This is a genomic window from Hymenobacter plasmatis, from assembly GCF_020711255.1.
Taxonomy (GTDB): domain Bacteria; phylum Bacteroidota; class Bacteroidia; order Cytophagales; family Hymenobacteraceae; genus Hymenobacter.
Genome location: NZ_JAJFAW010000006.1, coordinates 115,344 through 173,014, shown reverse-complemented (window position 1 = coordinate 173,014; position 57,671 = coordinate 115,344). Strand labels below are relative to the sequence as shown.

The following is a 57,671-nucleotide window of genomic DNA, read 5'->3' as shown; positions in this document are numbered from 1 at the left end:
ACCGGGGATGTCGTCCTGGAGCTCCTTGAAAATATTTTGAAGCGAGGGCGGTGTGCGCTGCCCGTCCTGCACCGAGAAAGAAAGCCCGTGGGCTTGGTTTCGCCCGTGATAAGGGTCCTGGCCCAGTATCACCACCTTTACTTTGTCGAAGGGCGTGGCGTCGAACGCATGAAAAATCTGGGGCCCGGCCGGGTAAACGGTAGCCGTGGCATACTCCCCTTTCACAAAGGCAATTAGGCGTTGGAAATACGGCTTCTCAAACTCATCGGCTAACACGTGCTGCCAGCTTTCGGCTATCTTTACCATCGAAATTTTTGGGGAAATAAATGGGCTTTTGCGGCGTTCAAGCGTAACTTTTGCGTAAAACCAATTCTGGCGGGCGCATGTTACGCCCGCAGCTACCTATAAGCTACGAGACCTATGCCCACCACCACTACGCAAGGCGTCACCGTTTCGGTTACGACCAACTACCTGCCCGATTACTCCAGCCCCGGCCAAGAGCATTTCGTGTTCGCCTATAAAATAGATATTCGCAATAATAGCGAGTTTACCGTGAAGCTATTGCGACGACACTGGCACATCCACGATGCCAACGGCGTGGTGCGCGAAGTGGAGGGCGAGGGCGTGGTGGGCCGCCAGCCCGTGCTCGAGCCCGGCGAGGCGCACCAGTACGTGAGCGGCTGCAACCTGAAGTCGGGGGTGGGCAAGATGCGCGGCACCTACCTGATGGAGCGCCTGGCCAACGGCCAGGAATTCTCGGTGGAAATCCCCGAGTTCACGCTGATGGTGCCTTACCGGCTCAATTAATAACGTTTCGGAGAATAGCGGGCGGGCGTGCGACCTTTGCGGTTCGCATTGCCCGCCCGCTTCTTGTTTCAACTCCTCGCTTACCTCCGCTTCTGGCTTCGTTCGGGCAATGCCCACGGGCTCCACTCCCCGTTCGTGTTTGGGCTCTACACCTCAGTGGTGCGCCACACCGGCTTTTTCGGGGCCTATGCCCCCATTGAGGCGCGGCGCCAAGAGTTGCTCCGCAGCCCGGCCAGCATCGGCGTCACCGACTTTGGGGCCGGCTCCCATACCGGCTCGGGCCAGCAGCGCCGCGTAGCCGACATTGCCCGTACGGCGGCCAAACCGCCGCATCTGGCGAAGCTGCTGTTTCGGCTGGTCAATTATTTCCGGCCGGCCACCATTTTAGAGTTGGGCACCTCGCTTGGCCTCACCACTTCCTACCTGGCTGCGGCCGACTCGCGCCAGCAGGTCGTCACCTTCGAGGGCTGCCCCAATGTGGCGGCCGTGGCCCGCGAAACGTTTGCCACGCTGGGCCTGCGCAACATCAGCATCGTTGAGGGCAACATCGACGATACCCTCGCTCCCGCCCTGGCGGCCCTGGGCAAACCCGTCGACTTTGCCTTTTTCGACGGCAACCACCGCTTCGAGCCAACGCTGCGCTATTTCGAGCAATGCTTGGCGCATCGCACCAACGAATCCGTGTTTGTCTTCGACGACATCCACTGGTCAAAGGAAATGGAACGGGCCTGGGAGGCCATCAAAGCCCATCCAGAGGTGACCATGACGGTTGACCTATTTTATATTGGGCTGGTTTTCTTTCGAAAGAATCAGCCCAAGCAGCATTTTTGTCTGCGGACCTGATACCCGCAATATTATAGGTTGGCAATAGCCTTCTGCACCATTGCCTCTCGGTTGGGTCGCTCGGCGCTGCGCATGGCCAGTACAAACTCCGCCAGCCGCTCGGCATCAACATCTAGGTAGGTTAGGGTGAGGTTCAACTCTTGAAATCCCAACTGCTTGCTGAAAGTGGCGATGCCCTGCTTGATTTTTCCTTTCTTACGGGAAGGCTCAAATTCTTCGTCCACGATTAAGCAGATGATGCGCTGCTTATGCACTTGGGCGAGGTAAACGTCCTGGATAATCTCCCAGTTGATAAACTCGTGGTGAGTGGTTCGGTCGAAAATCCCAAGTTCGTTGATGATTATCTGCGGACGGCGGTCGAGCAATTGATAAACGCCAACGGGAAAACCCAGCCCAAAAAACGCTATGCTCAGCCAGGCAACCCATTGCGGCGCATCGGGCTGCCCAAGCATAAAGTATCCAATCCCCACAAAAAGCAGACACCCCAGCATCAGTTTGATTGATACCCACCGGGATTTATAAAGATTCAGCTCAACCATATGTATGCTACCCTTCTTTCCTTAGGGCAGTTGATTTAGCTCAACCTCACCAGAATCCCGAATGGCCTCGCGCACCCGCGTCAGCTTCACCAGCAGGGCTTCGAGTTGGTCGAGCGGCAGCATGTTGGCGCCATCTGATAGCGCGGTAGCCGGCGTGGGATGGGTTTCGATGAACAGGCCGTCGGCCCCCACGGCGATGGCCGCTTTGGCAATGGTTTCGATGAGGGCGGGCTGGCCGCCGGTCACGCCGCTGCTCTGGTTGGGGCGTTGCAGGGAGTGCGTCACGTCCATCACCACGGGCACCCGGAATTCGCGCATGGCGGGCAGGTTGCGGAAATCCACCACGAGGTCGGAATAGCCGAAGGAGTTGCCCCGCTCGGTGAGGATGACGTGCTCATTGCCGGACTGCCGGATTTTGTCCACGGCCCACTTCATGGCCTCGCCACTCAGAAACTGACCTTTCTTTACGTTCACCACTTTGCCGGTTTGGGCCGCGGCAATGAGCAAATCGGTTTGCCGGCACAGGAAGGCCGGGATTTGCAGTACGTCAACGTACTCCGCCGCGAGCGCCGCCTCACCCGATTCGTGGATGTCGGTAACGGTGGGTACGCCGATTTCGCGGCCTACTTTCTGCAGGATGCGCAGCGCCGTTTCGTCGCCGATGCCGGTGAAGGAGTCGAGCCGCGAGCGGTTGGCCTTGCGGTAGGAGCCTTTGAAAATAAAGGGGATTTGGAGCTTGTCGGTGATGTGCTTGATGCGCTCGGCAATGCGCAGCGCCATGTCTTCGCCTTCGATGACGCAGGGGCCCGCCATGAGGAAAAACTGGCCGGAATTGGTGTGGCGAAAATGCGGGAGCGTGTTGGCGAGGGCAGTGAGCATAAGTAATTATTTATTTTTCAAACAAATAAACAGCTCCCGCCCCTGCCGGGGCGCAAGCGAGTTGGTGGCCGTTTCGAAATGGCGGAAGTCGAAATACGGCGCAAAGTACTGGCGGTACTCTTCTTTGGTGCCGCCAAACGGGGGCTCCTGCACCGGGCCAAAATCGGTGTCGAACAGCAGCCCCATTAGCGTGCCGCCGGGCCGCAGCAGCGCGGCACAGTTCTGGGCATAGGCTGGGCGCAAGGCCGGGTTTAAGGCACAAAAGAAGGTTTGCTCCACAATTATATCGTAAAGCGGGGCGTTGGGCAGCGCAAAGAAGTCGGCCAGCAGCAAGTGGTCGGCCGGAAAATCGGGCACGCGGGCTGCCAGCGCTTGCAGGGGCTCGGGTGCCAGGTCGGCTACAAACACGTGCCGGAAGCCTAGCTGGTGCAGGTACTCGGCCTCGTAGGCCCGGCCGGCCCCAGGGATGAGGATGCGCGGCTGCTGCGCTACGTCGAGCTGGTCGAAGTACGCACGCAGCGGGGGCGTGATGCGGTGGGCATCCCAGCCGTCGCGCCCGGCGGCGTAACGGCCTTGCCAGTAGGCAGCATCGAAGGCCGGAAAAAGCGTTTCCATTCCGTCAAAGTTTAGGTAAAACTTGCCAGGGCACGGAAGTCCCCTATTTTTACGCCCAAAGGTAAGCGCCGCACTGCGGCGGGCGCCTCAAATACTTATCGCATTTCTCGCTTAATAATTCCCGCATGGACCCTAACGAAACCCCCGAACCCCGTTCCAATAACAGCCGCGTCCTACTTTGGGTAGCCCTTGTGCTGGTGCTGCTTGGCATCAATGGGGTTTTGTTTTACCTCAACCAGCAGAAAGGCCAAAAGAACGAGGAGCTGACCACCGAGGTAAAAGCTAAGGACACCAAACTGCAGGACCAAATCAAGCAATACGAAGCACTGAAGGCTGATTTTGAGCGGCAGAGCCAGGAATTGCAGGCCCTGGGCCTGAGCAACGATTCGCTGGAGTCCAAGATTGCCAGCGTCAATGCCGACCTGCTGAAGCTGCGCTCCTTCAAGGCAGGCAGCTTCTCCATTGCCCAACAAAACCTCTTCAAGCAGCGCGCCCTGAACCTGGAAGGCCAGTTGCGCAAGAAGGACGATGACATTGCCCAGCTCAAAAAAGACAACGAAACGCTTTACACCGAAACGAGCACGCTGAAGGAAAAGCAGAACAAGCTGACCGACACCATCAGCACCATCGTGCGGTCCAACCAGGAGCTGTCGGAAAAAGTAGGCGTGGCCTCGCGCCTGCAGGCCGACAATATCAAAGTGGCCATCATAACCTCCAAGAACAAGGAGAAGGAGGACGACAAGGAAGAGTTCAAGGCCAAGAAGGTGGAAAAGGTGAAGGTTACCTTCAACCTGGCCCGCAACGACGTGTCGCCGAAGGAAACCAAAGCCATTTACATGCGCATTCTTGAGCCCGACGGCGCCGCCCTGTATAACCTGAGCACCGGCGGCGGCACCTTCACCGTGGATGGCCAGGAAGCTTTTTATACTCAAAAGCAAGACGTGGTGTACGACAACACCAAGCAGAAACTCGAGTTTGTGTACGCCAAAGGCGCCGAATATAAGAAAGGCCAGCACACCGTGGAGCTGTATGAAAGCGGCCAGCTGATGGGCAAAACCACCTTCACGCTGAAATAACCCACATATCCCGGCGCTCACCGAGTTGAGCCAGGGGTTGAGCTAAAGCAAAAGAGCCCGCTTCACAACGAAGCGGGCTCTTTTGCTTTAGCTCAACTTGGTAAGTAAGCTTTAGGCCGTGGCTACCAGAGCTTCGTATTTATCCAGCTTCGAGAGCACCGCCGAGATGTTTTCGGTAAAGAGGGTAATAACTGAGCCCTCCGGAGCCGTTTCCAGTACATGGTCGATGGCATCCATCTCCTTCTCGATGTAGGTGATGGGCAAGTCTTCCTTGTCGAGGCGCAGGCCGCGCTCCATGAGGGCTTTGATTTCTTCGGCAGTTTTGCCGCGCAGGTCGCGGTCCTGTCGCAGTACCACTTCGTCGAAAATGCGGCCGGCAATGCGCGCAAAACCCATCGTGTCTTCATCGCGACGGTCGCCCAGGCCCGACACCACTCCTATTTTTCGAGTAGCCGGTGTGGCTTCCATAAACTCGGCAAACTTGGTAATGCCGGCCGTATTGTGGGCATAGTCCACGATGACTTCGTACCTCGGAAACTTGTACACGTTCATCCGGCCCGGCGTTTTCGAGCCCGAGGGAATGAATGTACGGAAGGCAGTTTTGATGTCGTCCCGGTCGAAGCCGGCCAGGTAGCCGGCCAGCGCTGCCGCCAGGCTATTCTCGATGTTGAAGCCAGCCCGGCCGCCAAACGTGATGGGGAATTCGGCGGCGCGGTCGATGCGCAGCTTGTAACTGTTTTTGTAAATGGTGATGTACCCTTCCTCATAAACGGCCGCCACACCGCCGGCCTCCACGTGCTCGAGGATGCGGGGATTATTCTCGTCCATGCTGAACAAGGCCACGCGGCAGTCGACGGTGCGGGCCATGGCGTACACCAGGTCATCGTCGGCGTTGAGCACAGCCCAGCCGCTTTTGCGCACCGTGCGGGGCAGTACGCCCTTCACGGCCGCCATTTCCTCCACCGTGTGGATGTCGCGCATGCCCAGGTGGTCGGCAGCCACGTTGGTCACCACGGCAATGTCGCAGGTGTTGAAGCCCAGGCCCGAGCGCAGCATGCCGCCGCGAGCCGTTTCGAGCACGGCATAGTTTACGGTGGGGTCCTTCAACACGAATTCGGCGCTTTGGCTACCGGTGCAGTCGCCTTTCTCTAGCTGCACGCCCTGAATGTAGATGCCGTCCGTAGTCGTAAAGCCCACTTTATAGCCCTTACTGGCCACTAGGTGCGCAATGAGGCGCGTGGTCGTGGTTTTGCCGTTGGTGCCCGTCACGGCAATGATGGGGATGCGGGCGGGGGTACCGGGCGGAAACAGCATGTCGACCACGGGCGCGGCCACGTTGCGCGGCAGCCCTTGGGCTGGCGAAATGTGCATGCGGAACCCGGGCGCGGCATTTACTTCTATCACAGCGCCGCGGCTTTCGTTCAGCGGCACGGCAATGTCGGTGGCCATGAGGTCGATGCCGCAGATGTCGAGCCCCACGATACCCGCCACCCGCTCGGCCAGCAGCACGTTGTAGGGGTGCATCTGGTCGGTCACGTCAGCGGCGGTGCCGCCGGTGCTAATGTTGGCCGTGCTTTTCAGGTACAGCGTCTCGCCGGCTGGCAACACCGATTTTAGCGTTAGGTCTTTGCTTTTGAGAATGTCGAGCGTGTGCTTGTCGGCTTTAATGGCCGTCAGCACTTTCTCGTGGCCCACGCCGCGGCGGGGGTCTTTGTTCACTTCGTCAATCAGCTGCTGAATGGTGCTGGTGCCATCGCCGGTTACGGCGGCGGGCGTGCGCTTGGCCGCGGCAATGAGCTTACCGTTAACTACCAGTAGGCGGAAGTCAAAGCCTTCGATGAACTGCTCCACAATCACGGCCCGCGAATACGCCTGGGCGGCCTTCAGCCCCTCCGCGGCATCTTTCCAGTTCATGATGCGGATGGTGGCGCCCTTGCCGTGGTTGCCGTCCAGGGGCTTGGTCACGATGGGGAAGCCCAACTCTTCAATTGCGTCGCGCAGCCCGTCCTCCGAGTACACGGTGGTGCCGCGGGGCACGGGCACGCCCGCGTCTTTCAGCATGGCTTTGGTGCGGTTCTTATTGCCGGCTACCTCCACCCCGGCGTGCGACGTGTAGCTGGTGGTAGTGGCCCAGATGCGCTTCTGGTTTACGCCGTAGCCCAACTGGATGATGTTGCTATTCTTGAGCGAGATGTAGGGAATGTTGCGGGACGCCGCTTCCGCCACAATGCTGTAGGTACTGGGCCCGATAAACTCCTCTTCCCGAATTTCGTGCAGCTCGTCGATGATGGGTTTCAGGTCCACCTTCTCTTTTTTGCACGCCGCTTCCACAATTTCCACGGCGGTTTCGATGGCCCGGCGGCCAGCGCGCTCTTCCTGGTAGTCAAACACCACGTACTCCACCCCTTCCTCTAGGGCTGGGTACGACTTGCCCCAGAACACGGGCATGCCGGCCAGCCGCTGGAGCTCCAGCGCAACGTGGTAGATGACGTGGCCCAAGGGCTCGCCGTCGTTCAACTGGTCCAAAGTGAGCGGGGGGCGCTTAGCCGACTGCTTGCCGCCGCTCATGCCGCTCGGCTGTGCCTGCCCAATGTTCGGGAAGAGCTTGATTAACCGCCCGCCCAGCCCGGGCACGGCATTCGACCATTTCCCGGCAAATTCTTCCAAATCAACTTTGGCAACGATAAGCTTGGTGTGTTTAACAGACCAGTAGCTTGGGCCGCGCATGGTGCGCAGGTCAATGATTTTCATGTGTGGAAAGGAAAGGCGTTTGGAGCCCCGTACGTAAGTACCCTGGGCTTGGCTGCTAAATTTAGGCATAATGCAGCCCAAAACCGGCGAACCGCCTTTTGTAGCAAGAAAAAAGCCCCACCTGCCGGTTGGCAAATGGGGCTTCTTCCTTAATAATCAGAGGTGACGGGCGGATTCGAACCGCCGTAGGAGGTTTTGCAGACCTCTACCTAGCCACTCGGTCACGTCACCAGTAGTGGTCTTTGGGAGCGCAAAGGTAAGCAGCCCGTTTGGGGTGGGCAAGGTTAAGGCACAAAAAAAGCCCCGGCATTACGGCCGGGGCTTTTTCATTAGCGGAAGCTAAGCGTTAGGCTTTGGCTTCGTCGTCCTTTTTGTCGGCGTCTTCGCCAGCAATCAGGTCTTTGGCTTTGTCAACCAAGTCGCCGGCTACTTCCGAAGCTTTCTCGAAAGCAGCGGAGTGGGTTACGGCGTCTACGGCGTCAGTGGCAGCGTGCTTCACTTTGTCGAAGGTTTCGTTGTTCGAAACGGCTTCGGCAGCGTCGGCGGCTACTTCCTTCACTTTGTCGAGGGCAGCAGCAGCAGCACCGGCGATGCCGGCCAGCAAGCCACCTTCTTCGGCAGGAGCCTCAGCAGCCGGAGCAGCTTTAGCGGCCTTCGGAGCCTTGGCAGCAGGAGCTTCCTCAGCAGCAGGCTTGGCAGCGGCAGCAGCAAGCTTCTGCTCACCAGCCTTGCGCTCGTTGCCCATCATCTGGTCGCGCAGGGCGCTCAGAGCGTCGAGGTCGCCCAGCGTGGACTTCTCTTCGGTCTTCTTCAGGTCGCTGATTTTGCCTTCGCCCTGAGGCTCACCACCTTTGGCGTTGGTCTTCTTCTTGAACTTGGCGTTGCGGCTGTCGTCCTCGGCTGCAGCAGCCTGGTTGTACACGGCAGTGTGCGAAAGCACGATGCGGCGGTCATCCTTCGAGAACTCGGTTACGCGGAAGTCCAGAGCTTCGCCGTTTTCGGCGGTGCTGCCGTCTTCCTTCACCAACGACTTGGGGTACGCGAAGCCCTCGATGCCGTAAGGCAACTCGAGAACTGCACCACGCTCCGACTTCTCGGTGATGGTAGCACGGTGTACCGAGCCGGGGGTGAACACCGACTGGAACGTATCCCAGGGGTTTTCCTCCAGCTGCTTGTGGCCCAGGGCCAGGCGACGGGCGCCCAGGTCCAGCTCCAACACAACTACGTCCAGCTTGTCGCCCACCTTCACCATTTCCGATGGGTGCTTGATTTTCTTGGTCCACGACAGGTCCGAAACGTGCACGAGGCCGTCTACACCTTCTTCCAGTTCAACGAACAGGCCGAAGTTGGTCAGGTTGCGCACGAGGCCGCTGTGCTTGGTGCCCACGGCGTACTTGTCGCCGAAGTCGCCACGCGTCCAGGGGTCTTCGGTCAGTTGCTTGATGCCGAGGCTCATCTTGCGGTCTTCGCGGTCGAGCGTCAGAATCTGCGCTTCTACCGTATCGCCCTGCTTGATGAAGTCCTGCGGGTTGCGCAGGTGCTGGCTCCAGCTCATTTCCGAAACGTGGATGAGGCCTTCTACGCCCGGTACCACTTCCATGAAAGCGCCGTAGTCGGCCACGTTCACGATGCGGCCCGATACTTTGGAGCCCGGCTGCAGGTCGGCAGGCAGCGAATCCCATGGGTGGGGAGTCAGCTGCTTCAAGCCGAGGCTGATACGCTTCTTGGCTTCGTCGAAGTCCAGAACCACGATGTTCAGTTTCTGGTCCAACTGGAGTACTTCGCTCGGGTGAGCGATGCGGCCCCACGAAATGTCCGTGATGTGCAGCAGACCGTCGACACCGCCGAGGTCGATGAACACGCCGAAGTTGGTCATGTTCTTGATGTTGCCTTCCAGAATCTGGCCTTTCTCCAGGTTGTTCAGGATGGCCTCACGCTGCTTCTCGAGGTCTTTCTCGATGAGTACTTTGTGCGAAACCACTACGTTGTCGAAAGCGGAGTTGATTTTCACAACTTTCACTTCCATGCGACGGCCAACATAAATGTCGAAGTCGCGGATAGGCTTCACGTCGATTTGCGAGCCGGGCAGGAAGGCTTCGACGCCGTCGAGCTCCATGATGAGGCCGCCTTTGGTGCGACGCTTCACTACGCCTTCGAGGATGGTATCCAGCTCGAGGGCATCGTAAATGGCCTTCCAGGCCTGCTTGATTTTAGCTTTCTTGCGGCTCAGGATGAGCTGGCCGTTGGCATCTTCCTGGTCTTCGATGAATACCTCCACCTCGTCGCCGATTTTCAAATCGGGCAGGTCGCGGAATTCGGTAATCGACACCAAGCCATCGGATTTGAAGCCGATGTTCAGGATTACGTCGCGGTCGGTGATGCCAACCACGGTGCCCTTCACTACTTCTTCTTCCTGTACGGTCGTGAGCGTGTCGCCGTACATTCTCTCCATCTCGGCACGCTGGTCAGCCGAGTAGTTTCCACCAAAACCGGTGGCTCCGACATTATCCCAGTCGAAATCGTCAATCAAATCTGCCATAAATAGCTGTTGGGCACCTCTTAGGTAAACGTATCGGCCGGTGCCCGGGCCATTACGCGGTTCTTGTTGAACACCTTGCCGTTGTGCAGCAAGGCCCGCCACCCTGGCGGGGCCGCAAAGGTACGGGATTTGGGGCATGAATGCTAGCACATTGGCGGCAATCCTAATCTACTTCTGATGAAGCTCAACGGCTGGATATAATATCATCCTCTTCCACTATCGTCTCAATTGCGGCATTGACCTAGTGAGCTTTGCAACCACACCCGGCCGCGGACGGTAAGAGAAAAGACATCTTTCCCTTACTCCAAAACACTTTCACGCATGGCCATTCTAAAAGCAGGAACCGATACCGCCGGGCACCCGGTGAACATTTTTTACGAAGACTGGGGCCAGGGCAACCCCGTGGTGCTGATTCACGGCTGGCCGCTCGACCACACCATGTGGGAGCACCAGATGGTGGAGCTGCCCAAGCACGGCCTGCGCGTGGTGGCCTACGACCGGCGCGGCTTCGGCAAGTCGTCGCGGCCCTGGACGGGCTACGACTACGACACGCTGGCCGCCGACCTCAACGCCCTGCTCGAAGAACTGGACCTGAACAACGTGACGCTGGTGGGCTTCTCGATGGGCGGCGGCGAAATAGCCCGCTACCTCGGCACCTACGGCGACGCCCGCATTGCCCGCGTGGCCTTCGTCAGCGCCGTCACGCCGTTCATGCTCAAGACCAACAACAACCCCGAAGGCGTGCCCCAATCGGTGTTCGACGGCATGCAGGATGGCATGAAGAAAGACCGGTTCGACTTTCTGCAAACCTTCGCCAAGAGTTTTTACGGCGTGGGCATGATAAGCCACCCCGTGAGCCAGGGCGTGCTGGACTGGAACTTCACGGTGGCTTCGCTGGCCGCGCCCAATGCCACGCGTGACTGCGCCACGGCCTTCTCCAGCACCGATTTTCGAGCTGATTTGCAGATGATAAAAGTACCCACCCTGGTGATTCACGGCGATGAAGATGCCACGGTGCCCATCGAGGCCAGCGGCGCTCGCACGGCCAAAATGATTCCGCAGGCTGAATACAAGGTGTATAAGGGCGCGCCGCACGGCCTGTTCTTCACCGACAAAGACCAACTGACGACTGATTTATTGTCGTTTGTTGGCCGGTAATCAATTAAGAAGGTCATGCTGAGCGCAGCCGAAGCATCTCGCCTGTGGTAGTAACTCAATCGTTGAACGATGCGAGCGAGATGCTTCAACTGCGCTCAGCATGATGTTCTCGCACAAAAAAAGCCCCGACGCAGGTGCGTTGGGGCTTTTTGTTTATTGGGTTTAGCTCAATTTAGGCGGCGCGGCCCATCTGGCGGAGGAAGCCTACGTGCGAGGCAATGGCCGAGCGGGTGTGCCGGTAGTTGTTATAAGTCACATCAAACTCGCTGCACACCTGCTGCACAATCTTGCTGATGGCGGGGTAATGCACGTGCGAAATCTTGGGGAACAAGTGGTGCTCAATCTGGAAGTTGAGGCCGCCCACGAGCCAGCTTACCAATTTGTTATCGGTAGCGAAGTTGGCGGTGGTGCGCACCTGGTGGATGGCCCACTCATCTTCGAGCTTGGCCGTAACGGGGTGAGGAACCGGGAAGGCAGCGTCCTCTACGGTGTGGGCCAACTGGAATACCATGCTAAGCACCAAGCCCGCTATCGACGTGCTGAGCAGAAAGCCGGCCAACCAGGGCAGGAACCCCACCATGTAAACGGGCAACGCAATGTAAAGCACCAGGTTCAGCGCCTTAAAACCCCAGAAGCTGACGTGCTCGCCGGTGTTCATGGGCTTCAGGCCGATGGCGCCGATTTGGCGGGTAAAGTACTTCTGGTAGTCCATGGCAAAAACCCAGGACAGGTAGAGGAGGCAGTACAGCACCCAGAAATAGAAGTGCTGGTAGCGGTGCAGCGCGTGCTTGGGCTGGTCGGGCGTCATGCGCATCCAGGGGCGGATGTCGATGTCGTCGTCGTGGCCGTCGATGTTGGTGTAGGTGTGGTGGATGAGGTTGTGCTTGGAGTTCCACATGTAGGGGCTGCCGCCCAGCACGCCTAGCGTGTACGCCGCCAGTTTATTAACCCAGGAAAAGCGGGAGAAGCTGCCGTGGGCGCCGTCGTGCATCACGTTGAAGCCGATGGCGGCGATAACGCAGCCCGCCAGCGCGCATTCGAGCAGGGCCCAGCCCGTGGCGGGCGTGAAGAACACCACGTGCACGTAAAGGCCAATCAAAAGGCCCACCAGCAGTACCGCTTTAGACAGAAGGCCAGCACCGCCCGTTGTCCGCCGGCCCGACTCCTCAAAGTATTGATTGATGCGAGTTTTAAGCTCGGTGTGAAAGGAGCGAGTAGCGGCGAATTTGGGTAAGGACATGGGCGGGATTTGGGGAAACGAGGCACAAAGGTACCCCTCTCCAACGGCGCATGGTCCAACTTAGTTTAAAACTTACGGTTCAGCTCAATTTAAATACGCGTGCCAATTCTGGTCGATGGTGCCGGCCGATAGCTTGAGAAAACCCGCTAGGGTGGGTTTCTTGGGCTGCTGCCGGATGGTGAGGCCGGCTTCGTTGGGCGTGTGGTGGCCCTTTGCGTGGTTGCAGCGGGCGCAGGCCGTGAGCAGGTTGGTCCACGACGACTCGCCGCCGCGCGAGCGGGGCACCACGTGGTCGAGCGTCAGGTTTTTGGTGGAGCCGCAGTACTGGCACTCAAAATGGTCGCGCTTGAAAATATTGTGGCGGCTCAGGGCAATGCCTTTGTAGGGCACGCGCACGTACCGCTGCAAGCGAATGATGCTGGGCTTGGGGTAGGCATGCGAAATGGTGCGCAGCGTGCCGTGCTCCGACTTGGCCACCATTTCAGCTTTGTCGAGAAACAAGAGCACGAACGCCTTTTGCACGCTGCACAGGGTGATGGCGGTATAGTCGCCATTCAGCACTAACACTTTTTGGTCCATACACGCTTTTGGGCTCGGATAACCCGCCGAAAGCTAGCGGTTTCCAAGCAAATAAACAAGCGGTATTGGGTTAAGTTCAGTGAAGCGAAGGACAGAAAAAAGAACGTCATGCTGAGCTTGCTAAAGCATCTCTCCCGGTAAGCAATTTAATTACGCTCGTGGTAGAGATGCTTCGACAAGCTCAGCATGACGTGCTGGATAACCGCCTATGAGTCAATCTGGCCGCCTCCCCTACTCCGGCAGCAGGCGCTTGAGCAGGCGCAGTTTGTGGGAGTAGCGCTGCCTGTCGCGGTTGTAGATGCCGTTGTGGTCGAGCGGGTCGAGGCGGACTTCGCCGTGGGCATGCAGGATTTGGCCTTCGTCCATCACCATGCCCACGTGCACAATCCGGCCTTCCGAGTTATCGAAAAAAGCCAGGTCGCCGGGCTTAGTCTGGGCCACGAAGTGCACGGGGCGGCCGTGGTCAATCTGCTGGCGGGCATCGCGCGGGAGCTGAATGCCCACTAGGCCATACAGCTGCTGGCACAGGCCCGAGCAGTCGAGGCCGAACACACTTTTGCCGCCCCACACATAAGGGGCCTTCAAATAGAGCAGGGCCATTTTGCGCAGCAGCGCGGCCTGGCGAACCGGGTCGGGGGCGGCGGTGGGGTTGGTGGCGGTGCCATTGAAAAAGTACTGCCGGTCGCCGAGGCGCAGGTTCATGCCATCGAAAAACGGCAGGCGGCTGCCCAGGGTGAGCGGAATTTTGGTGGTGGCGTCGCTCACGGCCTGCACCACGTCCAGCACGCGGGGGTGGTCCTGGGCGCACCAGGCGTCGTAGTAGTCCGCCAATACGGGCGTATGTTGCTTGTAATCCATCCAGCCCACGTAGCCGTCGGCGGCGAGCTGTACCTGGAACCAGTTTTCCTGCTTGACCAGCACCTGGTAGCACTCGCCAAAAAGTAGTTGGGTAACCAGCTCAGCCCGGTCGTTGGGCTCGGCGCGGACGGGGACAGCGCTCAGGGCGCAGATACCGGGATTCAAAAGAGTGACGAAGTGAGAAAGTGACTAAATATCGAGGGACTGAGTGCCAGAGCAACTGAGTAATTTCCTGCAAAGAAAGGCGAAAGCGGAATGAGGCTCGGCAGCTGAGCGGTGCTTCACTCTGTCATTCTGCCGCTCAGTCACTCCTTAGAGGCGTTCCATGTCGCGCTTCTGGGCTTTTTCCTTGAGGTCGTTGCGTTTGTCGAACAGCTTCTTGCCTTGGGCCAGGGCAATTTCAATTTTAGCAAAGCCGCGGTCGGTTACGAAGAGGCGCAGGGGCACTATGGTCAGGCCCTGGTCGACGCTTTTGCCGGCCAGCTGCTTGAGCTCGCGCTTGTTGAGCAGGAGCTTGCGCTCGCGCATGGCGTCGTGGTTGTTGTAGGTACCCAGAGAATAGGGCGCGATGCGCACGCCGTGAATCCAGAGGCTGCCGTCGGTGTGGAACAAGCAATAGCCGTCCTGCAGGTTGACGTTGCCGTCGCGAATGCTCTTTATTTCAGTGCCTTGCAGCATCACGCCCGCATCGTACTTGGCCAGAAAAGTGTATTCGTGGCTGGCGCGGCGGTTTTTGATGTTGATGATGGCGGGTTTATCGTCTTTGGCCATGTAGGGAGGATAACTCCCACTTTTAGTGGGAGGGACATTGTACGGTAATGGTAGAACGCGAAAGCAGGCGGCGCGGACGACCGTTTCAACTGAAAGTTGGAGTTACAGCTTCAGGCGCGGGTCGGGGCTGGTGAGCTGGGTGGCGAAGTCGCCGGCTTCGTACTGGAAGTGTGCCGTCATGGCCACCATGGCCGCGTTGTCGGTGCAAAAGGCAAAGTCTGGGATGAATACCTCCCAGCCTTGGGCCACGGCTTCGGCCTCCAGGGCGGTGCGCAGGCCGGAGTTAGCCGCTACGCCGCCGGCCAGGGCCACTTGCGTCAGGCCAGTGTCGGCGGCGGCGCGGCGGAGCTGGCGCAGCAGCGTGGCCACAATGGTGTGCTGAATGCTGGCGCAGAGGTCGGGCAGGTTTTCGGCCACGAACTCGGGGTTAGCAGCCGTTTCTTTCTTCAGGAAATACAGCACCGAGGTTTTTAGCCCACTAAACGAAAAGTCGTAGCCCGGCATGGCCCCCACCGGAAAGGCAAAGCGCTGAGGGTTGCCCTGGCGGGCCAGCTTGTCGAGGTGCGGACCGCCGGGGTACGGCAGGCCGAGCAGCTTAGCGGTTTTGTCGAACGCTTCGCCGGCCGCGTCGTCGATGGTTTGGCCCATCACCTCCATTTCCAGCGCCGATTTCACCACCACCAGTTGCGTGTGGCCGCCGCTCACCGTGAGGCAGAGGAAGGGAAAGCTGGGCTTGGGGTCGCGCAGGAAGTGGGCCAGAATGTGGGCGCGCATGTGGTTCACGGCCAGCAGCGGCTTGCCCAGGGCCAACGCCATGGTTTTGGCAAACATACCGCCTACTAATAAAGAGCCGAGCAGGCCGGGGCCCTGGGTCACGGCCACGGCATCAAGGTCGTCCTTGGTAATCCCAGCTTCCCGCAAGGCGGCCGTGACCACAGGCAGCATGTGCTGCTGGTGCGCCCGCGACGCCAGCTCGGGCACCACGCCACCGTACTGCTCGTGCACTTTTTGGGTGGCCACCACATTGCTCAGCAGCTGGCCGCCGGCCAGCACGGCCGCGCCGGTGTCGTCGCAGGATGATTCGATGGCAAGGATAATGGGGCGAGCAAGCATGGTAATAGCGCGAAATAGCGCTTCGCGGCGTATAAATCAGGGATAAGGAGGGGTGCCGGTGAGGAAGCGCATAGCGGTATATGGCTGTGCTATGCAACCGCCCGCCTTACTTTTCGGCTCGGCAAAGGTAGCAGCGCGGCCCCGCGGCCGGGCACCGAAAGATGAACCCGAGCCCCGGTCCGACCGTTCCCATGGCTTGATACTTGCGCTAGGCTGCCCAGCCGTTGTCGCAAACGGCTAAAAAACCGCAACTTTGCGGATTACCTCGCGTTTTCCGCTTAATCCCCTCCTGCCCGGTGCGTCGTTTCTTCTCCGTTCTGCTAAAAGTACTGCTGGGCCTGGGGCTGGTGGTGGTGCTGGCCGTGGTGGGGGCGCTAATTGCTTTGCGGATTCCCAGCGTGCAAACGCGGATAGCCCACGAGGCCGCGGATATTCTGACGCGCAAGCTGGGCCAGCGCGTTACGATTGGGCGGGTTGATGTGCGGCCGTTTTCGCGCGTGCTGCTCGAAGGCGTGCGCGTGCAGGACCGGCGCGGCGGGGAGCTGTTCAGCATTGGGCAGGCCGATGCCAATATTTCCCTCTTCTCGGTGTTTGACCCGCGGCACCTGCACATTGCCAAGCTCACCCTGAACGAGCCACGGTTTGAGCTAAAAAACCTGGCGGGCCAGCCCGATTCCACCACGTTCAACCAATTTTTGGCGGCCGTGAAGCGGCTGGTGGGCCCTTCAACTGACACGACCAAAAAGGCGCCGTTTGATTTTCGGATTTCCGACGTTGCCCTGCGCAACGGCCACTTTGCCATTGAAAAGCAGGACGTGCCGCATGCGAAGACCTACGGCAAGAGCATTGACTACGACCACCTGGTGGCCGACAGCATCTACGCCGACATCTCCCGGATACACCTCGGCGACACAGTAGGCATGCGCATTAGCCACCTGCACGCGGTGGAAACGCCGTCGCAAACGCAGCTGCGCGAAATCACGGCCGACATGCTGTACCACCCGCATTTCTGGGAGTTCAAGAACCTGAGTTTGCGGGTGGGCAAGAGCCAAATCAAAGACTACGTGCGCTTTGAGTACCGCGTGTTCGGCAACTTCGCCGACTACAATGACTCGATGAAGACCATTGCCCACCTGCGGGGCTCGCGGGTGTACACCGACGACATTGCCAAGTTTGCCCCCCAGCTGGCGACGATGCACGAATCGGTGGCGATTTCCGGCGACGCTTCCGGCTACGTGCGCGATTTCAAGGTGAACAACCTCGACGTGCGCTACGGCAAGGGCACCCATATTGTGGCCAAGCGGGCGCACGCCGACAACCTGCCCAATTACAAGGAAAGCTTCATCGACCTGCGCCTGATGCCGTCGGTGGTGCTGGCCAGCGACCTGGAGCGCTGGTTGCCCGCCTCGGCCAATAAGATTGTGCAGCGTCTGGGCCGGGTGAAGCTGCAAGGCCAGGTGCTGGGCTTCTACAACGACTTCGTGGCCAATGCCTCGTTCGACACGGCCCTAGGCTTTGTGGCCACGGACGTGAACCTCAAGACCAAATCCGACCTGACCCACGCGGCTTACGAAGGCACGGTGCGGTCGAACAACTTCCAGTTGGGCAAGTTTTTGGGCGATGAATCAGTAATTCGGGACGTGACGCTGAATGGGCACGTGGCGGGCGTGGGATTCATCCCGCCCTTTGCGCGGGGGCAGGCCACGCTCACGGTGCCTGCCATTTGGCTCAACGGCTACCGCTACCACAACATTTCCCTTAAGGGCGACTTTCACCAGCAGGCCTTTAGCGGGCACTTTGCCGTGAACGACCCGGCCGTGCGCCTCGTGGGCGACGGCCACGTCGACCTCGACCGCGAGCATCAAGACGTGGCCGTCAAGACCAAGATTGACTACGCCAACCTGCGCACCCTGGGCCTCACCAGCCAGCCGTTTACGGTGGCCACCACGGCCGACGTCAAGTTCAAGGGTGTGGAGCTCGACTCACTCATCGGCCATGCCTACCTGCGCAAGTCCCACTTTAGCATGGGCAGCCGCAAGCTCAACCTCGACACCCTCGACGTGGTGAGCACCCGCAACAGCCGCAACCAGCGCCGTGTAACGCTGCGCTCGGAGGCGGTGGATGCCAGCGTGGCCGGCACGTTCAACACCTCCGACGTGGTGCACGACGTGATGACGCTCATCACCGAATACCGGCTCAATTTTGAAAGCAACGCCACCGCCACGGCCAACTACTACCGCAAGAAGCGCCAACGCGTGCTGCCGGTGTATCAGATTGATCTGCTGCTGAATCTGAAGCGGCCCAACCCGCTGCTGGCGCTGTTTGTGCCCGACCTGGAAGTAGCCAACGGCAGCCGCATCGACGGGTCGTTCCGCAGCGGCGAGACTTCCATCTTCCAGCTCGGCGGCCACCTCGACAGCCTGCGCTACGGCCCCGTGCGCACGGTGAACAACGACTTCGACTTCCTTACCTCTAAGCTGCCGTACAAGGCCGATATTCTGGCCCAGGCCAGCATCACGAGCGAGCGGCAGGTGCTGCCCACGCTGGGGCACACCGAAAAGTTTATTCTGGAGGGCGTGTGGGACCAGCAGCGCATCAACTTCTCCACGTCGCTGGCCCAAACGGGCACCACCAACAAGGCGGTTATCAACGGCTCGCTGGGCTTTTTGCCGCGCGCGGTGGAAGTGGTGTTTCGTCAATCGGGCCTGCACCTGCTGGATAAGGATTGGGCCATTGCTCCAAATAACTCGGTGCGCATTTCCGGCTACGGCCGCGAGTTCGAAATTAACAACCTGAATTTCAGTAGCGGCAACCAGTTTGTGGGAGCGCAGGGCTTTATCTCTCCCGATGCTAAAAAGCGGCCCCTGGAGCTGTCGGTACGAGACTTCCAGTTGGCCACGCTGAACACCCTGATTGGGCAGCGCCTCGAAGGCCGCGTGAATGCCCTGGGCACCGTGAGCGGCGTGTACGGCCCGCTCACCATCAACAGCACAATTGGGGTGGATTCATTGACCTACGATGGCACGCTTATCGGGCAGGTGGCCGGCCGCGGCGACTGGGACAACACGGCCAGCAAGCTAAACGTGAACCTGGACGTGGCCCGGGCCGGCCAGTCGGTGCTGACGGTGCTCGGCGACATTGCGCCCAAGGACCCCACCAACCAGTTTAACCTGACGGGCACGCTCAACGACGCGCCCATTGTGCTGGCCCAGCCGTTTCTGGGCTCGTTATTCCGGAACCTGGGCGGCACCGGCAAGGGCGAACTGCGGCTCACCGGCCTGTTTGCCGCGCCCAACCTGCTTGGGCAGGTCGACGTGAGCAACGGCCGCCTGACCTTCGGCTACCTGGGCACCACCTACACCTTCGCCGACCGCATCACCTTCACCAATCGCACCATCGAGTTCCGCAACATCCGCCTGCGCGACGTGCTGGGCAATACCGGCACTGTCGACGGCATCGTGCGGCACCACGGCTTCAAGGACATGACCCTGGACATTGCGGCCAACTTCCGCCGGATGCAGGTGCTCAACACCACGCGCAAAGACAACGAGCTGTACTTCGGCACGGCCTACGCCACGGGCACGGCCCGCGTAACGGGCCCCACCAGCGACCTCGACATTGTGGTGCGGGCCAGCAGCGAGGCCGGCACGCGCATTTCGCTGCCGCTCGATAATGCCGCCCGGGCCCAAAAAGCCGGCTACATCAAGTTCGTGAACAACAACCCGATTGGGGACACCGTGCTGATAAAAAAGGCGCAGACGGTGGCCGTGCAGGATAAAATCGACTTGTCGGGCATCAAGCTCAACATGAACCTGACCATCACGCCGGAGGCCTACGTGGAAATCCTGCTCGACGAGAGCACCGGCGACGTTATTCGCGGCTCGGCGGCCGGGCAGCTGCGCCTGGCAATCGACACCCGGGGCGACTTCAACATGTACGGGCAGGTGGAAATCGTGCGCGGGGCCTACAATTTCACGCTACAAGGACTGATTAACAAGGAGTTTGTGGTGCGGCCTGGCGGTCTTATTTCCTGGAACGGCGACCCACTGGCCGGCGAAATGAACGTGACGGCTACCTACACCCAGCGCACCTCGCTGGCGCCGGTACTCGGCACGGGGGCCTCGGGCAGTGCCGCCGTGGTACCCGTAACGGCCGTGATGAACCTGACCGGCCCGCTCCTGCTGCCGGCCATCAAGCTCAACCTTGAGTTCAACGATGCGCCGGGCACGCTGCAGGGCGAATTGGCCGCGTTCACGTCGTCGCTCCGCAACGACGAGCAGGAATTGAACAAGCAGGTGTTCAGCTTGCTGGTGTTCAAGCAGCTGTCGCCGCCCGGCTCCATTGCTAACTCCATTTCCCTACGCGGCCAGGACAACACCGTGCAGAACAGCCTGGGCCAGATTTTGAGCACACAGCTGGGCCTGCTCACGTCGCAAATCGACCAGAACCTGGAGATTGACTTTAACATCAACGGCCTCACCGCCGAGCAGCTGCAGGCCCTGCAGGTGCGCCTGAGCTATTCGTTCCTGAACGGCCGCCTGCGCGTGACCCGCGAAGGGGGCTTTACCAGCAACGCCAACCTGGTAAACACCGGCACCGCGCAGCCCAACTCGGGCAATACGGCTGGCCAGGCCTCGCTGCTCGGCGACCTGAGCCTGGAGTATTACCTGCGGCCCGACGGCAAGTTCCGCACCAAGCTGCGCTACGAAACCACCCCACGCGACCTGGAAACCATCAACCAGCCCCGCGCGGGCCTCTCCGTACTGCACACCGAGCAGTTCAACTCGTTTGGGGAGCTGTTCAGCCGCAAAAATCCCAAGAAGAAGGAGCGCAACACCCAAAAAGCCCGCGAAGGCAAGGAAGTGCTGACCGTTGACGAAGACCCGAGAACGAATCTGTAGTTTTAGAAAGTATAACAGCACGCCCTGCTGCGCACAGCGAAGCACGACGTGCTTTCATCGCCCCCGGCAGCTACCTTTGCCAACCTATGGCCGCCCCCACCACCCCCAGCACCCGCAAGAAAAAGCTCGGCTCTTATCCTACGTTGCTCGTGGTGTTCAGCATTACGCTGGCCTTGGTGGTGATTGGCTTGTTTGGCTTGCTGCTGATTCACGCGCAGAAACTCTCGGAAGTGGTGCGCGAAAACCTGGAGGTGCAGGTGTATCTCGACCGCGATTTGCCGGAAACCGAATTGCTGCGCCTGCAGCAGGACCTGGGGCACCTGCCCTACGTGGCCGAGCGCAACGGCAAGCCCCAAATCCGGTTTGTGAGCCGGGAAGAAGGCGCCCGCCAGCTGCTGCAAAGCACCGGCGAAGACTTCCGCCAGTTCCTGGCCGACAACCCGCTGCGCGACGCCTACGTGCTCAAAATCAAGCCCGAATACACCGATACCCTGCACCTGCGGCAGCTGGAGCGCAGCCTTTCCACGCAGCGCGGCGTGTTTGAGGTGCAGTACCCGCAAGACCTCTTTGCCAGCATCAACAACAACCTTACCCGCCTGAGCCTGGTGCTGCTGGGCTTTGCGGCGGTGCTGGTGCTGGTGGTGGTCATTCTGATTAACAATACGATTAAGCTGGCGCTGTTTTCGCAGCGCTTCCTTATCCGGTCCATGCAACTGGTGGGCGCTACGCCGCTCTTTATCCAGCAGCCGTTTCTGCGAAGGGCCACGTGGCAAGGCCTGGCGAGCGGCTTGCTGGCGGCCCTGCTGCTGGTGGCGCTGCTGCAGTATGCTTACCTCGAAATTGAGCCGCTGCGCCTGCTGCGCGACGACCTCCGGCTGGGCCTGCTCCTGCTGGGCGTGGTGGTGCTGGGTGTGATAATCGGCTTTTTCAGCTCGGCCCGCGCCGTGCACAAATACTTAAAAATGTCGCTCGACGACCTGTACTAAGTCATTTAACAATTATCAATTAACATTTAACAGCCGTGCTGTAGGTGCTAGTTGAAAGTGCTAAATGGTTATGGTTAAATGAAAACTGTTAATTGCTAAATGACACCTAAACCCGCGCCTCGCTTCGCCTTCGGCCCCCGCAACTACCGCCTGATGTGGATTGGGCTGGCCGCTCTGGCCGCTGGCTTCATCACCATGATGTTCGGCGACAAAGAGAACTACGGCGAGGACTTCGTGGGCATCACGCTGGGGCCGCTGTTGCTCCTGCTCGGCTTTGGCATTGAGTTCGCCGCCATTCTGGTGCGCGACAAAACCCTGACTTCGAGCACCAACGCTCCTACAGTCGCTCCCGGCACCACTACCGACAGCCTGACCTCGGCCCCGGCGGCTCCGGTGGCGGCCCCGGCCTACAAGCGCCTGTAATTCCGCTTCCTTTATGACCTATTGGCACGCGCTGCTCCTCGCCATCGTGGAGGGCATCACCGAGTTTTTGCCCGTATCCAGCACCGGGCACATGATTATTGCCTCGGCCCTGCTAGGCATTCCCACCACAGCGTTCACCAAACTTTACTTGGTGGTTATTCAGTTCGGCGCCATCCTTTCGGTGCTGGCCGTGTACTGGAAGCGCTTTTTTCAGAGCTTCGATTTCTATTTGAAGTTACTGGTGGCCTTTCTTCCCATTGTGGTGGTGGGCCTCTTGCTCAAGAAGCACATTGATGCGCTGCTGGAATCGGTGACGACGGTGGCCGTGATGCTGCTGGTGGGCGGCATCGTGCTGCTGTTCATCGACCGGTGGTTTCCGCAGGAGGAGCCCAACCACGGTGGCCACCCCGTCACGACGCCCAGCTGGCGCGAGGCCTTCACCATTGGGCTGTTTCAGTGCATTGCGGTGGTACCGGGCGTGAGCCGGTCGGCGGCCACCATCATCGGGGGCCTCACCCAGAAGCTCACGCGCCGGGCCGCCGCCGAGTTTGCCTTCTTCCTGGCCATGCCCACCATGGCGGCTGCCGCGGTGAAAGACTTGTACGACTACTACAAAGTGACGAAAGCCCAGGGGCTGGACCTGGCCCACACCTTCACGGCTGTGGAGGTGAAGCAGCTGGTACTGGGCAATGTAGTGGCCTTTGTGGTGGCGCTGCTGGCCATCCGGCTGTTCGTGGGTTTCGTAACCAAATACGGCTTCCGGGCCTTTGGTATCTACCGCATCATCGTGGGCGGCTTGCTCCTGATAATGTTGGGCCTGGGCATTAACTTACAACTGGTATGAGTGCGAAGCAGCTAGCCGATTTTGATTTTGAGACGGGCGAAGTCCTGCTGCTCGACAAGCCCCTGACCTGGACTTCGTTTGACGTGGTGCGCAAGGTGAAAAACGCGCTGCGCATCAAGAAGATTGGCCACGCCGGCACCCTCGACCCCCTGGCCACCGGTCTGCTCATTCTTTGCACGGGCAAGAAAACCAAGGAAATTGACCTGATTCAGGCCCAGGAAAAGGAGTACGCCGGCACCTTCCGCCTCGGCGAAACCACGCCCAGCTTCGACCTGGAAACGGCCGTGGACATGGCCCGCCCCTACGCCCACCTCACCCCCGAGGAGATTACCTCCGCGACGCTGCCCTTCGTGGGAACCATTCAGCAAACACCGCCGCTGTTCTCGGCTGTAAAAATCGACGGCAAGCGCGCCTACGAAATTGCCCGCAACGGCCAGGAGGCTGAAATCAAATCCAAGACCGTCGAAATAAAAACCTTCGAGCTCACGCGCATTGCGCTGCCCGAAGTGGATTTCCGGGTAGTCTGCTCCAAAGGCACGTATATCCGCAGCCTAGCCCGCGACCTGGGCGTAGCTCTGGGCTGCGGCGCCCACCTCACCCGGCTGGTGCGCACCCGCATTGGCGAGTTTCGGGTAGAAGACGCGTTTTCGCTCGAGGCTATTCAGGCGCTGCGCCCGGCCCGGCCCGAGGGCGAAGGCCGGCCCCGCATCGAGCGGCCCCGCATTGCCCCCAACCGCGTGGGTCTGCAGTATTATGCGGCTCTTCAGGCCGATGCGCTGGCCGCCAAAGAGCACGAGGCCCACGATGCCGCCGCCCCCGCGCCGGACACGGCGCCGGAATAACCCGCTGGCTGGGGCTCGCCGGTTTTGGGGCGGCCGCAGCGGCAGCGCGCAGTTCGGGTAAGTGCCCGTTACCTTCGCGGCACATCCTTTTCGTCCATTCGCTTCCCCGGCGCCCCAATGCACGTCATCCGCGACCCGGCTCAATTTCCTTTTCTTGCCAATGCTGTCGTCACGAGCGGCACGTTCGATGGCGTCCACGTGGGGCACCAGCGCATCATGGCGCGGCTGCGCGAAGTGGCGCAGGCCAGCGGCGGCCCGGCGGTGGTCATCACCTACTGGCCGCACCCGCGGCTGGTGCTGGGGCCGCCGCCCTCCCACCCCGAGCTGCTGGAGCTGCAGCTGCTCAACACCCTAGACGAGCGAATTGAGAAGCTGGCTCAACTCGGTGTTGATTACCTGCTCATTGTGCCCTTCACCAAGGAATTCGCGCAGTGGACCTCTGAGGAATACATCCAGAACCTGTTGCTGAAAACGGTGGGCACCAAGCAGCTGGTTATCGGCTATGACCACCGCTTTGGCAAAAACCGGGAAGGTGGGTTCGACTACCTCACCCAGCACGCCGCCCGCTACGGCTTCACGGTAGAGGAGATTCCGCGCGCCGACGTAGATGCGGTGGGCGTGAGCAGCACCCGCATCCGCCAGGCCCTGCGCCAAGGCGACATCGCCACCGCCAACCGCTACCTCGGCTACCAGTACCCGCTCACGGGCACGGTGGTGCACGGCCAGAAGTTGGGCCGCACCATCGGCTACCCCACCGCCAACCTGGTGCCCACCGAGCCGCTGAAGCTGGTGCCGGCCCGCGGCATTTACGCCGTGTGGGCTACCACCGCCGCGGGCACCCGGCACGAGGCCATGCTCAGCATTGGCGTGCGGCCCACCATTGGCAACGATTTAGCTCAGACGATTGAAGTCAATCTGCTGGATTTCACCGGTGATTTATACGACCAGCTGCTCACCCTTGAGTTTGTGGCCTGGCTCCGAGCAGAAGAAAAATATGACGGGCTGGACGCGCTAACGGCCCAATTGGCGTTGGATGCGGAGAATACCCGGGCCGCCCTGAAGTAGCTCGGCTTCTTTTTATCCCATAATTAAGCTGTTCATGAATTACTTACGGATATTTCTAGTGTGCTGCTGCTGGTTGGGTGCCCTGAGCGCGGCGCAGGCCCAGGGCAAACTCAGCGGTGTGGTACAGGACTCGGTCACGCACGAGCCGCTGGCCTTTGCCAGCGTATTTCTGGCCAACACCACCCTGGGCGTGACGACCACCGAGCAGGGCAAATTCGAATTTCCCAAGGTGCCGGCCGGCACCTACGACGTGGTGGGCTCCTACGTAGGCTACCGCCTGGCCAAGCAGACCATTACCGTTGGTCCGGCCGCCCAGACCGTGACGCTGCAGCTGGGCCCCACGGGCAACCAGCTGGGCGAAGTAGTGGTGCAGCCAGCCCCTAACAAGCCCGAGGAATACCAGAAATTCTCCAAGCTATTCGTTGGCCAGAGCACGTTCTCAGCCCAATGCCACATCAGCAACCCCGAGCAGGTGCGCGTGCTCTACGACGACTCGACCAAGCAGCTCACGGCCCAGGCCAAAGAGTACGTGCAGATAGACAACGACGCCCTGGGCTACCGCCTCAAGTACTACGGGCTGCAGTTTGTGTACGACGACGAAGACCGGTCCATTGCCTACTACGGCCAGCCGGTGTTTGAAGAAATGACGCCGCGCGACGACCGCCAGCGCAAGCAGTGGGCCACCAACCGCGCCATTGCCTACACGGGCTCCTTCATGCACTTCCTGCGCAGCGTGTACCAAAACCGCCTGAAAGCCGACAACTTCCTAGCCCAACAGGTGCTGGTGGTGCCCAACCCACGCTACGAGCGCGCCGAAGCCCAACGCACCGCCCTGCTCGCGCGCCGGCCCGATGGCGCGTTCACAGACGCCGAGCAGGACTCGCTGGCCAAGTGGGACGCCATTGCCCCCGCCCTGGCCTCGCTCTACCCCGAGCCCCGGCCCATCGACAGCCTGCGCCGGGTGTCGGCCGACGGGCGGCACACCTACCTGCGCTTCACCGGCGAGCTGCAGGTGACCCATTTCGGCGAAGCTCCCGACCCCGCTTACAATCGCCGCATGGCCTCGCTGGGCCCCTCGCGCACGCCCTACCCCGCCAAGCGGCAGGTGTCGCGGCTGAAGCTGCAGGGCCGCGAGGCCGAAATTCAAGCCAACGGCTCGCTGGTGAACCCACTCGAGGCCTATAACGGCGACTATTGGGGCTTTGAGAAAATAGGTGAATTTTTGCCGGTCGATTACGTACCGCCCACCGCTACTGCCAGCACCACTCCCACCCGTAGCACCACTCCCACCCACCGATGATAGACAAAACCGTTCCGAACGCCCAAGCCGCCCTCCAAGGCCTCGCCGATGGCATGACCTTGATGCTGGGTGGCTTCGGCCTGTGCGGCATCCCCGAAAACTCCATTCAGGAGCTGCTGCGCCTCGGCGTGAAAAACCTCACCTGCATCTCCAACAACGCCGGCGTGGATGATTTCGGCATCGGCCTGCTGCTGCAAACCAAGCAGGTGAAAAAGATGATTTCCAGCTACGTGGGCGAAAACGCCGAGTTTGAGCGGCAGCTGCTCAGCGGGGAGCTGGAAGTGGAGCTGATTCCGCAGGGCACGCTGGCGGAGCGGTGCCGGGCCGGCGGGGCGGGCATTCCGGCCTTTTTCACCCCGGCCGGCTACGGCACGGAGGTGGGCGAAGGCAAAGAAAGCCGCGAGTTCAACGGCAAGATGTACCTGATGGAAACCGGCCTCATCGCCGATTTTGCTTTGGTGAAAGCCTGGAAAGGCGATACCGCCGGCAACCTCGTTTACAAAGGCACGGCCCGCAACTTCAACCCGATGATGGCCACCGCCGGCAAAATCACCGTGGCCGAAGTAGAGGAACTGGTGCCCGCCGGCGAGCTCGACCCCAACCAGATTCACACACCGGGCATTTTCGTGCAGCGCATTTACCAGGGCGCCCACTACGAAAAGCGCATTGAGCAACGCACCGTGCGGCAGGCAGGCATAAGGCAGCATTTGTAGAAAAAGAGGACGTCATGCCGAGCGGAGCGAAGCATCTCTACCACGAGAGTAATTCCATTCGCCTGTCATGCAGAGCACAGCGAAGCATCTTCTCACGCCTGAGTCGTTCCGCGTTGATAAGATGCTTCGCTCCGCTCTGCATGACAGACGGCGCTGGTGAGATGCTTCGCTATGCTCAGCATGACAGCCGATTTTTAAAATAGCCTATGAAAAAGAGCTCTTCTCTCATGTTGCTGTTGCTGCTGAGCGGCTATGTGGCGACGGCGCAGGTTGCGGCACCCGTCCGCAAGGCGGCGCGACCCAAAACGGTGCTGGCCCCAGCAGTAGCGCCACCAACCATCGACCCGGCCGAGGCCCGGCGCATCGATGAGTTGCTGACGCAATACACAGCCGATTTGGGCTCGCGCGGCGTGTACGGCCCATTATCGAAGCCAACTGTCAATGGCTCCATACGCCGCTACGACAAGCACGTACCCGGCGCCCTTGCGCTGGTGCTGCGCGACGGCAAGGTGGTGTACCGCAAGTCCTTCGGCGTTGACAACATGTTTACCCAAACCCCGCTGCCGACGAATGGTATTTTCCGCATCGCCTCCCAGACCAAGGCGCTGGTTAGCGCGGGGCTGATGATGCTCTACGACGAGGGCAAATTCAAGCTAGACGACCCCATTTCGAAGTATTTGCCCGCCTTTGCCAACCCCAAAGTGCTGGCTACCTTCAACGCGGTCGATTCCAGCTACACCACTGTGCCGGCCAAGAGCGAGGTGACCATCCGGCAGCTGCTTTCCCACACTTCCGGCATCAGCTACCCCGTGATTGGCACCAAGGAAGCCACTGCCATTTATGCGAAAGCCCACATTCCGAGTGGCATTGGCACGCCGGCCGGCTCATTGGCAAAGTCCATGGATGCGCTGGGGCCGCTCCCCCTCATGCACCAGCCGGGCGAGCGGTTTACCTACGGGCTGAGCGTGGACGTACTGGGCCGGCTGATTGAGGTGCTCTCGGGCCAGCCGCTGGACCAGTACCTGCGCCGCCGGTTGTTTGAACCCCTGGGCATGCGCGACACCTACTTCTACCTGCCCGCCGACAAGCGGGCGCGCCTGGTGATGCTCTACACCGAGAATACGGCCAAGCAGACGGTGCCAATGGCGCCGCACGACGGCATGTTTCCCGACTATCCCAAGGCGTCGGCGGGCACCTATTTCTCGGGCGGTGCGGGCCTGTCGTCTACCATCGACGACTATGCCCAGTTCCTGCAAATGATGCTGAACAACGGTACCTACAACGGCCGCCAGTTGCTCAAGCCCGCCACGGTGGCGCTGATGACGCAAAACCAAATCGGGGAGGTAAACCAGGGCGACCACAAGTTTGGTTTGGGCTTCAGCATCACCATGCCCCAAAACGCGCAGGCTCCGGGGCTGTCGGCGGGTTCATACGAGTGGGGCGGCATTTTCGGCACCACGTATTGGGTTGACCCGCAGGAAAAGCTGGTGGCCCTGATTTATACCCAGAAGTACCCCAGCAGCACAAGCCGCGACCTGGCCGGCAAGTTCAAAACGGCCGTTTACCAGTCGTTTGTGCCCAACCAAAAAGTACCAGCGGCTTCTCCGGGGGCCACGGGTACGGGCACCAAGTAATTTCCCATCTCCCAAATCCCACCCACCAAATCCGCGCAGCCCCGCCAATTGGCCGGAAGCGTAGCTCAGCCCAACTTTATGCTCGACAAACACGGCATCGCCAAAAGAATAGCCCAGGAAGTAAAAGACGGCTCGTACGTCAACCTCGGCATCGGCATTCCCACGCTGGTGGCCAACTACATCCCGGCCGGCATCAACGTGGAGTTGCAGTCCGAAAACGGCTTGCTTGGCATGGGCCCCTTCCCCACCGAAGACCAGGTGGACCCCGACCTCATCAATGCCGGCAAGCAGACCGTGACCACGCTGCCCGGCTCCAGCCTCTTCTCCTCGGCCGATTCCTTCGGCATGATTCGCGGCGAGCACGTGGACCTGACCATCCTGGGGGCCATGGAAGTATCCGAAAACGGCGACATTGCCAACTGGAAAATCCCGGGCAAGATGGTGAAGGGTATGGGCGGCGCCATGGACCTGGTGGCCTCCGCCAAGAACATCATCGTGGCCATGCAGCACGTGGCCCGCGACGGCTCCAGCAAGCTGCTGCCCCAGTGCACGCTGCCCATCACGGGCCTGCACTGCGTGAAGAAAATCGTGACCGAGCTGGCCGTGCTCGACGTGACGCCCGACGGCTTTGTGCTGCGCGAGCGAGCGCCCGGCGTGAGCGTGGAGCAGATTAAAGCCGCCACCGCCGGGAAGTTGGTGGTGCCCGATGGCGAAGTGCCCGAGATGCAGGGCGTTTAGCTCAATTAATTCTGCGGGGCTGCCGCCTGTTTCTTTACTCCGCGCGGCGTGGTGCGGGTGTAATTTCGGCCTTAATGCACCGTTCTGTCTAGGTTTTCGTTTATCAACCCGTTGGCTACCTCTGCCAACGGGTTTTTTTACGGGTAAATTTGTTGGACCGGCTTCTTAAATAGCCGCGTTGCAACGGTTTTCAGCCCAATTTCTCCAGTCGTTTCGTTTTCGAACTATATATGGCCACTTCTTCTAACGGCAAAGCTTCGGCTGCTGCCTCCTCTAATGGCAAAGCCACCACTGGCGGCAGCCATGCCAAAAAAGTGGGCAAGCCCGCGCTTACCCCGGCGGTTGTCGAGCGGCTCACGCCCACGGCCGTGCCGGCCCACAAGCTGGTGCTCCGCACGCTGCGCCGCTCCGACTTCAAGGCCGTGAAGGAAATCATGGACAAGGTGTACTCCAACATGGAAGGCGCCTGGGCGGCCGATGAGTTTGCGGCCCTGCTCCGCAAGTTTCCCGAAGGCCAGATTGGCATTGAAGACAACGGCCGCCTGGTGGCCGCGGCGCTGGCCATCATCGTGCAGTACAGCGACTTCGGCGACCGCCACACCTATGCCAAAATCACGGGCCACGGCAAGTTTGATACCCACAACGACAACGGCGACACGCTCTACGGCGTCGACGTATTCGTGGACCCCGAGTACCGCAGCCTTCGCTTGGGCCGCCGCCTCTACGACGCCCGCAAGGAGCTGTGCGAAAACCTGAACCTGCGGGCCATGGTGGCCGGCGGCCGCATTCCCGGCTACGCCCAGTACGCCAATGAGATGACCCCCGCCAAGTACGTGGAGATGGTGCGCAACAAGGAAGTGGTCGACCCCATCCTCACCTTCCAGCTTTCCAACGAGTTTCACGTTCGCAAAATCATCCGCGGCTACCTGCCCTACGACTCCGAGTCGAAAGCCTTCGCTACGCTGCTGGAGTGGATTAACGTGTACTACGAGGAAGAGGAAAAGCTCATTGGCAACACCAAGAGCAACGTACGCATCGGCATTGTGCAGTGGCAGATGCGCGCCACCCGCAGCCTGGAAGACCTGCTGCAGCAAATGGAGTTCTTCGTGGACACGGTATCGGGCTACAAGGCCGACTGCGTGATGTTCCCGGAGTTTTTCAACGCCCCGCTCATGGCCCTCACCAACGAGGACTCGCCGGCGGTGGCCATCCGGGCCATGGCGGCGTTCACCGAGCCCATCAAGGCGAAGATGATGGAGCTGGCCGTGAGCTACAACATCAACATCGTGGCCGGCTCCATGCCTGTTTATGAGGACGGTAAGCTGTTCAACGTGGCCTACCTCTGCCGCCGCGACGGCACCGTGGACGAGCAGTACAAGCTGCACGTAACGCCCGACGAGGCCAGCTACTGGGGCATGCGCGGCGGCGACAAGCTCAAGTGCTTCGACACCGACTTCGGCAAAATCGGCATTCTGGTGTGCTACGACGTGGAATTCCCGGAGCTGGCCCGCATGCTGAGCGACGAAGGCGTGAAAATCCTGTTTGTGCCGTTCTGGACCGACACCAAAAACGCCTACCAGCGCGTGCGCATCTGCGCCCAGGCCCGGGCCATTGAAAACGAATGCTACGTGGCCATCACCGGCTCGGTGGGCAACCTGCCCCGCGTCGAGAACATGGACATTCAGTACTCGCAGAGCGCCGTGTTCAGCCCTTCGGACTTCGCCTTTCCGCACGATGCCATCGTGGCTGAAGCCACGCCCAACACCGAGATGACCCTGATTGCCGACCTCGACCTGGACTTGCTCAAAGACCTGAACACCAGCGGCGCCGTGCGCAACCTGCGCGACCGCCGCAAAGACCTGTACTCGCTGGGCTGGACAGTAAAAAAATCGGACCGCGACGACGAGTTGCTCAGCCAAGGCACCGAAGAGCGCATCACCCGCAGCCGCCGCAAGGCCATTGCCGCTGGTTAAAGCAACGACGGGGATACAAAAGCAAAGGAGCAGCCGATTCGTACCGGCTGCTCCTTTGCTTTTGGCAGTTGTATAAGCGGTGTAATAAAATATTTTATTCGGAAATTTTTTATTACTGGTTACTCTCCTGATTCGGATATAGCACCCGGCTATTTATTGCGACTAGAATGGCGGGCAAGCTGGCTTATTTGAGCGCACAGGCTACTTTAGTTATAATAAGCTGATGACTAGTAACTTGTATTTTCGGCTAGTTAACTTCGGCCGCCCGGGCAGCAAGCCGAACGGTGAATAAACCAAGCGCCGCGCGGCATTAGGACAAGCCAAGCAAGTGAAATAGCTTTAGGCTTTTCCGCTGCTTCTCTACCCGCTGGCATGGAACCCGAGCCCCGACAGTCCCCCGTCCGTTTTTACGAGCTCGACGCCCTGCGCTTTGTGGCGGCGCTGTCCGTGGTGTGCTTTCACTACACGTACCGCCCCCAGGCCCCGGGCAACTTCAGCCCCTTGGCCTTTCCGGAACTGGACCGCGTCACGCGCTATGGCTTTCTGGGCGTCGAGTTGTTCTTCCTTATTTCTGGCTACGTTGTGCTACTCAGCGCCCGTGGCAAAACCGTGCGGCAGTTCCTGCTGGCCCGCGTCACCCGCCTGTACCCGGCCTTTTGGACGGCCTGCACGCTCACTTTCCTCGTGCTGCTGGGCTGGGGCGCGGGTACGGGCGCGGTGTCAATGCCTGCGGGCCTGCGAGCCGATGCCGGGCGGTACGTGTACAACATGACCATGCTGCACGAATTTTTGGGCGCTTGGCCCCTGGACGGGGTGTATTGGTCGCTGACGGTGGAGCTCACCTTTTACTTTCTCGTCTCGCTGCTCTTGGCCTACCGCCTGCTGCCGCACGTGGATTGGGTGCTGGCCGGGTGGCTGGCCTACACGGCTTGGGTGGGCTTTGGGCCCATGACGGCCACGCCCTTCGAGCGGCTCTTTTTTCCACGCTATGCCCCATTTTTCGCCGCCGGCATGCTTTTTTCCCTGCTCCAACCACCTGCGGGGCGGACCTGGTTCCGATACGCGCTGCTGCTGGCCGCCTATGGGCTGGCGCTGCACCAGACTTTTTACCGCGCCATCGAGCAAACGTCTGCCTTCCACGACGACGTCTCGCGCAAGGTTTGCCTGGTGGTCGTGACCGGGTGCTTTCTCCTGATGGGCGGGGTGGCTTTCCGCTGGCTCAACCTGAGCCGGTTTTCGTGGCTGACTTCCCTCGGCGCGCTCACTTACCCCTTGTACCTGCTGCACGGCAACATTGGCTTCGTAGTCTTTCACCGGCTGGGGCCCAGTACCAACAAATACGCGTTGGTGGGCAGCACCCTGGCCGCGATGTTGGTGGCGTCCTACCTGCTGCACGTGTGGGTGGAGCAGCCACTGCGCCGCTCGCTGGGGCGCGGGCTGGCCCAGGCCGTGGGCATCTACCGTAGCCGGGCCATGCCCGCACAGCGGAAAGCCGAGGCCAGCACGGCTCCGTGAACTACCACGGAGCCGCGCCAGCTGCTATGCTGTGAATTCGGCCGAAGCTCTGCCCCCGCAACCTAGACGTACAAGCGGCGGGTCTGTGGCGAAAACCGAAGGGTTTCGGCGATAATTGGGGATGTTTGCGTTGCTCCGCATTTGGTTTCTAGCCGCTTCTTACGTCTCGACAGCGCCCAACAGCTTATAGTACAGTGTCGTGGCGTGTGGCTGGCCGTCGTTATTGATAAAATACGCCGGAATCAAGCCCACCAGTTGATAGCCCATTCCCAGGTAAAGCCGTTCGGCAACGTCGCCGTGGCGGGTATCGAGTACCAGGGTGGTGCGGCCCAGGCGCCGCGCCTCTACTTCCAGGGCCTGCAGCAGTTGCCGGGCCAGGCCTTGGCGGCGGGCTAGGCGGTGCACCAGCAGCTTGGATACTTCGGCCCGGTGCAGCGCATTCGGCCGAGTGGCCAAGTCAAGCTGCACTGCGCCCAACAGGATGGCTTCGCCGGCCGGGTAGGCCACCAGCAGCACCCGGTGCCCGCCTTCCAGCGCTTCGATAACGCCCTGCCAGTACTTGTGCGCTTCATCCGCCGCCAGCGGGGGCAGAAAGCCCACGGCCGCTCCCGACGCCACGGCATCGAGGAGCAGCCCGACGAGGTGCGGCAGCGCGGCCCGGGCTTCGGCGGCGCCAAGGGAAGTAAGGGAGAAAGCCATACGCGGACGCAAGAAAACCATTCGGTGGGAAACCGGTCGTGCCACGTACAGGTGGGGCGCCAGTAAGCAGTTTTGTGCGTAAACTTCGGCCTCAAGTTCCCGTCCTTTTCTAATAGCCCTCCACCTTAAAACTATATGCGCGTTCTCATCACCGGAGCCAACCGGGGCCTGGGCCTCGAACTTACCCGCCAGTACCTCGAGCTCGGCGACCATGTATTTGCCGCCAGCCGGCACCCCGCGGCCGCTACCCAGCTCCAGCAGCTGCACCAGCAGTATTCCGACCGGCTCGTGCTCGTGCCCCTCGACGTGACCGACGCGGCCTCCATTGCCGCCGCCGTGAAAACCGTGAGCGACAACACCGACGCCCTCGACGTGCTGATAAACAACGCCGGCGTGTACCCGCACGCGGGCTCCGGCGATGCCCACCAGCGCCTGGGCCAGCTCACCCACGACGATGCCATCGAAACCATGCAGGTCAATGCCATCGGGCCGCTGCTGGTGTCGCAGGCGCTGCTGCCGCTGCTGCGCGCCGGCCGCAAGGGCCGCATCATCAGCATTTCGTCGGGCCAGGGCTCCCTGACCTGGAAAGCCACCGGCGACCCCTACCACTACAGCGCCAGCAAGGCCGCCCTGAACATGTACATGCGCAGCTTGGCCGCCGAAATCGGCCACATGGGCCTGATTTCGGTTATCGTGGACCCGGGCTGGATGCGCACCGACATGGGCGGCGACCACGCCACCCAGGAGCCGGCCGACTCGGCCCGCGGCATCATCCGCCTGGCCGAGCAGCTGCACGCCGAAGAAAACGGCAGCTTCGTGACCTGGCAGGGCCAGCCCGTGCCGTGGTAATCCCAGGATAGCGTTGATGGGTGGGCCTTCACTGGCTCATTGCCCGGCGTTGTAATTGAGTAAACGGGCCCCTCCGGTTGAGCAATCAACGGAGGGGCCCGTTCTTTTTAGGCCGCCCGCGAAGGGTGCCGCGAGACACCAGAGGGCGTGTATATAGCCAAAAGCAAGCATAGCCCTGGTGGTAACACGCTGGATACGATTGGGGAAAGCCAGCAGGCGGCTTTGGGCCAATAGGACCGCCGGGTTAGCAGCCATCGGCTTATTTCCGGCCGGGTTTTTCATCCCATTATTTATAAAAACCTCTTGAATATCGGAAAATTTTAATTCATTCAATTACGCTCATTACCATTAGGTTATATAAGAAGGCTGTTTTTTGTTGATTATTTTTTCTGAAACGATAACACGGTTGTGTAAGCAGGGCCGCTACATTAGCGAAAATAAGTACACTCACTTTTTACTTAAAAACCAACCACATGAGAAGAATCTTACTCTTATTTTTTTCAATGGTCCTGGCCTTTGTGGCCCACGACCTGCAAGCCCAGAGCCGGACGGTTTCCGGTGCGGTGGTGGGCTCGGATGGCGCCTCGATTCCGGGCGTGACCGTAATCGTGAAGGGCGGTAACCAGGGCACCTCCACCGATTCCGATGGCAAGTACAGCCTGTCGGTTCCAGAAGGAGCCACCACGTTGGTTTACTCGTTCGTGGGCTACGACAACAAAGAGGTGGCCATCGGCAACCAGTCGACCATCAACGTGACCCTGAAGGTGAACCCCACCGGCCTCGACGAGGTGGTGGTGGTGGGCTACGGCACGCAGTCGCGCCGCGACCTGACCGGCAACGTGGCCACCGTGAGCGGCAAGCAAATTGCCACCGCTCCGGTGCAGAGCTTCGACCAGGCCTTGCAGGGCCGGGCGTCGGGCGTCAACATCACCACGCCCAACGGCTTGCTGAACAACCCGCCCGTTATCCGCATTCGCGGGGTGAACTCCATCAACCTGAGCTCGGCACCGCTTATCGTAATCGACGGCATTCCGGCCTTCAGCGGCAACTCTTCGGCGGTGGGCAGCGTGCCCAACAACCCGTTGAGCAACCTGAACCCCGCCGACATTGAGAGCATGGAAGTGCTGAAGGATGCTTCGGCCACGGCCATCTACGGCTCGCGCGCGGCCGGCGGCGTTATTCTCGTGACCACCAAAAAAGGCAAGAAAGGCCAGAGCCATGTGAGCTACGACACCTACGTGGGCTGGACCAAGCCGGTGCGGCTGTACGACGTGATGGGCGCGCAGGACTACGTCAACGTCAAGAACGAAGCCGTGCGCAACCTCAACGCCAACCAGAAATCGGTGGGCGGCGCGGGTGCCAACGTGGAAGGCTTCAAGCTCACCGATGCCAATGGCAATTCGGCCGACACCCGCTGGTACGACTACATCTACCGCACGGGCTTCTCGCAGGCGCACAACCTGAACTTTTCGGGCGGCACCGACAAAACCAATTTCTACTCCTCGGTGGGCTACACCAACCAGAAAGGCATGCTGGTGCGCAACGACTTCAAGCGCGTTTCGGCCCGCCTGAATGTGGACCACAAAGTGTTTAACAACTTCACGGTGGGCATGCGCGTGGGCTACTCCAACACGCAAAACTCCTCGCCCAACTCCGGCTCGGCCAGCGGCGCCGGCGGTGCTTTCGGCACGGCCGGCCTGGGCCGCCTGCCTCTGGTGCTGCCCCCCAACATTGCCCCCTTCAACCCCGATGGCAGCTACAACACGAGTGGCGCCGGCATCGGCCCGGGTCCCAACATCAACCCCACCAGCTCCACGGGCGCGCCCCTGCTGCCGGGCTACTACAACCCCTTGGTTGACCTGGAAAACAACTACTTCAACTCCGAAGGCAGCGAAATCCAGGGCAGCGTGTACGCTGACTGGGAAATTCTCAAAGGCCTGAACCTGCGCACCAGCTACGGCATCAACAACATCTCGTTCGAAGACAAGGCGTTTTACACGGCCATTGCCGGCGACGGCTTCTCGGGCGGCGGCGAAGCCGATAACTACTACCGCACCAACAAGCGGTGGAACTGGCAGAACACGGCCCAGTACGACCACTCCTTTGGCGAGAAGCACAACTTTTCGTTCCTGCTCGGCAACGAGCAGCAGTACACCGATATTCTGCGCTGGGGCGCCAGCCGCACGGCCGTAGCCGACCCGTTCTTCACCTCGTACCAGGGCAACTTCACCAACATTTCGGCCGCCGGCAACTTCCAGGGCGCGAACTATCTGGTGTCGTTTTTTGGTCGGATGAACTACAACTACGACCACAAATACCTCGCGACGGTCAACGTGCGCCGCGATGGCTATTCGGCCTGGGCGAAGAAATACGGCAACTTCTACGGGGCCTCGCTCGGCTACGTGGTGTCGGAAGAAGATTTCTGGAAGAACTCCTCGTTTGCCCCGGCCTTTTCGTTCCTGAAAATCACGGGCAGCATCGGCAACGTGGGTAACAACCAAGGCATCGCCGATTACGCGGCGCTGCAAACCTATTCGTCTGGCCTGTACGGTTCCAACGCCACGCTGTACTTCAGCGGCGCCGGCAACCCGAGCCTAACCTGGGAAACCAGCAAGAAAACCGACCTGGGCCTCTCGTTCGGCTTCTTTCAGGACCGGCTGCGCGGCGATTTCGCTTACTACCAAAACCTGGTCGACGGCCTGATTCTGGACGTTCCCCAGGCGCCGTCGAAAGGCATCCCCGGCAACACCATCCTGGGCAACGTGGGCTCGATGCGCAACACCGGCATTGAGCTGAACCTGACCTACAATGCCATCCAGGCCAAAGACTTTACCTGGACGGTGAGCGGCAACGTGACGACGCTCAAGAACCGCGTGCTGGGCCTGGCCACCGAAGGCCAGCGCATTGGCACGGCTACCAGCCTCGAAACTGCCAACTACACCCAAGTAGGCCACTCCGTGGGTGAAATCCTGGCGGTGCCTTCGCTGGGCGTGAACCCCGCCAACGGCCGCCGCATGATTCAGAAAGCCGACGGCACGGTGGTGCAGTACGAGCACTTAGGCTCGGGCTGGACGACCATGGATGGTAAACCCGCCACAGCTCCCAACCAGTTGGTTGACGGCATCTACTACGGTCCTACCCTGCCCACCTACTATGGCGGCTTCGACAACACGTTCCGCTACAAAGCCTTCGATTTGGGCTTGTTCGTGCAGTTCTCGGGCGGCAACTACATCTACAACGGCACGAAGTCGGGCCTGCACGACCAGCGCTTCTGGAACAACGACAAGGACATTCTTGACCATTGGACCGAAAGCAACCACAACGCCAAGTGGCCCCGGGTGGTGTTCGGCGACAACGTATCGAACGGCTCGACCATCGTTATGTCTTCGAACGTGGAGAAGGGCGACTTCGCCCGCCTGCGCCAGGTGTCGTTGGGCTACTCGTTCAGCCAGAGCCTGCTCACCCGCCTCAACGTGGCCAGCGCCCGCATTTACGTGCAAGCGCAGAACGCTGCCCTGCTCACGAAGTACTCGGGCATCGACCCCGAGATTTCGACGAACGGCTCCAGCAACACCGGCGCCGGCGTCGACCGCAACTCGGTAGGACAAGCCCGGACCTACACCGTGGGCTTCAACATTGGCTTCTAATCGCAACTACCTAATGAAGATATCTTTAAATAAAAAGGCTGCTGTAGTAGTTTGCACAGCATTCCTAGCGGTGGGCACGTTCTCCTGCCAGACCGACAAGCTGAGCCCCGCTCCCCTTACCCTCATCTCCGACCAGGTGGTGTTCAGCACCCCGGCCCGCATTTCGCTGCAGGTGAACAACCTGTATAGCTACGTGAAATCGGGCAGCTTCCTGGGCGGCCGGTTCCAGATTTACAACGACATCCGGGCCAACGACTTCATCAACAAAACCTCCAACGGCGTAACCGGCCAGAGCGTGTGGAACCATACGCTGGCCGAGGCCTCGCAGAACGACGTCATCAACACCTGGGGGGCGGCTTATCAGGCCATCAACCAAATCAACGTGTTCCTGGCCGGCATGGATGCCAATGCGTCTAAGTTTGTCGGGCCCGTTTTTCCCGCCGACTTTGCCGCCAAGGCCACCAACTACAAGGCCGAAGCCCGGCTGCTGCGCGCCCTGTGCTACCACTCGCTGCTGCAGCTGTACGCCCGGCCCTACGCCGATGGTAACGGCAGCAAGCCCGGCCTGCCCCTGCGCCTGCAGGGTGAAACGACCGACAAGAACAACGACTTGGCGCGCAGCTCGGTAGCCGACGTGTACACCCAGATTCTGGCCGACCTGAACTACGCCGAGCAGAACCTGCCGCTGACGAACGGCTCAAGCAGCCTGAACGTAACGCGGGCCCACCGCAACACGGCCATTGCCCTGAAAACGCGCGTGTACCTGCACATGGCCCGCTACACCGACGTGATTACCGAAGCCAACAAACTGGTACCCGCCGCAGCGCCGTTTGTCGCGCCCAGCGGCGTGCCCCACGCGCTGAATGCCTCGGTGGCTGCCGTATTTGCCACGCCCCAGGAAACGGTGGAAAGCATCCTGTCTTTCCCCTTCACGGCGCAGGATGCCCCGGGCACCCAAAACCAGCTGGCCTATTACTACCTGCCTTCTTCGCTGGGTGGCAACGGTGAGTATGCCCTGAACGGCGCCGCCGGCGGCATTCTGACCAACCCCGGCTGGGCGGCTACCGATGCGCGCCGCACCAGTTTTGTGGCCACCTCGGGCACCGAGTCTTTTCTGAAGAAGTACCCCACCGGTACTCCCTTCACCGACAAGGCCCCGGTGATTCGCTACGCGGAGGTGCTGCTGAACCTAGCCGAAGCGCGCGTGCGCTCGACCAGCACCGTTGACCCGCAGGCCCTGGCGTTGCTCAATGCCGTGCGCGGCCGCTCCAACCCTGCCGGCGTGTACACGGCGGCCAGCTTTGCCACCCCCACGGCGATGATTGATGCCTTGCTGCTGGAGCGTCGCATCGAATTTTTGGGTGAAGGCATCCGCAACATGGACATCATGCGCCTGAATGCGCCGATTCCTGGCAAGGGCTCTGTTCCGACCATCGACCCGAGCAATTCGGCTTATGTGTGGCCCATTCCTTCGACGGAGCTGGCTACCAACAAGCTCATGACCCGCAACTAAGAGCGCTGCTCCTAGTACGGTCCCTGCAAAAGCGGCTTGCCCAGATTGGGCAAGCCGCTTTTTTGTTTTCGGGGATTGGCGCTGGGTGCCTCCTTCGGTACGCATTCCCGATTTTGGGAGTAGATGCAGCAGCGGGTCTGCTACCCGCCAGCCCAACTGCCAGATTAAAACGAGGTTAAATAGTGAGAAAGGGAAATCCGAAAGCGAAATGGATTCCGTAGCTGAATATCTGAATTCTATTTCTCAGCTTACCAAACTCTTACGTTGATGCTCATTACTTCTACTACCTGGAAAGCGGCCTTGAAAGGGGCGGCTTTCGGTACCCTCCTGGCGGGGGCCACCATGCTGCCCGCTGCGGCCCAAACGGTTTATGGCCTGGCCTCGGTGGCGGGTACGGCGGCTACTTCTTTGGTTACGTTTGTGGCTACTGCTCCCGGCACCTTCACGGCTACCGTGCCCATTACGGGGCTGGGAGTTGGGCAAACCCTGGTAGGGCTCGACGCGCGGCCCAACACCGGGCAGCTATTTGCCCTGGGCTACAACCCCACCGGTACGCAGGTCCAGCTCTACACCCTGAGCACCAGCACCGGCGCCCTTTCGCCAGTAGGCGCCGCGCTTACGCTAAACCTGGGCACCACAACGGGCCGCATCGGTTTCGACTTCAACCCCACCGTGGACCGCATCCGGGTAACGGGCAGCAACAACAGCAACTTCCGGCTCAACCCCAACAACGGGGCCCTGGCCGCCACCGATACCAACCTGGCCTACGCCACTACCGATGCCAACGCAGCCCAAACGCCCGGCGTGGGCGCGGTTGCTTACGGCAATTCCTACATTGGCGCCACCGCCACGGTGCTCTACGACATCGACGAGGCCAACAGCCGCTACACCACCCAGGACCCACCGAACGCAGGTACGCTCAACAGCCGCGCCCAGCTCACTGTGAACACGGCGACGGCCCTGGCCACCGACCTGGACATCTATTTTAGCCCAACTTCCCGCGCCAACAACGCCTACCTGACCATTGCCACCGGCACGGCGGCCACGCCCACCACGCAGCTCTACACGCTGGATTTCATCATGGGAACCGGCATGACGGCGGTGGGAGCCATCGGGCCAGTTGGTACACTAGTAACGGACATTGCCTTTGCCATCGACCGGCCGGCCACGCTGCCCGCGGTGACTGGCCAATTGACCTACGCCCTGGCAGGCAATAACCTGCTCACCTTCGACACAGCCCAACCCAGCTTGATTCGCACTTCCGTGGGCATTACCGGAGTAGACGCAACCCAGACGCTGGTGGGCATGGACATTCGCCCCACCACCAACACGCTGTATGGCCTGGGCTACAACGCCACGGCGCAAACCTATCAGCTCTACACCATTAACTCCCAGACCGGGGCCGCCGCGGCCGTGAACACCACGCCCATTGCCCTGGCGCTCGGTACCGGCAAGGTGGGCTTCGACTTCAACCCCACCGTGGACCGCATTCGGGTGGTGGGAGCCAATCGGGCCAATTTCCGCCTGAACCCGACGGATGGCACCGTAGCCGCCACCGACACGCAGCTGGCCTACGCCGCCGGCGACCGCAACGCCGGCGCCACCCCCACCATCGGCGCGGCCGCCTACACCAACAGCGTGGCAGGCGCCACCGCCACTTCCACCACCCTCTACGACTACGACCTGGCCCTGAACGTGCTGGCCCTGCAAAACCCACCAAACGACGGCAACCTGATTTCGGTGGGCACTTTTGGCAATTCGGGCATTGTGGTGAATACCGCGGTTCCCAATGTCGACATTGATATCTACGCCCCAGCGCAAGGCACCATGACGATGTACATGGTAGCCAACACCGGTACCGACCTCAATAGCAGCCTGTACACGGTAAATCAGTTTAACATTGCCAGCACCGTCACGCTGGTAGGCCCCATCGGAAACGGAATTGCCGCGCGCGACATTGCCATTGCTGGGCCCACTGGGGTAGTCACTGCCGCGCGCGAGCGCACCGACCTCGCCACCGGCTTCAACCTCTACCCCAACCCTGCCAGTGGCACCACGCGCCTCACCTTCGCCCTGGCCCGCACCGGGCGCGTGGAGCTGGGCGTATTCGATGCCATGGGCCGGCGCGTAGCCACCCAGACGTCCGGGATGCTGCCCACCGGTGCCCAAACCCTGCGCCTGGAAACCAGCTCACTGAAGGCCGGCCTGTATGTGGTGCGCCTGGTGGTAGACGGGCAGCCGGCCGCAGCGCGCCAGATGGTTGTGGAATAACCATCTGGGATTTCCCGAGCTAAAAAAAGCCTTCCTGCACGTGCAGGAAGGCTTTTTTAGGTTTAATAATCAGCTCAACCTCTTTTAACTGGTGGCTAAGTGCGCGTGGTCGCGCAGGATGGTTTGCAGAAAGGGAGCGTCCTGCAGGTCGGTGCGGATGCCGGTGATGGACTTCACTTTATTGGCCAGCTCGTTCAGCAGCTGGTAGTTTTGGCGGGCGCTGGCCTGCTGCATCAGCTGGCGCACCAGGGCCACGTCGTGGTCGGCGAGCAGGGCGGCTTCCGGAAATACCACCTGGTAGCCTGCCACGGGGCCGGCTTCGGCCAGGGGCGAGCGGTACTGCGTGCGCGGCCGCAGCTTGAGCACCGTGGTGCCGGCCGCCAGGTCGCCCAGGCGCTGCCCCCGGCCGTTGGCTGCAATGGTGATAATGGCCACCAGGCCAGCAAACTGCAGGTCGATAATGCGCAGCAGCCAGCGCAGCAGGTAGTCGCCGATACGAGGCGCCGTCCCGTCGAGCCGCATCACCTTGATGTTCATGGCTTTTTTGCCGATGCTTTGGCCATTGAAGAAAACCTCGCACACCAGATTGTAGAAAAGCAGGGGAGCATAGGCAACTACAAACACCAAAATCATGGCGACGCCGGACAATTGGCTAGAAGAATGGCGGCCCGAAATAGCTAAGGCGGCGGGCACCATCATCCAGGCAAACACCCAGGCGCCCAGCACCACGTAGTCGATAATGGTAGCTACGATGCGGTCGCCCAGGCCGGCGACTTCGTACTCAAGCGTGACGTTTTGGGCGGTGTGAACGCGAATGGTGCTCATGCAATAAGGAGGTAGAAAGCTTTCAGACCCGCAAAATAGGGCTTAACCGATGGATGCTGGGCACGGCCACCGGACCTACCCCGTAGTGGCGTCGCGCGGCGGTGTTACTCAAGTGCTGCGAGAATTTTGACAGGCTGAAAACCCACGATGGGCAGGCTTTAAGAATAATGCAAAAGGCCCCGGTTAGTAGCCCAACGGGATGCGGCCCGCTGACAGCGGCTCGCTATCTTTAAGCCCTTCAAATTCAAGCAATGCGAGAAGCCGTTTTTTTGCGCCAGAACCAGGAGCGCTGGCAGCAGTACGAGCGGCAGCCCCCGGCCGGCCCTGACGAGCTGGCCGCCCGCTTCGTGGCCCTCACCGACGACCTGGCCTATGCCCAAACATTCTACCCCGCCTCCCCTACCACCGCCTACCTCAACGACCTCACCAGCAAGCTGCACCAGCGCCTCTACGCCAACAAGAGCGAGAGTAGCGGGCGCTTTGCCCGGTTTTGGGCCGTGGAGCTGCCGCTGGTGGTGGCGCGCCACCACCGCACGCTAGCCGTCACGGCGCTGCTCTTTGCGGTCTTCACGTTTCTGGGGGCGCTTTCGGCGGCCTACGACGACACCTTTGTGCGGGTGATAATGGGCGACACTTACGTGAACCAGACCATCGAAAACATCCGCAAGGGCGACCCCATGGCCGTGTACAAGCAGCAAGGCGAAACGCTGATGTTTCTGGGCATCACGGCCAACAACATCTATGTGGCACTCAACATCTTCGTGCAGGGCGTGACCCTGGGCGTAGGCACGCTCGTGCAGCTGTTCCGCACCGGGCTGATGCTGGGCTCTTTCCAGTACTTTTTCTACCACTACCACGTGCTGCGCGCCTCGGTGCTCACCATCTGGATTCACGGCACGCTGGAAATCTCGGCCTTGATAGTGGCGGGCGCCGCGGGGCTCGTCATGGCGCGGGGGCTGCTGTTTCCGGGCACCTACGGCCGGGCCGAGGCCTTCCGCCACTCGGCGCGCGATGGCCTGAAGCTGGCCATTGGGCTGGTGCCCATTTTTGTGGTGGCGGGCTTTCTGGAAGGCTTCGTGACGCGCCACACCGAAATGCCCGTGGCGGCCAGCCTGGCCATCATCGGCGGCTCGGCGGCCTTCATTGGCTGGTATTTTATTGTGTACCCCATCCGGCTGGCGCGGCGCCTCGGGGCCGCAGCCGCGGCTTAACCTTACTCCTGCTTTTTCTACCACCTACTACCCCATATGCAAGCAAAGCTTACTTATACCCAAGAGGCCGATTTTCGGCGAGAGCGGGATTTTGGCGCCAAAGTCGGGGCCACGTTTGAATTTGTGGTGGCTCAATTTCGGCCGCTGTTCAAGTGCCTAGTGTATTTCGTGCTGCCGGGCGCGCTGCTGGCGGGCATCGGCATGGGGCTGTTTGTGAGCAACGTGCTGTCGATGATACCGCTGGCGGGGCCCAGCGCCCACGGCGGGCGCATTACCCAGACTTTCCCCAACAACCCGTTTACCATCACGTCGATGCTAGGAATTGGGCTGGCAACGGTGGGCTTCATGGCCGCGTTTCTGCTGCTTTCGAGCACAGTGTACGCCTTTGTGCGCGTGCGCATCAACACCCCGGCCCAGGAAGCGGTGAAGCCCGCCGAGGTATGGGCCTTTGTGTGGCGACGGCTGGGCCGGGTGGTGGGCGCCATGCTGGTACTAAGCCTGCTGATGCTCGTGAGCGGCGGCCTGCTGATGGGCTGCCTGGCCTTGCTGGGCCCTGGCTTCGTGTTCCTCATCGTCTTCCCTGCATTTTGGGCCGCCATCTGCCTCACGCTGTATTTTCCCATTCTTTGGATGGAAGACGACGGCATTTTGGCTGCCCTGCGCCGCTCGTTTTACCTGATAAAGGGCAAGTGGTGGTCGTCGTTGGGCCTCTATATGATTATGTCCTTCATCACCGGCGTGATGAACTATCTTTTCCTCATTCCCTTCTACGGCCTGATGGTGGTGCGTACCATGCTCAAGCTGCCTGGCTTTGACTCCGAAATTCTGAGCGTGGCCGCCATGAGCATCTACGCGTTGGGCTGGATTTTCACGGCCGTGCTGCCCCTGGTGGCCATGCTGTTTCAATACTTCAACCTCGTGGAGCGCAAAGACGGCATCGGCCTGCGCCAGCTGGTGGACTCGCTGGGCCAAACGCCCGCGCCACAAGTGAGCAACCACACCTTCCGCCCCGATGAGGAAGGCGAGTATTAGGAAGTAGCTTTCGCAGCTCTTGGTAAGCTACCTGCGCTTAAAAGAACGTCATGCTGAGCGCAGCCGAAGCATCTTTACCGCGTCACTAATACTCCAATCGCGTGTCATGCTGAGCCTGCGAAGCATCTTATCACGGCTCAACGATTTGTTCATCGGCGATAAGATGCTTCGCAGGCTCAGCATGACAACTGAATAGAATTAGTTGAGCTAAAAAAGCCGCAAATCGCCCAGCCCTTGCGCCCAACCCCAACCAGATTTTCAGACACTTTCTCAGCGTGCGCAGAATCGCAGCTATTCTATATAACCTAAGCAAACGGGGCAATCCGGTCCGGCGCGCGCTATTGGCGCTTTGCCTGGCTGCGGCATTGCCCACCGCGGCCAGCTCGCCGCCCGCCCCTGCCACCACTAAGCATACCCAGCAACAACTGCCGCCCGACCGCAGCATCACCCTGCCCACCCGCCAGCTCGATGCGGCCCGCCTGCGCGAGCTGAAGGCCCAGCGCGAATTCCGCTACGTGGAGCCCGACGCCAGCACCGATGCCTGGGACGCCTTCTGGGCCCGGGTGTGGCGCTGGCTGGGCCGGCTACTGGGCAAGCCCTCCCCCAACAGCCACACAGGCGCAAGACTTGCCTGGAAATATGGCTTCTACGCGGCCGTGCTTGGGGTGCTCGCCTTCGCCGTGCTCAAGCTGTTGCAAGTAGACATTACCGGAGCATTTGGGCGTTCGGCGCGGCGCGGACTGGCTTACGATACCACCACCGAAGACATTCACGAAGTAGATTTCACAGCCCGGATTGCCGAAGCCGAAGCGGCCGGTAACTTCCGTTTGGCCACGCGCCTGGGCTACCTGGAAGTGCTGAAGCACCTCACCGTCCGCGGCCACATCCAGTGGCAACCCGACAAAACCAACCACGCCTACCTGGCTGAGCTGGCCGCGGGTTCCTTGCGCGAGGCTTTTCGCGGGGCCACCCGGCAGTTTGAATACGTATGGTACGGCGAGCTGCGCCTAAATGCTGCCCTCTACCAGCAAGCCCGGGCCGGCCAGCGCACCGTGTCTGCGCTGCTGGCCAGCAAGCAGCCCACTGGGCATGAGGCCATTGTTTCGCCTAATACGCTGCCTGCCTGATGCTCCATCTCACCACCTTTCGGCTTTATCTGCTGGGCATTGCGCTGCTGTTTGTGGGCTATGTGGCGCTGGAATACAACCGCCCCAAGCCGCTCAACTGGGCGCACACGTACATCAACAAGGACAAGATTCCGCACGGCACTTTTGTGCTCTACGACCAGCTCCCGCACCTGCTCGGCACCGATTCCATCGAAACCGTGCGCCTGCCCGTATACAACCAGCTCACGGGAAGCGACGAGCCCGCGGCTATAGATGCTTCTGCTGATTCAGCGACGGTGGCTCAAGGTGAGACCACGGCCAGCAAATCAGCTTTCGACACGGTTGCGGCCGAACCTTCGTCAAGAGCTGATACCAGCGCCCTTCCTCCTACTGCGGAATGGGTGTCCTTAGCGCCTATCCGAGAGGGCAAAGCCAATTACTTATTTATAAGCCCGGATTTTAGGGTCAACACGTCGGATGCGCGAGCCTTGCTGGCTTTCGCCGCCCTGGGCAATGACGTTTTCATTGCCACTGAAAATTTCAGCGACCATTTCCCCTTTCTCCGGGATACGCTGGGCTATTCGACTATCCAAACCGAGCCGCCTACCCATAAAGGCCCCGCCGGCTTTCCGGTAGTCGATTCGGTAGACCTTCGCTTCACCAACCCCGCCTTGCAGCACGCACACATCCGCCTGCCAGGCTCCGGCGCAACGGAGCGCTTTGTGGTTGATTCGGGCCGCGTGGGGCTCACCCTGGCCACCGATGCGCAGGGCCGGGCGGTATTCATCCAGCTCAATTACGGCCGCGGGCATTTCTATCTGTGCAGCGCACCCCTGGCGTTTACCAACTATTACCTGCTGCGGCCCCGCTCGGCGGCTTTTGCGGCGGCAGCGCTGGCGTACCTGCCCGCCCGCCGCACATGGTGGGATGAGTACCAGAAGCAAGGGCGGGCCGGCGAGCAGTCCTTGCTGCGCGTGGTATTTGCGCACGATGCCCTGCGCCAAGCCTATTACCTCACCCTGGTAGGCGCCCTGCTGTTGGTGCTCGTGGCGGCCCGGCGCCGCCAGCGCATCATTCCCACCATCAAGGCTCTGCCCAATACCACACTGCTTTTCACGCGCACCGTGGCCAGCCTCTACCGCCAGGGCAGTAACCACGCCCTTATTGCCGAGAAAAAAGTTGGGCTGTTTCTCGACTACCTGCGCACCCGTTTTCAGGAAACCAGCCCCGATTTCGGCAATGCCGACTTCCGCGAGCGGCTCAGCCAGAAGTCGGGCGTGCCCCGCCCGCGCGTAGATGAGCTGCTGCGACTGGTGAATTTTGCCCGCACCGCTCCCCAGATGAACGACCAGCAACTTCTCCAACTGAGCCGGGCGCTAAGTGATTTTAGGCGGGAAGCGCGCCGTTAATTCACTTATTGCACTGAGCTCAGAAACCGCCTTTTTATCTAATTGTACTATTCCTACAAAGCGCCTTTAAACAGATTTAAAGTCGCTTTTTCGGGCTTCACTCACCTATCCGACTGTCTTCCTTGCTCACCTGTCTCCCTGATTTTGCTGCATGCTCACCGTCGAAAAGCTGATGATTCTGCTCAAATTTAATTGGGACGCCGACCTGTTTTTGAGTGGGGGCTCGCCCCAGGAAAAAGCTTTGATGAAGGGAATTGGCTGGGCCGAATATGCAGGATTGCTGCAAGATTTGATGCTGGTATCTAGAAATTTAGTTTCAACCGAATACGCCCGCACCGTGCACCGGCGGCTGCTAACCGCCTGCGCCGACGAGGAAACCGCCCAGACTTTTATTGGCTACGCCAGCACCTTATAGCTCCATGGAAAACGAAACCCCATACTTCTCCCCCACTCCAGTCATCGACGCGCTAGAAGCACCCGCCGCCCCCGAAGCAACCTTCGCTCCGCGCACCGACTTTGCCCGCCTCACGGCCCAAACCGACGCCATTCGGCAGGAAATCGGCAAAATCATCGTGGGCCAAACTGAGCTGCTGGAGTTGCTGCTCACCGCCGTGCTGGCCGATGGGCACGTGCTGCTGGAAGGCGTACCCGGCGTGGCCAAGACCCTCATGGCCAAGCTGCTGGCCCGCACTCTGGAAGTACCTTTCAGCCGCATCCAGTTCACCCCCGATTTGATGCCCTCGGACGTGCTGGGCACCTCCGTCTACCGGCAAAACAAGTCCGACTTTGAGTTTCGGCGCGGCCCCATTTTCGCCAGCGTGGTGCTGATTGACGAAATCAACCGTGCCCCCGCCAAGACGCAATCGGCCCTGTTTGAGGTGATGGAGGAGCGCACCGTGACCCAGGACGGCACCGCCTACTCCATGGCCGAGCCCTTCCTGGTACTGGCCACCCAAAACCCCGTGGAGCAGGAAGGCACCTACCGCCTGCCCGAAGCCCAGCTCGACCGCTTCCTGTTTAAGCTACACGTGGGCTACCCCACGCTGGCCGAGGAAGTGCAGATTCTCAGCGGCCACCACGCCGGCCTGGGCAGCACTAACCTGGAGGCTGTGCAGCCCATCCTTTCAGCCGCCGACCTGCACGCCCTGCGCCAGCAAGTGCGCCAACAGCGCGTCGAGCCCAATATTCTGGAGTACATCGCCAAGCTGGTGGGCCAGACGCGCGCCCACAAATCGCTGTACCTGGGCGCGTCACCCCGCGCCTCGCTGGCCCTGCTCAACGGCGCCAAAGCCCTGGCCGCCCTGCGCGGCCGCGACTTTGTGACGCCCGAAGACGTGCAGTTTCTGGCCCCCAGCGTACTGCGCCACCGCATCATGCTCACGCCCGAGCGCGAGATAGAAGGTAGCACACCCGATGACGTGGTGAAGCAGATTATGCAGGCCATAGAAGTGCCGCGGTAGAATCCGAGGAGCCATTAAAACGTCATGTTGAGCGAAGCTGAAGCATCTCTACCTCGATAGTAATCAATGCCGTTCAATACCGTTGCAACGAAACGGTAGAGATACTTCGACTCCGCTCGGCATGACATTCAGTGTAAATACTGTTAAATCAAAAAACCATGCTCTACTCCACCGCTTGGCTGCTTGAGCATCTGGCGCAGGGTATCCGCGTCAAGTACTTGTTTTTCTGGGGCCACCAGCCCAGTAAGGATGGTGTCATTACCAAATCGTGCTTCAGCCAGTGGTGGATGGCCGATTTTACAATTGCCAATACTTGCTACCCTTCCACTGAGCACTGGATGATGGCCGAAAAGGCGCGACTATTCAACGATGAAGCCACGCTGGCCCGCATTCTGGCGGCCAACAGCCCGGCCGAGGCCAAGAAGCTGGGGCGTGAAATCGGTGGCTTCGAGCCCGAGGTGTGGGAAGCCCACAAGTATGAGATTGTAAAAATCGGCAACCTGCACAAGTTCAGCCAGAACCCGGAGTTGCTGCAGTTTCTGCTCGCCACAAACGACCGGGTGCTGGTGGAAGCCAGTCCAGTGGATACCATTTGGGGCATTGGCCTGGGGGCCGATTCGCCAGATGCGGAGTACCCAAGTAACTGGCAGGGACCTAACCTGCTAGGCTTTGCTTTGATGGAAGTCCGGGACCAACTACGCAACGCATGAGCTTTTTCCTTACCCGGCGCTTTTTCTTACTCGTAGCCATTCTGGCTGTGGGCTTCGTGGTGGCGTTTTTTCTGCCCTGGCTGCTGGGGCCCATGCGCATTGCCCTGGGCCTGCTGGTACTGCTCACGCTGCTCGATGCGCTGCTACTCTACGCGCCGGCCCGCAACAAGACCGCGCCCGTATTTGCCCGCCGCGTGATGGGCGACAAGCTGGCCAACGGCTCGGACAACGACATTCAGATTTACCTCGAAAACCACTACCGGTTTCCGATTTCCACCGAGACCATCGATGAGATTCCGCATCAATTTCAGCGGCGCGATGTGCTGTTTCGGGCCCGGGTAGCGCCCGGCGAAACCCAGATTATCAACTACCAGCTGCGGCCCACTAAGCGCGGCGAGTACCAATTTGGGGCGGTGAACGTCTACGCGGCCTCGCCGCTGGGGCTGGTGCGCCGGCGCTTTCGCTACGACCAGGGCCGGAAGGTGCCGGTGTATCCCTCGTTTCTGCAAATGCGGCAGTATGAGCTGCTGGCCATCCACAACCGCCTCACCGAAGTGGGCGTGAAACGCATCCGCCGGGTGGGCCACAGCCTGGAGTTTGAGCAGATTCGGCCCTACGTGCCCGGCGACGACCCGCGCAGCATTAACTGGAAGGCCACGGCCCGCCGCGCCGCGCCCGGCGCTACCGACGAGCTGGTGGTGAACCACTTCCAGGACGAGCGGGCCCAGCAAGTATACTGCCTCATCGACAAAGGCCGCGTGATGCGCATGCCCTTCGAGGGCCTGAGTTTGCTCGACTATGCCATCAACGCCACGCTGGTCGTCAGCAACATCGCCTTGCTCAAGCACGACAAGGCCGGCCTGCTCACCTTCTCCAACCAGCCCGGAGCTACCCTGGCTGCCGACCGCAAGCCCGGGCACCTTCTCAAGCTGCTCGAAATCCTGTACCGCCAAAAAACCAAGTACCTCGAAACCGATTTCGAGCTGCTCTACGCCACGGTTCGGGCCCGCATCAAGCAGCGGAGCTTACTGATTTTGTTCACCAACTTTGAGACGCTGCACGGCATGCAGCGCCAGTTGCCCTACCTGCGCCGCCTGGCCAAAGACCACCTGCTACTGGTAATCTTTTTCGAAAACACCGAGCTGCGCGCCTACCTCGACGCTCCGGCCGCTACCACCGAAGACGTATACAACCAGACCATTGCCGAAAAATTTGCCCAGGAAAAGCGGCAGATTGTGCTGGAGCTGCAGCGCTACGGTATTCATTCGCTTTTGACTGCGCCTCAGGATTTAACCGTAAACACCATCAACAAATACCTAGAATTCAAAGCCCGGGGATTGATATGAGGAGACTGACACTGGCGTATGCCGGTTTTTTAGGATTGCTGCTGAGCATCTTGTGCGACGGCCCAGCCCAAGCCCAGGAGCCGCACCACTTGATGCCCGTGCCCGTCGAAATGCACTGGGGCAAGGGCCGCCTGAACCTGAAAACGCCCCTGAAGCTGCAGCTCAGCCCAACGGCCGACCCGGCTGTGGCCGCCGCCGCCCGCCGCCTGCTCGCCCGCCTGCAGGGCCCCGCCCAGCCGGCCAATGGGCCGGTTCTGCAGATACGCTACGGCCGCACCGGACTGCCCGAAAAGTTTGACGAGGAGCGCTACAGCCTTCGCGTAACGCCCATGGGCGTGAGCATCGACGCGCCCACCAGCCTGGGCGTGCTGCGGGCCCTGGCCACGCTGGAGCAGCTGCCCGTTACCGAGAAACGCCAGCGCTACCTGCCCGAAGTCGACATTCAGGACCAGCCGCGCTTTGCCTGGCGCGGCCTGCTGATGGACCCGGCACGGCACTTCCTGCCGGTATCGGTCATCAAGCGCAACATCGACGCCATGGCAGCTGTGAAGCTCAATGTGCTGCACTGGCACCTGACCGACGACCAGGGCTTCCGGGTAGAGAGCAAGGTGCTGCCGCGCCTGCACCAGGTGGGAGGCGCCGACGGCTACTACACGCAGGAAGAGGTGAAAGACGTGCTGGCCTACGCTGCTGCCCGGGGCATTCGGGTGCTGCCCGAGTTCGACGTACCCAGCCACGCCACCAGCTGGATTGCGTCTTACCCGCGGCTGGCTTCCAACGACTCCACCTACGGCGTGTACCGCAGCTTCCGCACGTCCAACATTGCCATCGACCCCACCCGGGAAACCACTTACTCGCTGCTCGATTCGCTATTTACGGAGATGACGGCACTGTTTCCGGACCCGTATTTCCATGTGGGCGGCGACGAGAACGACGGTCGGTACTGGCGGCGCAGCCCGCGCATTTCGGCGTTTATGCGCGAGCACGGCATGGTGAAAGCCGACGGCAAAACCGTGGACAAGCACCAACTCCAAACTTACTTCAACCGCCGCGTGCTGGCCATGCTCCAGAAGCACAACAAAATCATGGTGGGCTGGGACGAAATCCTGGGCCCCGACCTGCCCAAAGAAATTGTAATCCAGAGCTGGCGTGGTAAAAAGTGGCTCGAAGTTGCCGTGAAGCAAGGCCACCCCGCGCTGCTCTCGGAAGGCTACTACCTCGACCTCAACTACAGCGCCGCCTCTCACTACCTCCCCGACCCGCTGCCGGCCAACAGCACCCTCACGCCCGCGCAACAGAAGCTGGTGCTGGGGGGCGAAGCAGCAATGTGGGACGAATTTGCCGATTCGGTGATTGTGGATTCGCGCATTTGGCCGCGCGCCGCGGCCGTGGCCGAGCGGCTGTGGTCGCCCCAGGCCGCCACCCAGGACGTGGCCGACATGTACCGCCGGCTCAACCTGGTATCGCTAGAGCTCGATGCCCTGGGCCTGCGCCACCGCCGCGCCCCCGAGCAACTGCTCCTCCGCATGGCGGGCTCTTCCAACGTGGCCCCGCTGCGCACGTTGGCCGAGGTGCTGGAGCCAGTGAAGGATTACAAGCGCCATTTTCAAGGCATGATTTACACCCCCCAAACGCCCCTAAACCGCTTAGTAGACGCCGCCCCGGCCGAATCGGAGGTGGCCCGGCGCTTTGGCGTGCTGGTGGATAGCGTGCTGATGACCAACGCGGCCCCACCCCGGCCGGCGGTTTCGGTGCGGCAGCTAGCGGCGCTTCGAGCCCAGCTAATGCTGTGGCAAGCCAATGACACCCGCCTGCAAATGATGCTGGTGCTAAACCCGGCGCTGCGCGAATACGGGCCGCTCTCGACGCGGCTCGCGGCCGTGGCCAAATTGCTTCTTGAGCGGCTCACCCAACTGCAAGCCGGCCAGACGCCCTCGGCGGCGTGGCTGGCCACTGCCCGCACCACGCTCGATGCGGCGCAAGCGCCCGCGGGCCAGGCCGAGTTGGCCATTGTGAAAGCGGCGCGCCGGCTGGCCGGCATCTGAGTCTCGGCCCCATGCATCAGGCTCCTGCTTTGACTAAGATTTCTTAGTGCCCCCTACTTCTTATGCGAAATGACTAGGGGACTCGGGCCTGCGGTATGTGGGGTGCAATGCCAAATGTTCAAACTTCGACTGGCCGTTTCACCTCCATGCGGCAGTTCAGCACTTTTATTGAGTTTGATATCGACCTGACGCAAGGCTGCGAAGGCAACATTAACGGCGTGATGGAGCGCTATTTCGAGGTGCCGGACGTGTGCTGCAGCCCCACGGCGCCGGCGGTAATAGCAAAGAAATAAAGGCCGGTGGCCCCCGCCAGAAGCTGCCCGGGTGATTAACTTGCGGCAGTATGCAAGCAGAAATTACCCAAGCCCTGGCGGGTCTCAACTTTACGGCCATCGACTTTGAAACCGCCAACGAGCGCCGCGCCAGCGCTTGCGCCGTGGGCGTGGTGCGGGTGCGCGACGGTCAGATTGTGGAGAGCTACCAGACACTGCTGCGCCCCCGCGAGCTGCGCGTAGACTGGCGCAACTACCAGGTACACGGCATCGCCGAAACCGACTTATACGACGCCCCTACCCTGGCCGATGTGTGGCACGAGCTGCTGCCCTACCTGCACCGCCAGCCCGTAGTGGCCCACAATTCGGCCTTCGACGTGAGCGTGCTCGAGCACACCTTGCGCGACTACGACCTGCCCATTCCCGCCTTCCACTGCCTGTGCTCGGTGAAGTTGAGCAAGGTGGTGTGGCCGCAGCTCGAGCGCCACAAGCTCGACCACGTGGCCGCCCATTTTGGCATTCCGCTCAACCACCACGATGCTCTTTCCGACGCCCGCGCCTGCGCCGAAATCACGGTGCACGCTTTCCGCTCGGGAGCTTACCTGCCGCTCTGCTTTAAGCAGCGGGAACTGACGGCCGGCCTTGCCAAACGAGCAGCCAAACCGGCGTTTTCGACGGCTCGCTAGCAGCTCCGGCTCTGGAACGCCACCGCCGGCTACCGGCAGCGAGCGTATACAGCACTGATTCGCTCAGCTTTTGTTGAGCTAAAAATGGCTGTTGCATTTCTGCGGCGAGCGCAAAGCGGGAATAAGATTCCTGCCATGAACTGCGTTGGCTTTCTGACCTTCTAACTTCTATCCCTATGAAGCGCCCCTGCCTTGCCTACTGGGTCAGCCTGCTACTTGCGCTGCCCCTCTGGAATGCCTGCCAATCTTCTAAAACCGACGAGCAGTCTACCAGCGGCACCGCCAAAAAGCCCTTGCAGGAGGCCGGGCAAACGCCCACAGCCACCCAAGCGGATATCCTGGCGCAACGCTTCGGCCCCATACTGAAGGGCGCCTGGGTTTCGACGGCCTACCTGGCCGCGGTGCAGAAGACCAAGTCGCCGCTCAAGGCCGCGGATGCGGCGGGCGAAGTTTCCGAAATCCACATCAACCCAGCCGCGCGGAGCGCCGACAGCCTCGTCGCCGACGTGGGCCTGGGCAACCACGAAGGCGGCAACCTAACGATTTACTTTCGGCCCGGCCAGCAAGCAAACGCTCTGCCCACCAACTTCCGCGACTACGACGCCCCGGGCAGCTTTGCCGAACTCAGCTACCGCCTCGCCGCCCGCGACACCACCCTGGAGCTCACCACCTACAGCAAAGGCGGCAAAGTCTTGGCCCGCACAGCTTATCGCCGCGTGGCGGGGGCCCGGCTTGGCACGCTGGGCGCGGCCAATCTGGCTGTTAACCAGCTGCTTTTGGCCGGCAACTACAGCGGCGTAGATTCCCTGGGGCGCCCGGTGAGCATGCAGTTTGAAGCCAACGGGCGGGTAAAAGGACTCAAAGGGTTCCGCAGCTACATCGTCAATACAGACTTCAGCGGCGGGCCCGGCACCGAGATTGACCACCTTGTGCTCGACCCCCAAACCACGCATCGCCGGCTCATGGGCTATAGCCGCCGGGCCAACACGTTGCTGCTGTACGCCGCCTTCATGGTAGAGCCGCGGCTGGTGGCCGGCACCGAAGACGACTACACCCTGCCCGAGTTGGTGCGGGGCCGGCTACTTTTCACGCTCGAGCGGCGCTAGGGCTACGCCGCACTGCCAGGCCTAAAACAGCACGGCTACCTGCATGCGGCCGGTGTGCACGGTTCGCAGGCCGTTGGCTTTGCGGCCATCATAAGCGACGGTGATGTTCAGGCCGTTGCTCAGGCGCTGCTCCACGTTCAGGTTCCAGGTGAAGTTGCTACCGGGCCGCAGGGCGTTGAGGATTTCGACGGCCACCACCGAATTGGGATTGGTGCCGTCGAACTGGACGCGGGTGTAGCGGGTGGCGGCCGTGATGGTGCGCTTGTTTACCTGACTCAGGCGGGTTTCCAGGCCCAGTTCGTCGAAGATGCCAGGGTGCAGCTCCGCGTCTTTGCCAGCCAGGGTGTTCTGCTTTTGGGTGTGCAGGTAGGTGCCGGTGAGGCGCAGCGCGGGCGTGGGCTGGTAGCTGATTTCGGGCTGGATGGTGAAAATCAGCAGGCGGTAGTTGCGGCTGAGCAGGTAGTCGCTGGTGGCTTCGCGAATGTCGCGGGTGCCGGTGAGGCGGCCCGTGAACGAGGTGGCCAGCGTGCGCCGCACCAGCAAGCTCTGGGTGCTCAGGTTGCGGCGGTCGAAGCCCTGGGCGAGCAGCGTTTTCTGCTGGGTTTGCTGCACGGTGAGCTCGGCCCCGAAAATGGGATTGGACCGGTTGAAGTAGAGCGTGTTGCGCATCAGCTGGTTGAAGGCCAGCAGCTGGGCATCCTCCTTGTCGTAGCTGAAGGGGCTAAGGCGCGAGAGCAGCGAGGGGTCGGTGGTGCGGCGGTCAACGGTGATGCTGCTGAGGGTGGCAAAGCGCGCCAGCACGCCGCGCCAGCCGCCGGCTTCGCGCCAGCCGCGCGGGGCCGCCGTAGTGAGCCGGTAGCTGAGCCGGTTGGTGAAGGCGGTGATGTAGTCCGAAGTGGGCAAATACACCTTGATGTAGGTGCGGTACTGCGCATCCGGCGTTTGGGCTTCAAAAAACTCGTCCTTTTCCTGCTGGCCGTTGCCATTGGCATCGCCGCCGTAGTAGTGCGTGCCCTGGCCGGCGGGCACGGCCAGGTAGGAGAAGTCGCGCTTGAGTTCGCGGCCGGTGGCCACGCTGTAGCTCAACTCCGAGCGAATCTGGTTTTGCAGCAGGCTGGCGTTGTAAAACACCTGCCCCAGCACCGTGCGGTTGCGCGCCAGACCCAGCGAATCAAGGTCGCGGTAGGTGGCCAGTACGCGCAGGTCCTGGGTTTTGCCTAGGCGCGAAGCCATGGTACCCTGCCAGGTTTGGGCGGTGCCGCGCCGTTGCAGGGCCGTTTGTTCGCGGTTGGGGGTTTGGTCGCGGCGGTAGCTGTAGTCAAGGCGGAACTGGGTGCGGGCCGAGTCGCGGCTCTGGATAAAGACGTTGTGCTCGTCGAAGTAGTTGGCCGAGCGAATGGTATCGGTGAAGGCGGATCTGACGCGGTTTTTATCGAAGCGGTAGGCGTAGCCGGGCACGATTTTGCCGCCCACGAAGCGGCCTGTGGCCTCGCCCCGCGCCCAGTCGGAATGGAAGCGGCCGGCATCCGAGTTCAGCACAAACAAGGTGCCGCGCAGTTCCAGGTTGCCCACTTTCTGGGCTGCGTCCAGCCAGTGCTGCAGCCCGCTCACCTCGCCGGGCCGGAAGCGCCGGCTGAGCCGGTAATTCACGTTGTTGTTCACGTCCTTGGCCACGCCCACGCTGAAGTTGAAGATGTTGTCTTCGCGGGCGGTCTGGCCGTTGGCGGTGCTTTGCAGCGGGTTGGTGGCGCTCCAGTTGCGGTCAAATTCGATGTCGCGGTAGCGGTCTATCGGCGAGAAATGCTTGCCAGTGTACTCATAGTCGAGGGTCGAGCGCAGCCGGTAATTGCGGAGCAGGCCCCCGGCCAGGGCGGCGGGCAGCTGGCGGTCTTGCACCACGTAGCCCATGCGCATGGCCCCGTCCTGGTCGCTTTCTGAGGAAAAGCGGTTGCGGTCGAGGCGCGAGCGGGCGGCGTCAAAAAACACCGTCGTGCTGCTGTCGACCCGGTAGCTGATGCCGCCGGATACCATCTGCTTGAGCAGCGGCGTGGGAATGCGGCGTACCGGCTGGTAGCGGCCCTGGCCCGCCCCCGCGAATTCGTACACGCGGCCGTTGGCGCTCACGTCGGTGGTAGTAAGGCGGTAGTCGCCGTTGCCCTGGCCCACGTCGGTGAAGCGCACCGAATACACTGTGCCCAGCGTGTCGGGGCCCACGGCGCGCCGGTACCGGCCGGTGGCCGTGTCGCGGCGGTAGAGCACCTGCGTGCGGGTGTAGGCCACCGGCTCGCCCCCCGGCGTCACGGCAAAGGCCACGTTGCCGGCCCGCTGCAGCTGGGCCCGGGCCGAGTCGGTCAGGTTGAGGTTGGGCGCGTTGTTGGGGTTGTCGGCTTCCTGGTAGAAATTGCCGCGCACGCTCAGGCGGCCCACCTGCTGGTAATGGCTGGCGGCCAGCAGCGAGCGGGAATAGTTGAGGTCCGAATACTCGAAGTCAATCTTAATCCGCGAGTTGCGGGTGATGAGGTGGCGCGGCGTAAACGTGACTTCGGCCAGGTTGTAATCGATGGTATAGTCGGCGTCGAAGCCCCGGGTTTGCAGGCGGCCGTCGAGGTACACCCGTTCCGAATTGGCCAGCACGATGATGAACTGCTCGCCGTTGGGCCCGTTGAGCCGGTACGGGCCCTGCACGTTTTCGATGGGCGGCACGTCGGTGCTAGCGAATTTGCCCTTGGCCACGCCGCCCGCCGCCGAGGTCGACGACTGCCACACCAAGCCCTTGCGCACC

46 protein-coding genes and 1 tRNA gene (2 of these 47 cut by a window edge) are annotated in these 57,671 nt (G+C 60.8%); 32 read left to right on the top strand and 15 right to left on the bottom strand.

The window, feature by feature from the left end:
• On the bottom strand, nt 1-306 hold the start of the coding sequence (locus LJ738_RS06470) for a uracil-DNA glycosylase (RefSeq protein ID WP_227785489.1). It extends 357 nt beyond the left edge of the window; the window shows 306 of its 663 coding nt (coding positions 1-306); the start codon lies at nt 304-306; the stop codon falls past the left edge of the window.
• A gap of 114 nt (nt 307-420) precedes the next feature.
• Between LJ738_RS06470 and apaG the strand changes: the two genes are divergently transcribed.
• Nucleotides 421-807, top strand: coding sequence for a Co2+/Mg2+ efflux protein ApaG (gene apaG / locus LJ738_RS06465; protein WP_068193013.1), 387 nt, complete (start codon nt 421-423; stop codon nt 805-807).
• 63 nt (nt 808-870) lie between these two features.
• Nucleotides 871-1,650 carry an O-methyltransferase gene (locus LJ738_RS06460; RefSeq protein ID WP_227785488.1) on the top strand — a complete coding sequence of 260 codons (780 nt, stop codon included), beginning with the start codon at nt 871-873 and terminating at the stop codon, nt 1,648-1,650.
• 11 nt (nt 1,651-1,661) lie between these two features.
• On the opposite strand, the gene LJ738_RS06455 is transcribed toward LJ738_RS06460, so the two are convergent.
• The 3 genes from LJ738_RS06455 to LJ738_RS06445 are packed head-to-tail and all read right to left on the bottom strand — an operon-like array spanning nt 1,662 to nt 3,683.
• Nucleotides 1,662-2,189, bottom strand: a complete 528-nt coding sequence (locus LJ738_RS06455) for an STM3941 family protein (RefSeq protein WP_227785487.1) — start codon at nt 2,187-2,189, stop codon at nt 1,662-1,664.
• A 21-nt stretch (nt 2,190-2,210) separates the two neighbouring features.
• The gene (gene kdsA / locus LJ738_RS06450; RefSeq protein WP_227785486.1) at nt 2,211-3,068 is read right to left on the bottom strand and encodes a 3-deoxy-8-phosphooctulonate synthase; all 858 of its coding nucleotides are present in this window, start codon (nt 3,066-3,068) and stop codon (nt 2,211-2,213) included.
• Nucleotides 3,069-3,074: 6 nt separating this feature from the next.
• Nucleotides 3,075-3,683, bottom strand: coding sequence for a methyltransferase domain-containing protein (locus LJ738_RS06445; RefSeq protein ID WP_227785485.1), 609 nt, complete (start codon nt 3,681-3,683; stop codon nt 3,075-3,077).
• Between the two features lie 125 nt (nt 3,684-3,808).
• On the opposite strand from LJ738_RS06445, the gene LJ738_RS06440 reads away from it, so the two are divergent.
• Entirely contained in the window at nt 3,809-4,759 is a 951-nt protein-coding gene (locus LJ738_RS06440; protein WP_227785484.1) for a hypothetical protein, read from the top strand.
• A 111-nt stretch (nt 4,760-4,870) separates the two neighbouring features.
• Here LJ738_RS06440 and cphA read toward each other — a convergent pair whose 3' ends face one another.
• From cphA to rpsA, 3 genes are all read right to left on the bottom strand, one after another.
• The gene (cphA, locus tag LJ738_RS06435) at nt 4,871-7,510 is read right to left on the bottom strand and encodes a cyanophycin synthetase (RefSeq protein ID WP_227785483.1); all 2,640 of its coding nucleotides are present in this window, start codon (nt 7,508-7,510) and stop codon (nt 4,871-4,873) included.
• A 160-nt stretch (nt 7,511-7,670) separates the two neighbouring features.
• A tRNA-Cys gene (locus LJ738_RS06430) sits at nt 7,671-7,741 on the bottom strand.
• 115 nt (nt 7,742-7,856) lie between these two features.
• Complete coding sequence (gene rpsA, locus LJ738_RS06425) at nt 7,857-10,049, bottom strand: 30S ribosomal protein S1 (protein ID WP_410779909.1); 2,193 nt, start codon at nt 10,047-10,049, stop codon at nt 7,857-7,859.
• Nucleotides 10,050-10,370: 321 nt separating this feature from the next.
• Between rpsA and LJ738_RS06420 the strand changes: the two genes are divergently transcribed.
• The gene (locus LJ738_RS06420) at nt 10,371-11,207 is read left to right on the top strand and encodes an alpha/beta fold hydrolase (RefSeq protein ID WP_227785482.1); all 837 of its coding nucleotides are present in this window, start codon (nt 10,371-10,373) and stop codon (nt 11,205-11,207) included.
• 172 nt (nt 11,208-11,379) lie between these two features.
• Here the strand turns inward: LJ738_RS06420 and LJ738_RS06415 are convergent, their stop codons facing one another.
• The 5 genes from LJ738_RS06415 to tsaD all read right to left on the bottom strand — a co-directional run bounded on the left by LJ738_RS06415 (nt 11,380) and on the right by tsaD (nt 15,768).
• Nucleotides 11,380-12,447, bottom strand: a complete 1,068-nt coding sequence (locus LJ738_RS06415) for a fatty acid desaturase family protein (protein ID WP_227785481.1) — start codon at nt 12,445-12,447, stop codon at nt 11,380-11,382.
• An 84-nt stretch (nt 12,448-12,531) separates the two neighbouring features.
• A complete protein-coding gene (locus tag LJ738_RS06410) occupies nt 12,532-13,026 on the bottom strand; it encodes an HNH endonuclease (protein ID WP_068192983.1) in 495 nt (164 codons plus the stop codon).
• 231 nt (nt 13,027-13,257) lie between these two features.
• The gene (locus LJ738_RS06405) at nt 13,258-14,049 is read right to left on the bottom strand and encodes a C40 family peptidase (RefSeq protein WP_227785480.1); all 792 of its coding nucleotides are present in this window, start codon (nt 14,047-14,049) and stop codon (nt 13,258-13,260) included.
• A 147-nt stretch (nt 14,050-14,196) separates the two neighbouring features.
• Nucleotides 14,197-14,655 carry an SsrA-binding protein SmpB gene (smpB, locus tag LJ738_RS06400; protein WP_068192980.1) on the bottom strand — a complete coding sequence of 153 codons (459 nt, stop codon included), beginning with the start codon at nt 14,653-14,655 and terminating at the stop codon, nt 14,197-14,199.
• A gap of 102 nt (nt 14,656-14,757) precedes the next feature.
• Nucleotides 14,758-15,768 (bottom strand): tRNA (adenosine(37)-N6)-threonylcarbamoyltransferase complex transferase subunit TsaD, encoded by a 1,011-nt coding sequence (gene tsaD / locus LJ738_RS06395; RefSeq protein WP_227785479.1) that lies wholly within the window; start codon nt 15,766-15,768, stop codon nt 14,758-14,760.
• A gap of 296 nt (nt 15,769-16,064) precedes the next feature.
• Between tsaD and LJ738_RS21450 the strand changes: the two genes are divergently transcribed.
• From LJ738_RS21450 to LJ738_RS06335, 12 genes are all read left to right on the top strand, one after another.
• Nucleotides 16,065-20,669 (top strand): translocation/assembly module TamB domain-containing protein, encoded by a 4,605-nt coding sequence (locus LJ738_RS21450; protein ID WP_227785478.1) that lies wholly within the window; start codon nt 16,065-16,067, stop codon nt 20,667-20,669.
• Nucleotides 20,670-20,755: 86 nt separating this feature from the next.
• Nucleotides 20,756-21,655 (top strand): cell division protein FtsX, encoded by a 900-nt coding sequence (locus tag LJ738_RS06385; RefSeq protein ID WP_068192972.1) that lies wholly within the window; start codon nt 20,756-20,758, stop codon nt 21,653-21,655.
• 99 nt (nt 21,656-21,754) lie between these two features.
• Nucleotides 21,755-22,078 carry a DUF3098 domain-containing protein gene (locus LJ738_RS06380; RefSeq protein WP_227785477.1) on the top strand — a complete coding sequence of 108 codons (324 nt, stop codon included), beginning with the start codon at nt 21,755-21,757 and terminating at the stop codon, nt 22,076-22,078.
• A 13-nt stretch (nt 22,079-22,091) separates the two neighbouring features.
• Complete coding sequence (locus LJ738_RS06375) at nt 22,092-22,922, top strand: undecaprenyl-diphosphate phosphatase (RefSeq protein WP_227785476.1); 831 nt, start codon at nt 22,092-22,094, stop codon at nt 22,920-22,922.
• Nucleotides 22,919-23,764 (top strand): tRNA pseudouridine(55) synthase TruB, encoded by an 846-nt coding sequence (gene truB, locus LJ738_RS06370; protein ID WP_227785475.1) that lies wholly within the window; start codon nt 22,919-22,921, stop codon nt 23,762-23,764. Before LJ738_RS06375 ends, truB begins: the two co-directional genes overlap by 4 nt.
• Nucleotides 23,765-23,881: 117 nt before the next feature.
• Entirely contained in the window at nt 23,882-24,829 is a 948-nt protein-coding gene (locus tag LJ738_RS06365) for a bifunctional riboflavin kinase/FAD synthetase (RefSeq protein WP_227785474.1), read from the top strand.
• Nucleotides 24,830-24,863: 34 nt separating this feature from the next.
• Entirely contained in the window at nt 24,864-26,129 is a 1,266-nt protein-coding gene (locus LJ738_RS06360; protein WP_227785473.1) for a carboxypeptidase-like regulatory domain-containing protein, read from the top strand.
• Nucleotides 26,126-26,842 (top strand): CoA transferase subunit A, encoded by a 717-nt coding sequence (locus LJ738_RS06355; protein ID WP_227785472.1) that lies wholly within the window; start codon nt 26,126-26,128, stop codon nt 26,840-26,842. Before LJ738_RS06360 ends, LJ738_RS06355 begins: the two co-directional genes overlap by 4 nt.
• Nucleotides 26,843-27,048: 206 nt before the next feature.
• The gene (locus LJ738_RS06350) at nt 27,049-28,476 is read left to right on the top strand and encodes a serine hydrolase domain-containing protein (RefSeq protein ID WP_227785471.1); all 1,428 of its coding nucleotides are present in this window, start codon (nt 27,049-27,051) and stop codon (nt 28,474-28,476) included.
• 78 nt (nt 28,477-28,554) lie between these two features.
• Nucleotides 28,555-29,214 (top strand): CoA transferase subunit B, encoded by a 660-nt coding sequence (locus tag LJ738_RS06345; protein ID WP_227785470.1) that lies wholly within the window; start codon nt 28,555-28,557, stop codon nt 29,212-29,214.
• A gap of 230 nt (nt 29,215-29,444) precedes the next feature.
• The gene (locus LJ738_RS06340; protein ID WP_227785469.1) at nt 29,445-31,187 is read left to right on the top strand and encodes a bifunctional GNAT family N-acetyltransferase/carbon-nitrogen hydrolase family protein; all 1,743 of its coding nucleotides are present in this window, start codon (nt 29,445-29,447) and stop codon (nt 31,185-31,187) included.
• A gap of 372 nt (nt 31,188-31,559) precedes the next feature.
• Nucleotides 31,560-32,702: an acyltransferase family protein gene (locus LJ738_RS06335; protein ID WP_227785468.1), complete on the top strand. Its 1,143-nt coding sequence runs from the start codon at nt 31,560-31,562 to the stop codon at nt 32,700-32,702.
• Nucleotides 32,703-32,861: 159 nt separating this feature from the next.
• Here the strand turns inward: LJ738_RS06335 and LJ738_RS06330 are convergent, their stop codons facing one another.
• A complete protein-coding gene (locus LJ738_RS06330) occupies nt 32,862-33,401 on the bottom strand; it encodes a GNAT family N-acetyltransferase (RefSeq protein WP_227785467.1) in 540 nt (179 codons plus the stop codon).
• 135 nt (nt 33,402-33,536) lie between these two features.
• Here LJ738_RS06330 and LJ738_RS06325 point away from each other — a divergent pair, with 135 nt between their 5' ends.
• The 4 genes from LJ738_RS06325 to LJ738_RS06310 all read left to right on the top strand — a co-directional run bounded on the left by LJ738_RS06325 (nt 33,537) and on the right by LJ738_RS06310 (nt 41,681).
• Complete coding sequence (locus LJ738_RS06325; RefSeq protein ID WP_227785466.1) at nt 33,537-34,250, top strand: SDR family oxidoreductase; 714 nt, start codon at nt 33,537-33,539, stop codon at nt 34,248-34,250.
• Between the two features lie 503 nt (nt 34,251-34,753).
• Nucleotides 34,754-37,897 carry a SusC/RagA family TonB-linked outer membrane protein gene (locus tag LJ738_RS06320; protein WP_227785465.1) on the top strand — a complete coding sequence of 1,048 codons (3,144 nt, stop codon included), beginning with the start codon at nt 34,754-34,756 and terminating at the stop codon, nt 37,895-37,897.
• 13 nt (nt 37,898-37,910) lie between these two features.
• Nucleotides 37,911-39,410, top strand: coding sequence for a RagB/SusD family nutrient uptake outer membrane protein (locus tag LJ738_RS06315; protein WP_227785464.1), 1,500 nt, complete (start codon nt 37,911-37,913; stop codon nt 39,408-39,410).
• 267 nt (nt 39,411-39,677) lie between these two features.
• The gene (locus LJ738_RS06310) at nt 39,678-41,681 is read left to right on the top strand and encodes a DUF4394 domain-containing protein (RefSeq protein WP_227785463.1); all 2,004 of its coding nucleotides are present in this window, start codon (nt 39,678-39,680) and stop codon (nt 41,679-41,681) included.
• A gap of 84 nt (nt 41,682-41,765) precedes the next feature.
• On the opposite strand, the gene LJ738_RS06305 is transcribed toward LJ738_RS06310, so the two are convergent.
• Nucleotides 41,766-42,506, bottom strand: coding sequence for an RDD family protein (locus LJ738_RS06305; RefSeq protein WP_227785462.1), 741 nt, complete (start codon nt 42,504-42,506; stop codon nt 41,766-41,768).
• Between the two features lie 251 nt (nt 42,507-42,757).
• On the opposite strand from LJ738_RS06305, the gene LJ738_RS06300 reads away from it, so the two are divergent.
• The 12 genes from LJ738_RS06300 (at nt 42,758) to LJ738_RS06245 (ending at nt 54,889) form a co-directional block, all read left to right on the top strand.
• On the top strand, nt 42,758-43,717 hold the full coding sequence (locus LJ738_RS06300; protein ID WP_227785461.1) for a stage II sporulation protein M: 960 nt from the start codon (nt 42,758-42,760) through the stop codon (nt 43,715-43,717).
• A 36-nt stretch (nt 43,718-43,753) separates the two neighbouring features.
• Nucleotides 43,754-44,749, top strand: a complete 996-nt coding sequence (locus LJ738_RS06295) for a hypothetical protein (protein ID WP_227785460.1) — start codon at nt 43,754-43,756, stop codon at nt 44,747-44,749.
• 365 nt (nt 44,750-45,114) lie between these two features.
• On the top strand, nt 45,115-45,876 hold the full coding sequence (locus LJ738_RS06290) for a DUF4129 domain-containing protein (RefSeq protein WP_227785459.1): 762 nt from the start codon (nt 45,115-45,117) through the stop codon (nt 45,874-45,876).
• Nucleotides 45,876-47,264 (top strand): DUF4350 domain-containing protein, encoded by a 1,389-nt coding sequence (locus LJ738_RS06285; RefSeq protein ID WP_227785458.1) that lies wholly within the window; start codon nt 45,876-45,878, stop codon nt 47,262-47,264. The genes LJ738_RS06290 and LJ738_RS06285 overlap by 1 nt, the downstream gene beginning before the upstream one ends.
• A 151-nt stretch (nt 47,265-47,415) precedes the next feature.
• Nucleotides 47,416-47,679 carry a hypothetical protein gene (locus LJ738_RS06280; RefSeq protein ID WP_227785457.1) on the top strand — a complete coding sequence of 88 codons (264 nt, stop codon included), beginning with the start codon at nt 47,416-47,418 and terminating at the stop codon, nt 47,677-47,679.
• Between the two features lie 4 nt (nt 47,680-47,683).
• Complete coding sequence (locus tag LJ738_RS06275) at nt 47,684-48,724, top strand: AAA family ATPase (protein ID WP_227785456.1); 1,041 nt, start codon at nt 47,684-47,686, stop codon at nt 48,722-48,724.
• Nucleotides 48,725-48,882: 158 nt separating this feature from the next.
• Complete coding sequence (gene ybiA / locus LJ738_RS06270; RefSeq protein WP_227785455.1) at nt 48,883-49,434, top strand: riboflavin biosynthesis intermediates N-glycosidase; 552 nt, start codon at nt 48,883-48,885, stop codon at nt 49,432-49,434.
• Complete coding sequence (locus LJ738_RS06265) at nt 49,431-50,780, top strand: DUF58 domain-containing protein (protein WP_227785454.1); 1,350 nt, start codon at nt 49,431-49,433, stop codon at nt 50,778-50,780. The genes ybiA and LJ738_RS06265 overlap by 4 nt, the downstream gene beginning before the upstream one ends.
• Complete coding sequence (locus LJ738_RS06260; protein WP_227785453.1) at nt 50,777-52,825, top strand: beta-N-acetylhexosaminidase; 2,049 nt, start codon at nt 50,777-50,779, stop codon at nt 52,823-52,825. Before LJ738_RS06265 ends, LJ738_RS06260 begins: the two co-directional genes overlap by 4 nt.
• A 107-nt stretch (nt 52,826-52,932) precedes the next feature.
• Nucleotides 52,933-53,118 (top strand): hypothetical protein, encoded by a 186-nt coding sequence (locus LJ738_RS06255; RefSeq protein WP_227785452.1) that lies wholly within the window; start codon nt 52,933-52,935, stop codon nt 53,116-53,118.
• 50 nt (nt 53,119-53,168) lie between these two features.
• Nucleotides 53,169-53,783: a 3'-5' exonuclease gene (locus LJ738_RS06250; protein WP_227785451.1), complete on the top strand. Its 615-nt coding sequence runs from the start codon at nt 53,169-53,171 to the stop codon at nt 53,781-53,783.
• A gap of 176 nt (nt 53,784-53,959) precedes the next feature.
• Entirely contained in the window at nt 53,960-54,889 is a 930-nt protein-coding gene (locus tag LJ738_RS06245; RefSeq protein ID WP_227785450.1) for a hypothetical protein, read from the top strand.
• A 21-nt stretch (nt 54,890-54,910) separates the two neighbouring features.
• Here the strand turns inward: LJ738_RS06245 and LJ738_RS06240 are convergent, their stop codons facing one another.
• Nucleotides 54,911-57,671, bottom strand: partial view of a DUF8818 domain-containing protein gene (locus tag LJ738_RS06240; protein ID WP_227785449.1) — the 3' portion only. The gene runs 1,040 nt beyond the window's last position; the window shows 2,761 of its 3,801 coding nt (coding positions 1,041-3,801); its start codon lies off the right edge, out of view; the stop codon is at nt 54,911-54,913.

Bases quoted from the DNA above. Each gene is read 5' to 3' on its own strand.
- apaG (WP_068193013.1), top strand. From the start codon at position 421: ATGCCCACCACCACTACGCAAGGCGTCACCGTTTCGGTTACGACCAAC.
- LJ738_RS06455 (WP_227785487.1), bottom strand. From the start codon at position 2,189: ATGGTTGAGCTGAATCTTTATAAATCCCGGTGGGTATCAATCAAACTG.
- kdsA (WP_227785486.1), bottom strand. From the start codon at position 3,068: ATGCTCACTGCCCTCGCCAACACGCTCCCGCATTTTCGCCACACCAAT.
- LJ738_RS06445 (WP_227785485.1), bottom strand. From the start codon at position 3,683: ATGGAAACGCTTTTTCCGGCCTTCGATGCTGCCTACTGGCAAGGCCGT.
- LJ738_RS06440 (WP_227785484.1), top strand. From the start codon at position 3,809: ATGGACCCTAACGAAACCCCCGAACCCCGTTCCAATAACAGCCGCGTC.
- cphA (WP_227785483.1), bottom strand. From the start codon at position 7,510: ATGAAAATCATTGACCTGCGCACCATGCGCGGCCCAAGCTACTGGTCT.
- rpsA (WP_410779909.1), bottom strand. From the start codon at position 10,049: ATGGCAGATTTGATTGACGATTTCGACTGGGATAATGTCGGAGCCACC.
- LJ738_RS06420 (WP_227785482.1), top strand. From the start codon at position 10,371: ATGGCCATTCTAAAAGCAGGAACCGATACCGCCGGGCACCCGGTGAAC.
- LJ738_RS06415 (WP_227785481.1), bottom strand. From the start codon at position 12,447: ATGTCCTTACCCAAATTCGCCGCTACTCGCTCCTTTCACACCGAGCTT.
- LJ738_RS06410 (WP_068192983.1), bottom strand. From the start codon at position 13,026: ATGGACCAAAAAGTGTTAGTGCTGAATGGCGACTATACCGCCATCACC.
- smpB (WP_068192980.1), bottom strand. From the start codon at position 14,655: ATGGCCAAAGACGATAAACCCGCCATCATCAACATCAAAAACCGCCGC.
- tsaD (WP_227785479.1), bottom strand. From the start codon at position 15,768: ATGCTTGCTCGCCCCATTATCCTTGCCATCGAATCATCCTGCGACGAC.
- LJ738_RS06385 (WP_068192972.1), top strand. From the start codon at position 20,756: ATGGCCGCCCCCACCACCCCCAGCACCCGCAAGAAAAAGCTCGGCTCT.
- LJ738_RS06380 (WP_227785477.1), top strand. From the start codon at position 21,755: ATGACACCTAAACCCGCGCCTCGCTTCGCCTTCGGCCCCCGCAACTAC.
- LJ738_RS06375 (WP_227785476.1), top strand. From the start codon at position 22,092: ATGACCTATTGGCACGCGCTGCTCCTCGCCATCGTGGAGGGCATCACC.
- truB (WP_227785475.1), top strand. From the start codon at position 22,919: ATGAGTGCGAAGCAGCTAGCCGATTTTGATTTTGAGACGGGCGAAGTC.
- LJ738_RS06365 (WP_227785474.1), top strand. From the start codon at position 23,882: ATGCACGTCATCCGCGACCCGGCTCAATTTCCTTTTCTTGCCAATGCT.
- LJ738_RS06360 (WP_227785473.1), top strand. From the start codon at position 24,864: ATGAATTACTTACGGATATTTCTAGTGTGCTGCTGCTGGTTGGGTGCC.
- LJ738_RS06355 (WP_227785472.1), top strand. From the start codon at position 26,126: ATGATAGACAAAACCGTTCCGAACGCCCAAGCCGCCCTCCAAGGCCTC.
- LJ738_RS06350 (WP_227785471.1), top strand. From the start codon at position 27,049: ATGAAAAAGAGCTCTTCTCTCATGTTGCTGTTGCTGCTGAGCGGCTAT.
- LJ738_RS06345 (WP_227785470.1), top strand. From the start codon at position 28,555: ATGCTCGACAAACACGGCATCGCCAAAAGAATAGCCCAGGAAGTAAAA.
- LJ738_RS06340 (WP_227785469.1), top strand. From the start codon at position 29,445: ATGGCCACTTCTTCTAACGGCAAAGCTTCGGCTGCTGCCTCCTCTAAT.
- LJ738_RS06335 (WP_227785468.1), top strand. From the start codon at position 31,560: ATGGAACCCGAGCCCCGACAGTCCCCCGTCCGTTTTTACGAGCTCGAC.
- LJ738_RS06330 (WP_227785467.1), bottom strand. From the start codon at position 33,401: ATGGCTTTCTCCCTTACTTCCCTTGGCGCCGCCGAAGCCCGGGCCGCG.
- LJ738_RS06325 (WP_227785466.1), top strand. From the start codon at position 33,537: ATGCGCGTTCTCATCACCGGAGCCAACCGGGGCCTGGGCCTCGAACTT.
- LJ738_RS06320 (WP_227785465.1), top strand. From the start codon at position 34,754: ATGGTCCTGGCCTTTGTGGCCCACGACCTGCAAGCCCAGAGCCGGACG.
- LJ738_RS06315 (WP_227785464.1), top strand. From the start codon at position 37,911: ATGAAGATATCTTTAAATAAAAAGGCTGCTGTAGTAGTTTGCACAGCA.
- LJ738_RS06310 (WP_227785463.1), top strand. From the start codon at position 39,678: ATGCTCATTACTTCTACTACCTGGAAAGCGGCCTTGAAAGGGGCGGCT.
- LJ738_RS06305 (WP_227785462.1), bottom strand. From the start codon at position 42,506: ATGAGCACCATTCGCGTTCACACCGCCCAAAACGTCACGCTTGAGTAC.
- LJ738_RS06300 (WP_227785461.1), top strand. From the start codon at position 42,758: ATGCGAGAAGCCGTTTTTTTGCGCCAGAACCAGGAGCGCTGGCAGCAG.
- LJ738_RS06295 (WP_227785460.1), top strand. From the start codon at position 43,754: ATGCAAGCAAAGCTTACTTATACCCAAGAGGCCGATTTTCGGCGAGAG.
- LJ738_RS06285 (WP_227785458.1), top strand. From the start codon at position 45,876: ATGCTCCATCTCACCACCTTTCGGCTTTATCTGCTGGGCATTGCGCTG.
- LJ738_RS06280 (WP_227785457.1), top strand. From the start codon at position 47,416: ATGCTCACCGTCGAAAAGCTGATGATTCTGCTCAAATTTAATTGGGAC.
- LJ738_RS06275 (WP_227785456.1), top strand. From the start codon at position 47,684: ATGGAAAACGAAACCCCATACTTCTCCCCCACTCCAGTCATCGACGCG.
- ybiA (WP_227785455.1), top strand. From the start codon at position 48,883: ATGCTCTACTCCACCGCTTGGCTGCTTGAGCATCTGGCGCAGGGTATC.
- LJ738_RS06265 (WP_227785454.1), top strand. From the start codon at position 49,431: ATGAGCTTTTTCCTTACCCGGCGCTTTTTCTTACTCGTAGCCATTCTG.
- LJ738_RS06260 (WP_227785453.1), top strand. From the start codon at position 50,777: ATGAGGAGACTGACACTGGCGTATGCCGGTTTTTTAGGATTGCTGCTG.
- LJ738_RS06255 (WP_227785452.1), top strand. From the start codon at position 52,933: ATGCCAAATGTTCAAACTTCGACTGGCCGTTTCACCTCCATGCGGCAG.
- LJ738_RS06250 (WP_227785451.1), top strand. From the start codon at position 53,169: ATGCAAGCAGAAATTACCCAAGCCCTGGCGGGTCTCAACTTTACGGCC.
- LJ738_RS06245 (WP_227785450.1), top strand. From the start codon at position 53,960: ATGAAGCGCCCCTGCCTTGCCTACTGGGTCAGCCTGCTACTTGCGCTG.